This is a genomic window from Mycobacterium paraterrae (genome assembly GCF_022430545.2).
GTDB lineage: Bacteria > Actinomycetota > Actinomycetes > Mycobacteriales > Mycobacteriaceae > Mycobacterium > Mycobacterium paraterrae.
This window is the reverse complement of sequence record NZ_CP092488.2, coordinates 1,649,072-1,705,309: the sequence shown is the minus strand read 5'-3', so window position 1 is coordinate 1,705,309 and position 56,238 is coordinate 1,649,072. Positions and strand designations below refer to the sequence as shown.

Genomic DNA, 56,238 nt, shown 5'->3' with positions numbered 1-56,238 from the left:
GGTGTGCAGGTTCGCCGACTGCTCGAACCGGACAACCACGTCACCATATGTTTGCCACCCCTGTTCGCCGATGTATCTCGCCAAATGCTTAGCGAAAGCGTCCGACGTGAGGTCCGGGTCGGCGCTCACTTTCTGGTAGTCGTGCATACCGAGGGTAATGATGTATTCGTTCGGAGCCAAAAGGCGATTGCCAGCAACGGGACGGATTCCTTCGCCGGATTCCCGCCGCAGCATTGCCTCAATCTCTTGCGAGACGACGGAGCCGCCGAATACCCGGGCAACAGCATCGCCGACAGAGGCCTCGAGTTTGCGCTCGATGCGCTGGACCAACCCCCTCTGGCTGCTCATGTCCCTGTCCTCGTATGTGGAGCTCGCGCGGGCCGGTTTGCGGCGTGTCGCGCGACGCGTGTCGTCTTCAGCATGCTATCCGGCAAGCGCAGCGCGGCGGCACCTTCAGAACTCTGAGAATCACAATTGGGGCGGGTTCTACCAGCAGCATGTGGTTTGGAGGTGGCCCCCGCTTCAGTGATAGGCTCCCCCGGTTGTTTCAGGGCGAGTGGCGGAATGGCAGACGCGCTGGCTTCAGGTGCCAGTGTCCTTCGGGACGTGGGGGTTCAAGTCCCCCTTCGCCCACAATTGTGATGAGTCGAGTCATAGGTGACAGATGAGTCGCGTCATGGGTTACAGATTCCCCGACCTTTGGTCGGGGTTTTTGTTTTGGTTAGGCCAGTAATCGGTGTCGGTGTTGATGCCGTGCCTGCCAATCACTGTGACGTCGGTGGCGTTGGCCAGGATCGAGCTCGTACCCGTCAGTTGTCTCCTTCGGGATGGCGCACGGCGGGGGCGGTGCTGAAGATCGGCCAACAGATCTCTGTCGCGGTGAACGTTGTCGGAGCCGAGAGCGTGGCCCCGATGTAGTGCTCCCGAATCGGCCCCTGACCGCTGATGAGATGCTCGTTCGCGTACACGCCCAGAGCCGCGTAACTGCGGTCGATGCCCTCCTCGTGCCCGCCGCGGTGGGTGACGACCGCGAATTCGGCCTGAGGCAGGACCTCGGCGCGGACGCCCTCCGGCGGGTCCACGGAAGCCGGTGCACGGACGAATAATGTTGCCTTTCCGCGTGATTCGAGAAAAAGCTCGCGTTCATAAAGGCCACCCGGCACGAACGCCGACGGTGCGCCTCGGGTCGCGGCAAGCGCGTCGCGCAGTGTCCTCACCGTGGCCGAGAACCAGCTGTCGATCTCGGACACACCGACAGTTGCGCCGATGGACCACACGGCGAGCGCAGGTTCGCGGCGTAGCTCCACGTAGGCGGGAGTGTGCACGGGCGAAAGCAACTCGCGCAGCGCGCCGACGGTGTCACGGGTCTGCTGCAGCTGCACCTCCATCTGTTTGAGATGAGTCGTGATGATCTCGTTGCGTATCCCCGCGTCGTCTGCGCTCAGCAGCGCCTTGATGTCGGGAATGGACATGCCGAGGGAGCGGAACCGGCGGATGATGTGTGCATGATCGACCTGGCTGGTGTCGTAAAAGCGGTAGCCGGTGTGGGGGTCGATGTGGGCGGGTTCGAGAATGCCGATGTCGTGGTAGTGCCGTAGCGCCTTCCTGCTCAAGCTGGTCATCACGGCGAAGTCACCGATCGAGACCCGTGCGCCCATGGCGTCCTCCTTCACCTGCCGCCGCCCGCATTATCGGCTGCTGAGGCCATGGTGCAGCTTCCCCTATGGGCAAGGTCAACATCGCGGCCTCCGTGAGTGCCGCGGCCTCAGCTGGCGGGCTGCACGGCAAAAATTTCCTGCGCCACCTTGACTTTCCCCTTAGGGGAAGTTCCACGGTGGGGTCGTGACCACCACCGAATGGGATGCACTCCCCGACCCCCTAAAGACGTCCATGACCACTCTCGACCTGCACTTCCGCTTCACGCTCGCGTCGATCAGCCGGTTGGTGATCGAACCATGAGCAGAAGATGGTTCATCACCGGAGGCACGCCCGGCGGGTTCGGGGTGGCCTTCGCCGAAGCGGCGCTGGAGGCGGGGGATCGCGTGGTGCTTACGTCACGGCGTCCGCAGGAGCTGACGACCTGGGCCGTGCGTTACAGCGACCGCGTTCTTGTCGTGCCGCTGGAACTGACCGATGCGGCGCAGGTGCGGTGTGCGGTGCAAGCAGCCGAGGAGCACTTCGGCGGTATCGACGTCCTGGTCAACAATGCCGGCCGCGGTTGGTACGGATCCATCGAGGGGATGGACGAGTCCGCGTTGCGGGCGATGTTCGAGCTGAATTTCTTCGCGGTGCTATCCGTGACGCGCGCGGTTCTGCCTGGAATGCGCGCCCGGGGGAACGGGTGGATCGTCAACGTGTCCTCGGTTGCCGGGCTCGTGTCGGCAGTCGGATTCGGCTACTACAGCGCGACCAAGTTCGCCATCGAAGCCATGACCGATGCGCTGCGCGACGAGGTCGCCGCACAGGGCATCTCGGTGTTGGCGGTCGAACCGGGAGCGTTTCGGACGAATGCCTACGCCGGCTTCTCCAACGAGCCCGTCGCAGAGGCAATTCCGGAGTATCACGGCATGCTGGAGCAGGTGCGCACCGCCTTCGTTGAGATGGACGGTGTGCAACCCGGCGATCCGCGCCGCGGTGCCCGTGCGGTGATTGCGGCGATGGCCCAAGATCCACCGCCGCGCCGGCTGGTCCTGGGCAACAGCGGGTACGACGCCGTGATCGACAGTCTCGAGCAGATCCTGGCCGACATCCGGATGAACGAAAAGTTGTCGCGCAGCGCGGATTTCCCCACCTGACATGTTGACGCCGAGCCGACGGAGTTCGGTACCGATAAGCGAGCCACGGCACAAAAGGCGCGTGCTGCGTGTTGGCATGAAGCATGAAGGTTCGCTTCGGGATAAGCCTCGGTGTCAACGCACCCGTCGATCAGCTCGGCCCCATCGTCGACCACCTGGAATCCAGCGGGCTCGATTCACTCTGGTTCTCGGAGTTGGTCTACTCCCCCGCCGTCGACCCGACCGTCGGGATGGCCTATGCACTGTCGCGCACCGAGCGCCTGAAGGTCGGTACCTCGGTCGCCGTGCTGCCGGGCCGGCACCCGGTATTGGTCGCCAAGCAGCTGGCCTCGCTGGCCGCGCTGGCACCCAAGCGGGTCCTGCCGGTGTTCGGTCTGCAGTCGGCCATTCCGGCCGAACGCGAAGTGTTCACCATTCCCGGCGGTACGCGCGGGGCGGTGTTCGACGAGTCGCTGCGAGTTTTGCGTGCGGCGCTGGTCCAGGATTCGGCCAGCTTCGACGGACAATTCTTCTCGGTGACGGCGGCCGCAGTCGCGCCGCGGCCCGATCCCCCGCTGGACATCTGGCTGGGCGGCTCGGCACCCGCGGCGTTCCGGCGAATTGGAACGCTGGCCGACGGCTGGCTGGGCAGCTTCCTCACCCCGGACGAAGCGCGTGCGGGCCGCGAGGCGATCGAGCGTGCCGCCGCGGAGGCGGGCCGCCAGATCGAGCCCGACCACTACGGGATATCGCTGGCGGTCGCGGATGGCGAACTACCGCCGGAGTTGCTCGCCGCCGTGAGGCACCGCCGCCCCGACGTCGATCCCGCTGACTTGGTCGCCGCCAACTGGGAGGAGTTGCACCGCCAGCTCGACGGCTACGTCGACGCCGGACTCACGAAATTCGTTATTCGCCAGGCGAATACGGGTCCGGTCGATGCCTTCATCGACAGATTCGTCGACGAGCTGTCCGGCCGGCAGAACTGATCTATACCGTTTCGACCCAGCGCAGTATGTCGGGAGTCGGCTTGTCGGTGATTTCGGCGAACTCGGGATGCTTCTTGACGTAGTCGGCAACGGTCGGGCAGACGGGGACGATGCGTTTGCCGTCGGCGCGGGTCGCCTTGAGTGCCTCGCCGATCACGATGGTGGCAAGGCCGCGTCCGCCGTACTGCGGGTCGACTTCGGTGTGGTAGAAGACGCGCTGGCCGTTGCGGTCGGCGAAGGCGGTGAGCCCGACGGTCTGACCGTCGACGGCGACGGTGTATTTGCCGTCGGCCGGGGTGACGGTGGCTTCGGCACCGGTTTTATCGGTAGGCATGGCGCTTCACTTCCTTGGTGGTCTGATGACTTGCATGGCCAGCCGCATCACGGGGCCGGGGACGCGGTCCTTGGCGGACAGCGCTGCGTCGGCCACCCGGCCCCGCAGAGGTGTGCCGCGGCCGAACACCCGATTCAGTGGTCCACCGGATGGCTCGAGTTCGACGTGCAGCGGCGGCGCACCCTCCGAGGCGCCGAGTGCGGTGGAGATGACGATCCGCTGGATTTCGCTGGTGCCCTCGAAGATGGTGTACAGCTTGGCATCTCGATACCATTTTTCGACCGGGTGGTCGGTGATGTAACCCCAGCCGCCGAGCGTCTGGATGGCTCGCTCGGTTGCCCGGACCGCGACCTCGCTGGCGGCCATCTTCGACATCGAGCCCTCGCCGCGCTCGAACGCAATGCCCTGAGCTGCCATCCACGACGCCCGCCAGGTCAGCAGGCGTGCGGCGTCGATCTGGGTGGCGATCTCGGCGAGGGGGAACGCGATGCCCTGGTTGTCCATGATGGGACCGCCGAAGGCTTCGCGTTGGGTGGCGTAGGTGGTGGCGTATTCCAGTGCCGCCCGCGCGATTCCGATGGCTTGCGCGGCGACCATCGGCCGGGTCTGCTCGAAGGTCCCCAATGTCGCTGAGCCGGAGCGCTTTCCGCCGGCGACCACTTCGCGAGCCTTAGCGAGCTTGTGCTCGAGCTTCTCTTCGCCGCCGAGCAAGTTTGCTCCCGGGATACGCACGCTGTTGAATTTCAACTCGGCGGTGTGTGAGGCGCGGCAGCCCAGCTTGTCGAGCTTGCGCACCAGTTCGAGTCCCGGTGTGCCGCCCTGGACGATGAACAGGGCCTGACCGCGGTGGCCGAGCTCTTGGTCGACGACGGCGTTGACCACATGCACGTCAGCGATGCCGCCGTTGCCGATCCACATCTTGTGGCCGTCGAGTATCCAGTCGTCGCCGTCTCGCTTCGCTGTCGTGCGCAGATTGCGGACATCGCTGCCGCCCTCCGGTTCCGAAATCGCCAGCGCGGCGAGTTTGAGGTCACCAGGTGTGCCGAAACACTGCGGCGCCCACTCCAGCATCTGCTCGGGAGAGGCAGCCTGTCCAATGGCCGACAGCGCCAGGGCCGGCATGACGATGGCCAAGCCGATTCCCGCGCAACCCCAGAACAGCTCCTCCATGAACATCGGCAGCGACAACCCGCTCGGATCGCCGATCAGGTCGCGGTAAAACAGCGGACTGTAGAAGCCGGCTTGGGCGGCCTCTTCGAGCACCGGCCACGGAAACTCTTGCTTCTGGTCGTATTCCAGAGCGACGGGACGGATCACGTTCTCCGCGAATTCGTGAGCACGTCGCGCCAGGTCGTGCTGCGCGCCGGTAGGGGTCAAGTCGAAGGTCATGGAGAAGCCCTCCCAGTCGATTGACCCTCTATTACCCCGTGTCGACGGATTCAATCACGCTGTGTAAACAACTGTTCACGCGGCGGAACGAGGCCCGATGTCGCGGACGGGCAGGTGAAATACCGTCGCAGTGATCGGTGTTGCATCGTTCTCGCGGCGAGCCAGCAGGGCGGCGTTGTCGGGCAGTTGCCGCGAATTGATCTCACCGGCGGCGATCCTGCGCAGGATGGCGTGCGCCTCAGCCAGCTGTTCGCGTTTGCGGTATTGGCCGCCGGGCAGCTTCACGCCAGCCCAGACATTCCGTTTTGGGGAACGAGTTTCTCGGCGGCTTACGTCAGCGGTGTTGCCGCGCTGGTACGGGCCAAGTACCCGGCGCTGACAGCCCACCAGGTGGTCAACCGGATCCTGCAGACGTCGCACAATCCGCCGCGGGGTGTCGACAACCAGGTGGGTTACGGCGTGGTGGATCCGGTGGCCGCGTTGACTTTTGACGTCCCGCCCGGCGATCGGCTCGCGCCGGGCGCGCACAGCCGGCTGATCATCCCGGCCGCGCCGCCTCCCCCTCCGGACCACCGGGCCCGCAACGTCGCGTTGGGCTTCGCCGGAGTCGTCGTGGTGGCGATCGTCCTCGCGTCGCTGATTTCTCGGGCGCGGCGAGAGCGATGACCGCGACGACGAAGCTGTTCGTGATCGTCGGCGTCCTGCTGGCCGGTCTACTCGGTTGGATCGTCGGCGGATACCCCGGCGCCGCAGCGGGTTTGACGCTGGGCATCCTCGTCGGAGTCATCCCGTGGCGCCGTCATCAGCTGTGGTCCTGGCTGATCTTGCTACGCCAGCGTGGTCGCGCGATCACCCTGGACGAACCGATCACCGTCGCCAACGACCGTTCCGGCGGTGGGGTGCGCTACCAGGACGGCGTGGCGGTGGTCGCCGTTCAACTGCTGGGCAAAGCCCACGAGCCCACGCTTTTCACCGGATCGACCGCGACCTACACCGCGAACACGATCGACGTCGCCGAACTTCGTCCGCTGTTGCAGCAGAGCCTCGGGCTGGCGATCGACTCGCTCAGCGTGGTCAGCGTCGGCTCGCGGCGGCGAAGCACCGGCGATTACCCCCGCGTCTACGACACCTTGATCGGCACCCCACCGTATGCCGGACAGCGCGAGACATGGTTGATCGTCCGAATCAGCGCGCTGCCCAACGCCGAAGCGCTGCAATGGCGGACCTCGATCGGCACGGCAACACTCGCCGCGGCTCAGCGCATCGCGGCGGCGTTGCGGCAGCAGGGCCTTCGAGCCAAGGTCGCCACCGCCACCGACATCGTCGAGCTGGAGCGGCGACTGGGCAACTCCGCACTCAACGCGCACCACCAACGCTGGCGGACGACCCGCGGCGAGGGCGGCTGGCTGACCACTTATTGGTACCGGCCGCAGGACATCAACGCCGAGAACCTGGCCCACGCTTGGGCGCTCCGAGAAGACGGCATCATCCAGAACATCACCATTTTCGGTGACGGCAGCATGACCGCCACGGTGACCGTGCGCAGCGCCCAGCCGCCGACGGCCCCTCCCAGCGTCATGTTCCGGGTGTTGCCGGGGGAGCAAGCCCGCGCGATCGCCGCCAACCTCTGTGGTCCGCTGCCCCAATTGCGGGGCGTTCGCCGAGGCGTGCTGAACCGGCCTCTGGTCATTCCGATCGGGCCGTCGGGTGTGCTGCTGGGCAAGGTCGACGCCGGTAATCGGTTGATGCTTCCGCTCGACGACCCGGGCGAATTCAGTCGGGTGCACATCGCCGCGCAGGACGCGCTGGCCAAACGCATCGTGGTGCGATTGGCGGGCGCGGGCGAACGCATCACCGTGCACACTCGCGACCTGCAGCGGTGGGCGAGTGTGCGGATGCCCGAGATCGCCGTCGGAACCCAAGTCCGGCCGATAGCCGGCACGACGGTCAGCGTGGTCGACGGAACAGTGACCCCGGCGCCGAGGCCGAACACGCTGATCTCGATCGGAGAACCCGGCACGCCGTATCGAGGATCCGCCGACGTCGTCATCACCCAGATCGGCCCAGCCACTATCGACGTGACGGCTGCCGGGCATCTGCATACGGTTGAGGTCGAGCTGTTCCGGGCCGAGAATCGTTACATATCCTTGGAACCGACGAACATCGGAAGCTCTGAGCTCGAATCGGTGGATTAAAGGAGCGGCGCATGACTTCGAGCCGGCGACCCGACTGCGCGCCGCATAAGCGGCGCCTATGAGGAGGAGCGGCGCATGACTCCGCCGGCGACGATGCAGAGCGCAGCGATGAGGAGGAGCGGCGCATGACTTCAGCCGTTGACACGGCCGCCGCGCGTAAGCGGTTCGATCAGGCGATGGCGGTGTTCGAGACCGACCCGTCGACCGCGCTAGCGCGGTTCCGCGAGGCCACCGAGTTCGATCAGTCGATGGCCGATGCCTGGCTGGGCCGAATCGCCGCCGGCGACGAGGAACTGTCAACGCTGCAGCAGCTGTACGCGTACGGGGCGCGGCTGCACCGGGAGACCAACCGACTAGGAGTCCGCCTCTCAGCCGCGATCAAGGCCGGGCCGTTTCTGTCGATCTCGGTGACGGAGTCCTCCCATGCGGGCCTGGCTCTGGCCAGCGCGTTGGTCGACGACGGTCAATACGAAAAGGCCGAAGCGCTGCTGCAAGACCCCGCCGTGCTGGACACCTGGGAGAACCACCAGTGGCAGCAGTACGTCAAGGCCTACCTGATGTTCGCCACCCAGCGCTGGCCTGATGTGATTTCGGTGGCGGCGACGGTTCTGCCGCCGCAGGCGATCATCATGTCTGCGGTGACGGCGGCCACCAACGCGCTGGCCGCCCACGCGGCGGCGCACCTCGGTCAGGCGCGGGTCGCGCTGGATTGGGCCGACCGCGTTGACCTACGGGCCGGCGGCGTGGTCGAGGCGCGTCGCCACCAGCTCAACGACACCGCGGTCACGGCGATCGACCCGAATGAATTCCCTTTGATCGCCGCTGATCTCGCCTACGTGCGGGGGATGGCGCACCGACAGCTCGACGAGGAAGACAAGGCTCAGATCTGGCTGTCCAAAGCGACGATCAACGGCGCGTTGATCGAGGCGGCCAAGGACGCGCTGGCCGACCCGCAGCTGCAACTGGTGATCACCGACGAGGAGACGATCAACACCCGCAGCAACAAATGGGACGTCAGCACCGAACGCTCGGAGTCGGACCGTCGCAACGAGGAGAATGAGGAGCGCCGCGAGGAGCTGCTGAACGAGGGCCGCGCGCTGCTGAACAACCAGGTAGGCCTCAGCGAAGTCAAACGGGCGGTCGCCGAGCTGGAAGACCAGATCGAGGTTCGCGCGCTGCGGATGGCGGCCGGGTTGCCGGTCACGAATCAAACGAACCATATGTTGTTGGTCGGGCCGCCCGGTACCGGTAAGACGACGACGGCCGAGGCGTTGGGCAAGATCTACGCCGGGCTGGGCATCGTGCGTCACCCCGAGATCATCGAGGTCAAGCGGGCCGACTTCTGCGGCGAACACATTGGCGCCTCCGGCCCGAAAACCAATGAGCTGATTGCGCGTTCGCTGGGCCGCATCTTGTTCATGGACGAGTTCTATAGCCTGGTCGAGCGTCATCATGACGGCCGGCCGGACATGATCGGCATGGAAGCGGTCAACCAGCTGCTGGTCGCACTCGAGGTCCACCGCTTCGACTTCTGTTTCATCGGCGCGGGTTACGAGAAGGAAGTCGACGAATTCCTCACGGTGAACCCGGGTTTGGCTGGCCGGTTCAACCGCAAGCTACGGTTCGCCTCCTACGCCCCCGACGAGCTCGTCGAGATCGCGGTCCGCTACGGCCAACCGCGGGCCACGGTCATCGAGCCGGGCGCCCGCGAGGCGCTGAACATGGCCTGCAAGACGCTGCGGGCTTACCTGGCGCCGGACGGCACACACGGGATCGACGTCATGCAGAACGGCCGCTTCGCCCGTAACGTCGTCGAACGTGCTGAGCGCCTACGTGATTCGCGCGTGGCAGCCCAGCATCGTACCGATAGAGGCTCGGTAACCGTCGAGGACCTCGAGACGCTGCGCACTCAGGACATCGTCGCCGCGGTGACCGATGCCTGCGCGGAAAAGCACGTGCCGATTCAGCTTTGACCGTTGACCGCGTCGAAGCGGAAGACCGCGAGCCGTCCGGCTAAGGCCTCGAACTCGTCGGGAGTGCCGTCGACAACCATCCCCGAGCTCTTGGCGAAACTGACCCCGACCGGGACTTTGACCGGGAATGCGCGGAGCACTGGGCGGGCTTGCGCCGCAGTGAGTTCCACAATCCGGACGGTCCGCGACCGGCGTCCGCGGCTCAGCGTGCCGGTGCCCGCGGCCCGGGCGTTGGCCGCCCAGTCCGCGCCGGGGTAGCCGGCGACCACGTACAAGCCGCCGTCGAGCTGGAACGGGGTCATCGGTGTACTGCGCGGCTTCCCTGACTTGCGGCCCGGCACGGTCAACACCATCGCGGGCCCGGTCGGAATGCCCAGCTTCTGCACCGCCATCATCAGCTTGTTCATTGGCTTCAGGTATCGCGGGGGACGTGGATCGGACATGTGCTGCCTCCTAGCTGAATAACTGACGATGGTCGGAAACCCACTCGGCAAAGCTGGTCGCCGGGTGGCCGGTGATCTTCTCGACGTCGTGGGTAACCAGCGCCGGCTTATCGACGGTCTCGGCGAGCATCGCGATGTAGGCGTCGGCGAAATCGGCGCCCAAACCGATGTCGATGAACCGCTGACGCACGACCTCTGGCGGTGCTTCGACGTAACGCAACGGTCGACCGAGCGCGCCGGCGATGACGTCGACCATCTCGGCGTTAGTCAGTGCCTGCGGCCCCGTGAGCGGAATGCGTTGGCCGACAAGCTCATCGGTCAGTAGCGCGCGGGCGGCCACCGCGGCGATGTCGGCCTCGACGATCGGCGCGCTCGAAGCCGCGGCATACGGTCCACCCACCACGTCACCGGCCCGAATCTGCGCCGACCACATACCGACGAAGTTGGTCGCGAACACCGTCGGCCGCAGGCTGACCCACGCCAGGCCGGACTCGACGCACAGCTGCTCGACCTCCTTGTTGCGATCACCCCGCGCGCGCGAGGGCTGCCGCGCGACGTCGTCGTCGGCGTTGATCGCCGACAATGCGACCAGCTTGGTCACTCCGCTACGCCGGGCCGCGGCAACCACGTTGGCGAGATCATCGCCGAGGGCGCGCGAGTTGAGGAACACCGCCGATGCGCCGGGCAGCGCGTCGACCGCTGCGCTCACTGCCTCGACGCCTGCGGGGAACGCAGCGGTACCCGGTGTGCGTGTGATCGCGCGTACCCGCGCGCCCGCGGCGGCGAGCAGCGATACGAGCGGGCGTCCGACATTGCCGGTCGCCCCGGTCACAACAATCGTCATTACAGCCTCCTGGTCGGTGTGCTTTTCATCAAGGACGGGACCGGAGGTGGGAAAGTTACGGCGAAGCTGTGTAACTTTTCCTTCCACCAGATCGTCGTGAACACATGAGCGGCTCCACCGGAGACATCGCCGAGGCGTGGCGGCACCATCGCCCATACCTGGTCAACCTGGCCTACCAGATGCTCGGCGACATCGGTGATGCGGAAGATGTTGCGCAAGAGGCGTTTCTGCGGCTATCCCGAACCGACGTCAACACCATCGACGACGTGCGCGCCTGGCTGACCGTGGTCGCCGGCAGGCTGTGTCTGGACCAGGCCCGATCGGCCCGTGCGCGCTACGAGCGCCCGGGCGACATCGAGGCGGCGGCGGATGCGGTGAACCAGCCCGTCCGGCTCGACCCCGCCGACCGGGTCACCCTGGACGACGAGGTCCGTACGGCGCTGCTCGAGGTGCTGCGCCGCCTCAGTCCGGGGGAGCGGGTCTCGTTCGTTCTGCACGACGTTTTCGGGGTGCCCTTCGACGCGATCGCCGAGACCGTCGGACGCCCCGCCGGAACCTGCCGCCAACTGGCTCGGCGAGCACGCGCGAAATTCGCGCTGACACAACCGAAACCGGGTGAGGTAACGGCGGCCGAGCACCAGCTGGTCACCGAGAAGTTCATCACCGCGTGCGCGAACGGCGACCTGCAGGCACTGGTCGCGGTGCTGGACCCGACGGTGTGGGGCGTCGGCACCGTGCTGGCGGATCCCGCGCTGCCTCCGCAGATCAACCACGGGCCCCACGATGTCGCGGTCAACCTGCTGCGCTACCTGGGTCCTGGCGCGACGGTGGTGAGCGGCCCGGCCGGCCAGCCCGTGTTGCTGGCATTCGCCGAGCGGCGCCTGTTCGCGGTCGTCGTGCTGACGATCGGCGAGCACTTGGTGACGAAGATCGAAGCCACCGCGGACCCGTCGGCCAGGGTCTAGCGGGGTTCCCTTGGTCCGTCCGGTCGGTTCGCGAAGAACCCCGCGACCGTCGCGGCGATCTCCAAGAATTTGCGCCGCGTCTTGCGCGCGAGTTCGCTCTGCACGTCGATGACGCCGCCGGGACGCAGGTGCGGGTCGAAGGGCACCTCCACCACCTTCTGGCCGCGTTCGAGGAACTGGTTGGCCAGTGCTGACCGGTGGCGCTTGTCGGAGTGACCGTCGGAATCGTTGAGCACCACCACGGTGCGGCGGAGTAGCCCGGTGCGGCCGCGGGCTGCCAGCCACTCCATCGTCTGTGCGGCGGCCCCGGCGCCGTCGGCCCACGGCGACGAGACCACGATGAGCGCGTCGAGGTCGCTCAGGGCTTCCTGGGTGACCGGTGCGTCCATCGTCGAACCGCAGTCGATGATCGCGATGGTGAAGTGCCGATCCAGCCGGGAGGTGGCTTCGCGGTACAGCGCGGGATCAAGCACCCGCCGCGGCCCGGCGGTCGGTTCGCCGGCCAGCACGTACAGCCCCGCCGAGTTGCTGCCGACCCGCGTGCTGACGTCGGCGAACGACCGCAGATTCTTGTCCGAGGCGATCTCCCAGTACGACCCGTTGGTGCGCGGGTCGATCCGGCTGCCCAGTCGGCCGAACGCGGTATCGGCGTCGATCGCGACCACGCGGTCCTGGCGTCGCAGTTCGGCGAAGATCGAGCCGACACTGGCGGCGACGGTGGTCTTGCCGACCCCGCCTTTGCCCAGCACTCCGACCTTGTAGTTGCCCCGCAGGGTCGAGGCGATCGCGGCCTCGTAGGCGGCGTCCTGCCGCTCACCGGCCGACGGTCCGAGGTTGACTAGCCCGAAGGTGGCCTTGAATACGATCCGCTGCCAGCCGTACCTGGGACCCGGCCCGCGGGGTGCGCGCTCGGCTGCCGAGAAATCGAGGTTGTTCCACGACGGTGCCGGCGGCGGGGGAGCCGGCCGTGGCGGTGGTGCCTGGCGCGGGTCGCCGGCGGGCGGCCGCGGCGGCAGTTGCTGCGCAGGAAGGGGCGGTGGTTGCGCAGGCGGACGGTCAAGACCCGGCGGAGGCAGGGGGCGTTGACGATCCCTCAGGAAGTCGTCGGGCTCGGTCATGCGGTCACGCGACCCGGGAAGATGTCGATCAGCTGGCGCACATCCGGCTCGGCCAAGCTCATGGATGCATCGTAAAGCCGTCGGTGATGGGCCTGCCACGAGCGCCTGCCCAGCAGGTCACGGGCACGCCGACGGCGCAAAGCCGAAAAAGTTCGGGCAACTTTCCCGCGTGCAGGCGCAGGCCGGCGAATACGGGCGACGCGGTGCCGTGACGACATGAAACGCCAGGTGAGCGCCATCGCGGCGGGATGGGTCTCCGCGCGCAAGCTTCAGCGACCGATATCACAGCAAACGGCTGCGCGCGGACGTCGCAGCGTGGGACTGCGGACGAGCGTATAGACGAGGGTCGGGAGGCCGCGAAACGTATTGCGGCACAGCACCACTGGCCGCGCGGCCCTGTGGATGACGTCACACCGGCGCGCGACCGCCGACGGAAGGGCTAAGATGGTCCAAGTTGGCATGTCAGGCGGGTTTTGTCATATCGTTTTACGACTTGTCGAAAACCGGTAACCGGGCCACCGTTCAGCGCCGTACGGATACTCCCAACCGGGGTCGTCGTTATCCGACGAGCAGCACCTTGGCAAGACCGTAGGGGCCTAACCCTCAGCCTTTTAGGGCGCGGCATCCGACGGCAACGTTTCGTAATGCTGCGGCAGCAATTGGTGAAGGAGCAGGTGCGAATGGCGCCCAACCGCTCGGGCTCCCAGGGGCTCTACAACCCCGCATTCGAGCATGACGCGTGCGGGGTGGCCATGGTCGTGGACATGCACGGCCGGCGCAGCCGCGACATTGTCGACAAGGCGATCACCGCGCTGGTCAACCTCGAGCACCGCGGTGCCCAGGGAGCGGAGCCGAACAGCGGCGACGGTGCCGGAATTCTGATCCAGATCCCCGACGACTTCTTCCGTGAGGTTGTCGACTTCGAGCTGCCCGAAGCCGGCAGCTACGCCACCGGCATCGCGTTTCTGCCGCAGTCGGCGAAGGATGCCGCCGCCGCGGCCGCTTCGGTCGAGAAGATCGTCGAAGCCGAGGGCCTGCAGGTACTCGGCTGGCGCAACGTGCCCACCGACGAGTCTTCGCTGGGCGCGCTGGCCCGCGACGCCATGCCCACCTTCCGGCAGATCTTCATCGCCGGTGCCGACGGCATGCAGCTGGAGCGGCGCGCCTACGTCGTCCGCAAGCGTGCCGAGCACGAGCTGGGCACCAAGGGCCCCGGTCAGGACGGGCCGGGCCGTGAAACCGTGTACTTCCCAAGCCTTTCCGGTCAGACCTTTGTCTACAAGGGCATGCTGACCACGCCGCAGCTCAAGGCGTTCTACCTCGACCTGCAGGACCAGCGCCTGACCAGCGCGCTGGGCATCGTGCACTCGCGGTTCTCCACCAACACCTTCCCGTCGTGGCCGCTGGCCCACCCGTTCCGGCGGATCGCGCACAACGGCGAGATCAACACCGTCACCGGCAACGAGAACTGGATGCGGGCCCGCGAGGCGCTGATCGACACCGACGTGTTCGGTTCCCGCGACGACGTCGACAAGCTGTTCCCGATCTGTACCCCAGGCGCCTCGGACACCGCCCGCTTCGACGAGGCGCTCGAGCTGCTGCACCTGGGCGGGCGCAGCCTGCCGCACGCGGTGCTGATGATGATTCCCGAAGCGTGGGAGCGGCATCCGTCGATGGACCCGGCGCGACGGGCGTTCTACGCCTACCACGCCTCGCTGATGGAGCCGTGGGACGGACCGGCCTCGATGACCTTCACCGACGGCACCGTCGTCGGCGCGGTGCTGGACCGCAACGGTCTGCGCCCGTCACGGATCTGGGTGACCGACGACGGTCTGGTCGTGATGGCCTCCGAGGCCGGCGTGCTCGACATCGACCCGGCCAAGGTGGTGCGCCGGATGCGGCTGCAACCGGGCCGGATGTTCCTGGTGAACATGACCGAGGGCCGCATCGTCTCCGACGAGGAGATCAAGGCCGAGCTGGCCGCCGAACACCCGTACCAAGAATGGCTCGACAAGGGTTTGATTCCGCTGGCCGAGCTGCCGCAAGGCAACTACGAGCGGATGCTGGAGCACCGAATCGTGTTGCGCCAGTTGGTGTTCGGCTATACCTACGAGGAACTCAACATGCTGGTCGCGCCGATGGCGCGGACCGGCGCCGAGCCGATCGGCTCGATGGGGACCGACACCCCGGTCGCCGTGCTTTCGCAGCGCCCGCGGATGCTTTACGACTACTTCCAGCAGTTGTTCGCCCAGGTGACCAACCCGCCGCTGGACGCCATCCGCGAAGAGGTGGTGACCTCCATCGAGGGCACCGTCGGCCCCGAAGGCGACCTGCTCAACCCGACCCCCGACTCCTGCCGACAGATTCACCTGCCGCAGCCGATCCTGCGCAACCACGAGTTGGCCAAGCTGATCAACCTCGACCCCGAGGTGGAAGTCAACGGTCGTCGGCACGGGTTGCGCTCCAAGGTGATCCGCTGTCTGTACCCGGTCGCCGAGAATGGCGCCGGGCTCAAGGCGGCCCTGGACGATGTGCGGGCACAGACGTCGGCGGCGATCGCCGACGGTGCGCGGATCATCATTCTCTCCGACCGGGAGTCCGACGAGAAGCTGGCGCCCATCCCGTCGCTGCTGTCGGTGTCCGCGGTGCACCACCACTTGGTCCGCGAACGCAGCCGTACCAAGGTCGGGCTGGTCGTCGAAACCGGTGACGCCCGCGAGGTGCACCACATGGCCGCGCTGATCGGCTTCGGCGCCGCGGCGATCAACCCGTACATGGCCTTCGAGTCAATCGAGTTGATGCTCGATCGCGGCGATCTGGCCGGCCTCGACCGCGAGAAGGCGCTGAACAACTACATCAAGGCCGCCGGCAAGGGCGTGCTGAAGGTGATGTCCAAGATGGGCATTTCGACGCTGGCCTCCTACACGGGCGCGCAGCTGTTCCAGGCTGTCGGTGTCGACCAGGGCGTGCTCGGCGAATATTTCACCGGATTGTCTTGCCCGACCGGCGGAATCAATCTGTCCGACATCGCCGCCGACGTCGCGAGCCGGCATACCCTGGCCTTCCTGGACCGCCCGGACGAGCGCGCGCACCGCGAACTCGAGGTGGGCGGGGAATACCAGTGGCGCCGCGAGGGCGAGTACCACCTGTTCAATCCGGACACGGTGTTCAAGCTGCAGCACTCCACGCGCACCGGCCAGTACAAGATCTTCAAGGAATACAGCGAGCTGGTCGACAACCAGAGTGAGCGAATGGCGTCGCTGCGTGGCCTGTTGAAGTTCCGCGACGGAGTCCGCCCGCCGGTGCCGCTCGACGAGGTCGAGCCGGCCAGCGAGATCGTCAAACGCTTCTCGACCGGTGCGATGAGCTACGGCTCGATCTCCGCCGAGGCGCACGAGACGCTGGCGATCGCGATGAACCGGCTCGGTGGCCGCTCCAACTCCGGTGAAGGAGGCGAGAGCGTCACCCGCTTCGATCGGGAAGCCAACGGTGATTGGCGCCGCAGCGCGATCAAGCAGGTCGCGTCGGCCCGCTTCGGTGTCACCTCGCACTATCTGAGCAACTGCTCCGACATCCAGATCAAGATGGCGCAGGGCGCGAAACCCGGTGAGGGCGGCCAGCTTCCGGCCGGCAAGGTCTACCCATGGATCGCCGAGGTGCGGCACTCCACGCCGGGTGTGGGCCTGATCTCCCCGCCGCCGCACCACGACATCTATTCGATCGAGGACCTGGCGCAGCTGATCCACGATCTCAAGAACGCCAACCCGCAGGCGCGGATTCACGTGAAACTGGTGTCGGAGAACGGCGTCGGCACCGTCGCGGCGGGCGTGTCCAAGGCGCACGCCGACGTGGTGCTGATCTCCGGTCACGACGGTGGTACCGGCGCCACGCCGCTGACGTCGATGAAGCACGCCGGCGCGCCGTGGGAGCTCGGCCTGGCCGAGACCCAGCAGACGTTGCTACTCAACGGGTTACGCGACCGGATCGTGGTTCAGGTCGACGGCCAGCTCAAGACCGGTCGCGACGTGATGGTCGCCGCCCTGCTCGGAGCCGAGGAATTCGGCTTTGCCACCGCGCCGCTGGTGGTGTCGGGCTGCATCATGATGCGGGTCTGCCACCTGGACACCTGCCCCGTCGGTGTGGCCACCCAGAACCCCGTCCTACGTCAGCGGTTCGCCGGCAAGCCGGAATTCGTCGAGAACTTCTTCCTGTTCATCGCCGAAGAGGTACGCGAGTACCTGGCCCAGCTGGGTTTCCGTACCCTCAACGAGGCGGTCGGCCAGGTCGGCTCGCTGGACACCACGCTGGCCCGGGCGCACTGGAAGGCGCACAAGCTGGACCTCTCTCCGGTGCTGCACGAGCCCGAGTCGGCGTTCATGAACCAGGATCTGTACAACAGCTCCAAGCAGGACCACGGCCTGGACAAAGCGCTGGACCAGCAGCTGATCGTGATGAGTCGCGAGGCCTTGGACTCCCAGAAGCCGGTCAAGTTCTCCACCACGATCGCCAACGTCAACCGCACGGTGGGCACCATGCTCGGCCACGAGGTTACGAAAGCCTATGGCGGGCAAGGCCTGCCGGACGGCACCATCGACATCACCTTAGAAGGCTCGGCGGGCAACAGCTTCGGCGCTTTCCTCCCCAGCGGCATCACGCTTCGGGTGTACGGCGACGCCAACGACTACGTCGGCAAGGGCCTGTCGGGGGGACGCGTCGTGGTCCGGCCTCCGCAGAACGCACCCGCCGACTATGTCGCCGAAGACAACATCATCGGCGGCAACGTGATCCTCTTCGGCGCCACCAGCGGCCAGGCCTTCCTGCGCGGTGCGGTCGGCGAGCGTTTCGCGGTGCGCAACTCCGGCGCACACGCTGTGGTCGAAGGCGTCGGCGACCACGGTTGCGAGTACATGACCGGCGGCAAAGTGGCGATCCTGGGCAGCACCGGCCGTAACTTCGCGGCCGGCATGTCCGGCGGTATCGCCTACGTCTACGACCCAGAGGACGCGTTGCAAGCCAACCTCAACACCGAAATGGTCGAGCTCGAAGGGCTCGACTCCGACGACCTGGAGTGGTTGCACGGGATGCTGCAGGCGCATCTCGACGCGACCGATTCCGCAGTGGCCCAGCGCATCCTGGCCGACTGGGACGCTCAGCAGAAGTGCTTCGCCAAGGTGATGCCGCGCGACTACAAGCGGGTGCTCGAGGCGATCGCCGAAGCTGAGCGCACCGGCGCAGATCCCGACGAGGCGATCATGGCGGCCGCCAGTGCCTGATCCCAGGGGTTTCCTCAAGTACACCCACCGCGAGACGCCCAAGCGTCGCCCGGTGGACCTGCGCCTCCAAGACTGGAACGAGGTCTACGAAGACTTCCCGCACTCCAACCTGCAGATCCAGGCGAGCCGATGCATGGATTGCGGAATTCCCTTCTGCCACAACGGTTGCCCGCTGGGCAACCTGATTCCGGAGTGGAATGACCTGGTCCGCACCGACCGGTGGCGCGAGGCCATCGAGCGGCTGCATGCCACCAACAACTTTCCTGAGTTCACCGGTCGACTGTGTCCGGCGCCGTGTGAATCGTCCTGTGTGCTGGGCATCAACCAGGACGCCGTGACGATCAAGCAGATCGAAGTCGAGATCATCGACAACGCCTTCGACGAGGGCTGGGTGGTTCCATTGCCGCCCGACGAGCACACCGGCAAAAAGGTGGCCGTCGTGGGATCCGGGCCGGCCGGCCTGGCCGCCGCGCAGCAGCTGACCCGGGCCGGGCACTCGGTGACGGTGTTCGAGCGTGCCGACAAGATCGGGGGCCTGCTGCGATACGGCATCCCCGAGTTCAAGATGGAAAAACGGCACCTGGACCGTCGCCTCGACCAGATGCGCGCCGAAGGAACCGAATTCCGCTCCGGCGTCGACGTCGGCGTCGACATCACCCCCGATGAACTGAAGTCGGAGTTCGACGCGGTGGTGTTGGCCAACGGCGCGACCGCCTGGCGTGACCTGCCGATCCCCGGCCGCGAGCTGGACGGCATCCATCAGGCGATGGAGTACCTGCCGTGGGGAAACCGTTACGCCTCAGGCGAGTTGGCCGAGCCGCCGATCACCGCCCAAGGCAAGAAGGTCGTCATCATCGGTGGTGGCGACACCGGCGCCGACTGCCTGGGCACCGCCCACCGTCAGCACGCCGAGAGCATTCACCAGTTCGAGATCATGCCGCGGCCGCCGGAGACCCGCGCGCCGTCCACGCCGTGGCCGACCTACGCGATGATGTTCCGCGTCTCGTCGGCGCACGAAGAGGGCGGTGAGCGCGTGTTCTCGGTCAACACCGAGGAATTCGTCGGCAAAGACGGGCACGTCACCGCGCTGAAGGTGCACGAGGTCACGATGCAGGACGGCAAATTCGTCAAGACCGAGGGCACGGACTTCGAACTCGAAGCGGATCTGGTGTTGCTGGCCATGGGATTCGTTGGCCCGGAGCAAAAAGGTCTGCTGACCGACCTCGGCGTCGAGCTCACCGATCGCGGCAACGTCGCGCGGGGCAGCAACTTCGAGACGTCGGTGCCGGGCGTATTCGTTGCCGGCGACGCTGGTCGCGGCCAGTCGCTGATCGTCTGGGCTATCGCTGAGGGCCGGGCCGCCGCGGCGGCTGTCGATCGGTTCCTGATGGGCGAGACCGCGCTGCCGGCCCCGATTGTTCCCACTGCCGCGCCGCAACGTTAGTCACATTCGTCACAAGCGCAACATTTGATAAATCGCGCGGCGCGTCCTACACTGTTTGCCAGCTAATGGGTGTCTAATAGTTCGATATGGGCGCCGCGGGGTGTGGAGCCTGGTTGAGCTAATCGACCGCAGGAGTAAGCAGCGTGTACATGAACCCGATGACCCGCTCCCGGGTTAGCCGAATCGCCTGGTCATGGTTCCGCCACCCGGTAAAGAGCCGCGAATTTCCCGCCAAGCACGAGCGCTTGGTGACTGCCGACGAGTTGCTTCGCTTCGGCGTCTGACAGTTCGTCTACGGGTTCGGCGGTAACGGCGGGCGTTTGCTAACCGTCACCGAATCGTGACCTTTCGCTCGACCTCCCCTCAGGACGGGATGTAGACCGTCTGGTTGGAAAAGACGGCGTTCGGGTCGCCGATCCGGTTTGCGGCCGCCACCACGGCTATCCGGGTAGGGAGATCGCCGTCGCCGTACTCTTCCCGGCAAAGGGAAGCGAGGGTGTCGCCGGCGATATGGCGTCGGCGGTTCAATCCCGGCTGGGTGAGCACCTGACCCGGGGCCAAGGCGCTACCCGACGGCAGGTTGTTGGCGAGCGCGATGATCTCCGCGAGGTGGTCGTCGCCGTACCAGCGCGCCGCAAGACCTTCGAGGGTCTCGTCGGCCACGACGGTGTGGTGGCCGACATCGACGAGATCAGGAATGTGCAGCCACGCACCCTCGTGAATCTCGCGCTGGGCAACCCCATTGACGATCTCCCAGATCAACTCCACGTTGCTGTCTGTGGTGTTGTAGTAATGCTCCGTGAGCTCCTTGCGAGCCACGTTGGAATCGAGCGTGGCGAACCGGTGCCGAAAAGTCACGTAGGGGATCAGCAACTGTTGACCGAGCTGAATCACGTCGGGATCGGGGAGATGGTTCTGGGCCGCGATGACCGTGTAGAGATCACCATCTCCGTATTCGCGTTGAGCGATACCGAACAGGGTGTCGCCTTGTTGCACTGCATAGGTTTTCATGGCTGGGGTCCTGACTTCGCGAACGTATCTGGCACGCCCATCGTGTGCCCGCGATCGGGTCGGCACACGAGTAGTCCGCTACTCGAAATCAGGCTGGCGCGATTACGTCAGCAAGCCGGAGTCCCGAATCGCCTCGGCCAGCGGCTCCAGCACGTCCGGCGTATGTGGCGGCGGCAGGTAGACGATGCCCAGGTCCAGACCCTCGGCTGCCAGCGCCGCGGCGGTGTCGATGACCTGCGAGTGGTTCAGGTCGGGCTCAAGGCGCAGATGCGCTGACGTCATGATCTCCTTCGGGTCGCGTCCGATATCGGCGCAGTGCGACGCCAGCACCTCCCGCTTGTGCTTGAACACATCCGGCGGTCCGCCGACGAAGTTCCAGTGCTGGGCGTACTGAGCGGTGATCCGCAGGGTGCGCTTCTCGCCGCTGCCGCCGATGCAGATGGGTGGATGAGGGCGCTGCGGTCCCTTCGGCTCGTTGCGGGCGTCCTTGAGCTGGTAGAACTTTCCGTCGAAGCTGGTCGTCTCCTGGCTGAGCAGGCTGGTCAGCACCGCACACGCCTCCTCGAAGCGGTCGAAGCGCTCCTTGATGCTGCCCAGCTCGATGCCGTAGGCACCGGATTCTTCTTCGTTCCAGCCGGCACCGATGCCCAGCTCCAGCCGGCCGTTGGAGATGATGTCAAGTGCGGCAGCCATATTCGCCAGGACAGCGGGGTGTCGGTAGTGAATCCCGGTGACCAGGGTGCCCAGCCGCAGCCGGTTGGTCGCTTGCGCCAGCGCGGTGAGCGTCGTCCAGCCTTCCAGGCACGGCCCGGTACTGTCGCTGAAAATCGGGTAGAAGTGGTCAAACGTCCATCCGGATTCGTAGACGTCGATGTCGTCGGCGGCCTGCCAGACGGCCAGCATGTCTGCCCAGGTGGTGTCTTGAGGTGAGGTCTTGAACGCGAATCGCATTAATCCAACGGTAGTCCAGGCCGGCCAAGAGTGCCCGCGCCGATACGCCGACATCGCCGCGTTGCCCTTCGATTTCAGGATTACGCTGCTGGCGGCCGGGCTGATTTTTCTGCTGGCCTTGGTGCTCGGCGTCTGGAAGTACCGTCAGGTGATGGCGTCCGAGCAGCATCGCGCTCACCCCTATGTCGACATCGCCCACCGCGCCGCGCTGCTCTATTCGTTCGCGACCTTGCTGGTCGCCGTATTCGTCCAGCTCAGCGCATGGCCGGCGTGGGTCAATCTCACCGCGGCGATGATCCTGGTGTTCTTCTTCGTCGCCGCGATCCTGAGCTACATCGCCCATGGGTGGAAGCAGGACACCGACAATCAATTCGCCAATCCCGACCGGGCGCTGCGGGTGGGGATGGCGGCACTGGTCGCCGGCGAAGTCGGCGGCTTCAGTGTCCTGCTGGCCGGCTTCATCGCCGGTCAGTTCTAGCGGGCCTGAACGACCTCCGCATCGCCGCGCTCTGCATCGTCGTCGGCGGGCACACTGGTGACATGGACCCGGTAGCCGCTCTGCGTCAGATCGCCTACTACAAGGACCGCGCCCGCGAGGACTCGCGGCGGGTGATGGCCTACCGCAACGCCGCCGACATCGTCGAAAAGCTTGATGACGACGAGCGGGAGCGGCACGGTCAGGCCAACAGCTGGCAGACATTACCGGGGATTGGGCCGAAGACCGCCAAGGTGATCGCCCAAGCCTGGGCGGGCCGTGAGCCGGATGCCCTTGTCGAATTGCGTTCGAGCGCCGTGGATCTCGGCGGTGGAGAAATCCGCGCGGCCTTGCGGGGCGACCTGCACCTGCATTCGAACTGGTCGGACGGCTCGGCCAACATCGACGAAATGATGGCCGCCGCGCTGGCGCTGGGCCACGAATACTGCGCGTTGACCGACCACTCGCCGCGGCTGACCATCGCCAACGGGCTGTCCCCGGAGCGACTGCGCAAGCAACTGGACGTCATCGACGGGCTACGAGATCGATTCTCTCCCATGCGAATTCTTACTGGCATCGAAGTCGACATCCTCGATGATGGCAGCCTCGACCAGGAACCGGAGTTGTTGGAGCGACTCGACATCGTCGTGGCCAGCGTGCACTCCAAGCTGTCGATGGACGCCGAAGCGATGACCCGGCGGATGGTCCGCGCCGTCCGCAATCCGCACACCGACGTGCTCGGCCATTGCACGGGGCGACTGGTCTCGGGCAATCGCGGCATCCGCAAAGAATCGTCGTTCGACGCCGAGGCGGTGTTCACCGCCTGTCGTGACCACGGCACGGCCGTCGAAATCAATTCCCGGCCCGAGCGCCGTGACCCGCCCACCCGGTTGCTCAACCTGGCACTGGAGATCGGGTGCGATTTCAGCATCGACACCGATGCCCATGCGCCGGGACAGCTCGACTTCCTCGGCTACGGAGCCCAGCGTGCGCTGGATGCCGATGTGCCAGTGGACCGTATCGTCAACACCTGGCCGGTCGACAAGCTGCTGCAGTGGACGACGTCCTAAGTCGGAGCCGGCCGTGCTAAGCACAGTGTGTGCATGCCGAACCACCGCTGTTGCTCGCGCTGGACCTCACGGGAACCTTCGTATTCGGGCTCAACGGTGCGCTGACAGCGGTGCGGGCCGCCAGGCTGGATGTGGTCGGCGTCGTGTCGTTGGGGATGATCACCGCGTTGGGGGGCGGGGTTATTCGCTAAGGTTGAGCAATCAAACGGTTGCCACGGCGATAACGGGACGTGGTAGCCGACCTATCTGACGACGCCGAGGTCGACCTGTGCGGCGAGTTCGAAGGTTCGCGGGCTCGGTTGATTCTCCTGAGCGATGAGCTTGCCGAATTTGGCGACAAGGTCCGGTGGCAGTCGATCCTCGTCGTCGAGGATTTTGATGAGATCGAGGATATGCCCGTGTACCTCGTTGTCGTATTTCGTCCATTCGATCATGATCCGATAGACCTCGTGCGAGGCGAATAGGTTGGCGGCGTTGTTCACTCGCGGAACTTCGTCCCACGTCTTGAAATATGCATCCAGCTTTTGATGCAGTTGATCAGAGACCGATGGGTCGTCCTCATACACCTTCATGAGTCCCCATAGCAGCAGCGCTTGGTCGTGAAGTGTTTGTTGGGTGTCGAGAAAGTCAAGGTAGACGGTTTTTCTTTGCTCTCTGCTGAATTGGATGCGTGCCCGTTCCGTCTCGGCGGCCGCCTGGTTGGCTGAGGCCTTGTAGGAAAGCTGCGCCGCCCAGATTCCAACGGTCGCAGTGGCGGCGACCCCGACCGCTGCGATCGCGGAACTCACGACCGCCACCCAGAATTCGCTGGACCGCGGTTTCTTGGGTTCCGGCGGCCCGTCCGCTGGTTCACTGGCCTGCTCGGACGTCTCGGAAGGTTCAGGAGCAGGCGGCGGAGGCTTCGGATCGCCGGGAGCCTCCGGCGGCCCACCGTCTGCCTGCGGCGTCTCATCGCTCATAAGGCGAAAGCGTGGCATATGCGGGCACGTTCGGCAGTTATTCAGTCGGGCAGGTGCGGCATCTCCAGGCCGGCGTCACGACCTACCAGCACGCCGCGGGTCAGCGCCGCCTTGCCGTAACGGCGACGCACCTGGTCGACCGCGGCGTCGACGAGAGCGGGCTCGGCCCGCGTGCTGAACGGCAGGCTCAGTTGCTCGGCGCCGGCGCGGTCAATCTCGGAGATCGCAAACCCGACCAGCGTCAGCCCGCGTTCGGCGATCAGTGGCGCCGCGGCGGTCACCAGTTGCCGCGCCGCTTCGAGGAGGGCCTGCGTCGAGGAGGTGGCCCACGGCAGCGTGTGCGACCGGGTGGCTCGGCCAAAATCGTTGAACCGCAACCGCAAGGTGACTGTCCGGCCGGTCCGCCCGGCGGCGCGCATCCGGCTGGAGATCCGATCGATCAAACCGATCACCACCGCGTCGACCTCGGCCGGTGACATCGTGTTGCCGGCGCGGCCGAGTGCCCGCTGAGCACCGACAGAACGGCGGCGAACGCCGGTGGTCACCCGACGGCGGTCGATGTTGCGCGACAGCGCGTAGAGCTGGCGACCCATGGCCGAGCCGACCATCGACGCCAGCATCGACTCGCTGAGCTCGGCCACGTCGGCCACGGTCTCGACGCCATGCGACCGCAGCTTGTCGGCAGTCACCGCGCCAACGCCCCACAACCGGCGCACCGGCAGCGGATGCAGGAATGCGAGCTCGCGGCCAGGTGGAACCAGCAGCAGCCCGTCCGGTTTAGCTTCCTGGCTGGCGACCTTGGCGAGGAACTTGGTCCGCGCGATGCCCACGGTGATCGGCAGTCCGACCCGCTCCCGCACGTCGCTACGCAGCCGGGCGGCGATCTGTACCGGCGTACCAGAAACCCGCCGCAGTCCGCTGACGTCGATGAACGCCTCGTCCACCGATAAGGCCTCCACCAACGGGGAGGTGTCGCGGAATACCTCGAATACCGCGTCGCTGGCCTGGCTGTATGCCGACATCCGCGGCGGGACTACGACGGCGTGCGGGCACAATCGGCGGGCGTGGGCGCCGCCCATCGCGGTGCGCACGCCGTAGGCCTTGGCCTCGTAGCTGGCTGCCAGCACCACGCCGCCGCCGACGATCACGGGCCGGTCGCGCAACGAGGGGTCGTCGCGCTGTTCGACGGAGGCATAGAACGAGTCGAGGTCCGCGTGCAGGATCGCAGCCTCACCACCCGATGCTGACACGAACATATGTTCGCACGCCGGGCCGACGGAAGTCGTTTAGACCGGTTCGCCGTAGATGCTGGTCACCCAGATATGGGCGAGAGTGTCCACGACACGGTCATGATCTACCGCCGGGCGCTCGTCTGACAGCGCCGCCATCATCGCGCGCTCGTTCATCTGATTGAGCGAGGTAGCCAGGTCCGCTGCCGGGATGGTCTCCGGCGCGGCGCCGCGTGCCCGCTCGGCGACGATCAGAGCTGCGGTCTGATCGATCCACTTCTGCATGAAGCCCGACCAGACCGCACGAACCTCGGCGCTATGAGATACCGCCTCCGCACCCGCCCGGGCGACCGCGCGGTGTGAGTCGAAGGCCACGAAGAAGGCCTTGATACCCGCGCGCCACACTCGCCGCGGATCCGCGGGGAGGCGCTGCGCCGCGCCGTTGTACTCGGCGTCCGCGCGGGTGATCAGCGGCTCGAGCAGCGAGAGCAGCACGTCCTCTTTGGATTTGAAATAGAAGTAGAACGTCGGCCGGGATAAGCCCGCTCCCCTGGCCAGGTCGTCCACCGAAATATCGGCGAAGCTGCGCTCCTCCAGCAGGCGCTCCGCGGTGGCGAGAATCGCGAGCTCTCGGTCGTCGCCCGATGGGCGCGCCGAGCGTCGACCCCGGGAAGATCGGTTTGAGCTGACGGTCGCCACCCGCGCTACTTTACATGCTGTCGATACTTTCGACAGGGTGTTGACTCATTCGACATGGCGTTGATAGCGTGACGCCCATGACTGAACATCTCGACGTTGTGATCGTCGGCGCCGGCATCTCCGGCATCAGCGCGGCCTGGCATCTGCAGGACCGCTGCCCAACCAAGAGCTACGCCATCCTCGAGCGCCGCGACGACCTGGGCGGCACTTGGGACCTGTTCAAATACCCCGGGATTCGGTCCGACTCGGACATGTTCACGCTCGGCTTCCGGTTCAAGCCGTGGGAGTCCACGACCTCGATCGCCGACGGCGCGTCGATCAAGGCCTACATCAAGGAAGCCGCCACCGAGAACGGCATCGACAAGAACATTCGCTACCGCCACCGGGTGCTGGCCGCCGAGTGGTCCGACGCGCAGAACCAGTGGACCCTGACCGTCGACAACGACGGCCAGAAAGAAGAACTCACCTGTTCTTTCCTGTTCGCGTGCAGCGGTTACTACAACTACGACGAGGGCTACCTGCCGAAGTTCGAGGGCTACGACGACTTCGAGGGCACCATCATTCACCCGCAGCACTGGCCGGAGGACCTGGACTACGCGGGCAAGAAGATCGTCGTGATCGGCTCGGGCGCCACCTCGATCACGCTGATCCCGTCGCTGGTCAAGACGGGCGCCGGGCACGTGACGATGCTGCAGCGCTCGCCGAGCTACATCGGATCGCTGCCGTTGAACGACCCGTTCGCCGAGCAGGCCAAGAAGCTGCTGCCCAAACGATTGGCCAACGTCGCCACCCGGTGGAGGTGGATCGCGTTCAGCACCTTCCAATACCAGTTCTCTCGCAAGTTCCCCAAGCAGATGCGCAAGACGCTGCTGACCATGGCCAAGCGGCGGCTGCCGGAGGGCTACGACGTCGAAAAGCACTTCGGCCCGAGCTACAACCCGTGGGACCAGCGGCTGTGCCTGGCACCGAACGGGGACCTCTTCAAGACCATCCGCAAGGGCCAGGCCGACGTCGTCACCGACACCATCGACCGGTTCACCAAGACCGGGATCAAACTGGGTTCGGGCAAGGAGATCGACGCGGACATCATCATCACCGCAACCGGTTTGAACCTGCAGCTGTTCGGCGGCGCCGAGATCCGGCGCAACGGCGAGCAGGTTGAACTCAACCAGCTGATGGCCTACAAGGGCATGATGCTGACCGGCATGCCGAACATGGCGTTCACCATCGGCTACACCAATGCGTCCTGGACGCTGAAAGCCGACCTGGTGTCCGAGTTCGTCTGCCGCGTCCTCAATTACATGGACGAGAACGGCTACGAGACCGTGGTGCCGCAACACCCGGGCAACTCGGTCGACGAGCGTCCGCTGATGGACTTCACCCCCGGCTACGTGCTGCGGGCGTTGGACTACCTGCCTAAGGGCGGCTCGGTACCGCCGTGGTGTCTCAAGCAGAACTACTTCTTGGACCTGCAGCTGATCCGGCGCGGCAAGGTCGACGACGAAGCTCTGCAGTTCGCGAAGAAGCCTGCTGCACTGACCGTTTAGTTCGCCTCCGCCGCAGCGACGATGACGATCCCGTCATCGTCGCTGTAGGCGATGTCACCCGGAACGAAATCCACTCCACCGAGGCTGATCGTCACGTCGCGCTCACCGGCGCCGGTCTTGCCGCTTTTGCGGGGGTTGGTGCCCAGCGCCTTGATGCCGAGGTCGAGACCGCGCAGGGCCGCGGCGTCGCGCACCGCGCCGCTGACGATGAGCCCCGCCCAACCGTTGGAGCGGGCCAGCTCAGCGATCACGTCGCCCACCAGCGCCGTATGCAGCGAGCCGCCGCCGTCGATCACCAGCACCCCGCCGTCGCCGGCCTCCGAGAGCACCGACTTCAGCAGCGCGTTGTCCTGATGGCAACGGACCGTGCGGATGGGTCCGGCGAACTCAGCGCGCCCGCCGAACTGGCGAAACTGGACGTCGCAGCTTCGCACGTTAGGCCCGATGTCATCGACCAGGTCGGCCGTGGGACGGAAATTCACAGTCACCGATGGAATGCTAGTCATCCTCGCGACGCAGCTGGCGCACCAGCAGGATCGCCAAGACGCTGATCGCGATGGCGACCGCAAACGGTACGGGGGAGCGGCCCGCAGTCTCTGGTGCGCGGTGCGCCGGCAGCGGGTTGCTGGCCGCTTCGACTGTCGACTTTGCTTGTGCGGCAACATCTTTAGCGGCGGCAGCGAGTTGGCCGTTAGATTCCGGCGTGGGAGGCGCGATCTTCTTCGCGGTAGCTTTTTTGGCCGGCGCCTTCTTGGCCGGGGCCTTCTTTGCGGGCACCTTTTTGGCAGCGGCTTTCTTCGCCGCCTTCGCCGGTGCAGCCTTCTTCGCGACTTTCTTGGCGGGAGCCTTTTTGACCGGTTTACCCGTCGCGTCGGTGGGTGGTTCGGGTGTGTTCAAGGGTGGTTCCGGCGCGGGGTCGGGCGCGTCGTGCGGGCGATCCTGCGGGTCGGCCATCCGGGAAGCTCCTTTGCCATTCTCGTCGGTCTCGAATCCATCATGCCAGCGGCCTGGCGGCCGATGGACGGTGCTGGTCAAGGCTTATTTCGCAGCGCCCAGAGTGCACCACCGCCGACCAGGATCACCGCGCCGAGGACGAACGGCCAGATCGGGAGGTCGTCGGCTGAGTCGCGAGGGGCCTGCGCCGACGGTCCGGGAGTGCCGGTTCCTGGCACCGTCAACCGGAATGACCAGGATCCGGCGACGACGTGGCCGTCGGCTGAGGTCACCCGGTAGTTGACCGTGTAGTTGCCGACTGGGCCCAGCGGGCGCACGCCGACACTGACCGACGTCCCGTGCACCTGCGGATCGCCTGTCGTCCACAGGTTGCCGTCCGGCCCGACAACGGTCATTGCGGCGAAGGTCGTCTGCAGGTCCTCGTTGAAGGTCGCGCTGACCCGCACCGGCCCGGCGGCGACTGTTGCGTTGGCGGCCGGCTCGGCCGACACGCGAGCAGCGTGAGCGCTGGCCGGCCCGGCGGACAGCGTCGTCGTGAACACGGCCGCGGATAGGAGCAGCAACACTGCAACCAAGTGAGCCCGAAGGCTCACGGCCGCCGCACGACCAACGCGAGGCCGACGCCGAGCGCGCCGACGAGCAGGGCCGCACCGGCGAGGATCCGGCTGGTGGTGTCCACGACCTTTCGCGGCTGGGGTTCCGCCGGGTTGGCACTGGCAGTGGGCGCGGCCGAGGTGGTCGGGGCCGTCTGTTGAGCAGACTTCGATGCCGAGCCAGCGGACAGCGCCAGCGTCGGGGCGGGATGTTCCGGCTCAGCACCGCCCGGGGTGGCTGCCTGGTCCCACTTCACTTCGGTGTTGTCGGCGTAGGTCTGGGTCGCGGGGAAGCTGACCGAGTCGGCCTCGGGCAGCTTTGCGGTGATCCGGAAGACGTCGAACTGGTCGACCGGGATGCCAGCGTTTGGTGCGGCGGTCCACGTCACCGAGCGAACTTTGTCGCCGTCGCGGTCGATCTTGGCGTCCCATCCGGGCTTGGTCTCGGTCCGCACGGCGCTGACGTTTGACAGGTCAATGGTCACCGTCGTGGTCGGCGAACCCGTCGTGGACTCGTTGGGCACCTGGAAGCTAACCGTCGCGTAGCCACCTCGCGACGCGTCGTCGCTGCTGGCCTGGACATGGGCTGACGCCGCAGCGGCCGGGCCGAGGCAGAGCATCGCGGCCACGGACGTTCCGATCAGGCTGCGGCGAATGATCCTGCGAGAAGAAGGCATTGGGGTTGCGCTCCTGTCTTCAGAGGGTCCGGTTCTCAGGTCAATCCGAGGCGTGCCATCAGGTCGGCGTCGATCTCGTCGAGCTGGCGCGTGATCGCGGCGTGGGCGCCGCGGCGGCGGGCTGCCGGCATGTTTTCCGCGGCGGTGACGGCGGCCGCCAAGTCGGAGAGTCGTTCGGAGATCGCGGCCACGAACTGGCCGGTTTCAGGATCCTTGGGCTTGTTCTGCTGGATGGATCGCAGCGACTGCTCGGCGCCGGCGATGCGCGCCGAGAGCCGTCCACCGCTTCCAGAGAATCGGCCGATCTGGGCCAGCGGCACTCCGAGCTGGTCGGCGCGGCGCTGATCGATCAGCCCCCGCGCCGCGGTGGCGATGCGGTAGGCCACCGGCACCAGAACCGGGGCGAGCAGGCGTGACACCGTCAGCAACCGGCGGACGCGCGTCGGCGACAGCAGCGCTCCTTCGCGGACCGCCTTCAGATTGGCTTCGGCGACTTTAAGGGCGGTCTGGTCGCTCTCACGCTGGGACTTCAACCGCTCGCGTAGCGCCTTGGTTTCGGCTCGCTGCGCTGCTTTGAAGCGACGAACGTCGTTTTTTGCGGCCAGCTTGGCCTCGAGCTTGGCTTTGGCCTTGATAGCGCGGGCCTCGGCGCGGCGGGTTGCGCGGGTTTTTCGCTTGCCGAACAGCCCCATTCGCGCACTACCTCCCCGGAATCTCATCGGCTATCGCGGTGCCGGTGCGGCATCGATGGGCCAACCCTAACCGTGCCGGTTGGGCCGATCGCGGTCAGGCGTCCAGGTGCTCCTTGCGACGAAGCTCTTCGACATGGTGAACGACGTCTTCCCGTGACTCCGGTGACAGCTCGCTGGCACCCATGGCGATCCGACGGACACCCTCGTCTCGCATCACCAGCAACCACGACAGCTCCTTATCGAGCTTCTCGTAGTACTCGTCGTCGGTGAAATACGCGGGTTTGATTCGGAAGAAATTAGCCAGGGCCGCCATCGTGGTGGACGACGGGTTGGTGCGGTTGCCAGAACGTAGCTGCGAGAGGTACGGAGCCGACATCGTGACTCCCTCTGCTTTCAGCGCCGCGATCACTTCGGCCGAGGTATGCGGGCCCCGTCCCGGCGGGTAAACCGTGTCGAACAGCCGGTTCAGTCGGGCGGAAAACGTCGTGCTCATCGATAAGACCTCCACCAAGTTAGGTAGATCGTATAACTGCTCGAAAGTATTTGCTGATCATCGTAGCCAGGGTTAACGCCGCAACCAAGTACGAAACCTCGATTAAATTGACGGCGTTGGTAATTATGGTCGCGGCTAGCGCGCTTCTCAGCGCGTGAAGCCGTTGTCCAGCAGATACACATGAAGTTTTAAGGAAACTGTGTGAGCTTTCATCGTTTTGAGGACTATTGGATCGACGCTAGCCACGGGCGGACTTCATTGTGGCTACCGCCGCGAACCGTTCGGTCGCCTCGAACGACATTTGCTGCAGTAAGTGAATGAGCAGGCAGTGAACCCGCATTCACCAATCTCGGCCCGCTTGATGCTATGCGGATGTCGGACAAATAGTCCAGATATTTGGTAGAAAAGGTCGAGACGCCAGAAAACTCGTTCTTTTGCCTTTATTTCGGTTTCCGGATAGCGGAATGCCTATGCGGCTAGCAGCATCGCGAGGATTGCTGTGTCGGGGTGACTGATGGGATCGACACCCACCCGGCTGACCATCGAGGTGATGGTCCCGTCGGCTTCCGCTTCGACCCACGCCGCGCGGTGTTCGAGACCCAGATGTGGCAAACCCGGCAAAAGTACGCAACCCGATGCCGCGCCGTTGCACTCGGGAAGCGACGGCGTCGTCTCTGACGGCGGATGCAGCATCAGCAAGGCGGGCGGTTGGTGATCAGCGAAATAGCCAGGCTGGATCGCGGATTCGCCGACGACCGGACCTTCGGCGAGCACCAAACCGACCGTGCCCGGCATCGGCACCTCCGGCACTTCCTCACGGACGCCGAATACCGTTGTGGTGTCGAGTAATCCCGGCAACGAGGCGACCCGCACAGCGACCATTAACAGCTGCGCCCATTCCTTTGTCGAATCGGGCCAACGGCCCGAAATCACAAAGCCTTTCAGCGCACCCTGAGAATGGAAAGGGGCCACCTCGACGGCCCGGCCTGAACCACTGTCCATTTCGCCCTCCGCCACACTCGATTCGGGTATCCAGCGATACGCCGGTGGGTCGATCCGCCCAGCATGCGTCAGGGCGGCACCGCTCGCAAGCGGACACGAGCACCTAACGGCGACGAATACGGAGTGCAACATGCCCGAAACGGCATTCAGGGCGCCGCGCACGTAGCGCGGCGCCCTGAATGGGCTCAGATCAGTTGGCGATCAGGTGCTTGGCCTTCGAGGTTGCTTCCGCGTAACGCTTCTGCACCTCTTCCCAGTTCACGACGTTCCAGAACGCCTTGGTGTAGTCGGCCTTCACGTTCTTGTAGTCCAGGTAGAACGCGTGCTCCCACATGTCCAGCAGCAAGACGGGAACGACGCCCAGCGGGAAGTTGGTCTGGTGGTCGTACACCTGGAAGGTCAGCAGTTTGTCGCCGAGGCTGTCGTAGGCCAGCACCGCCCAGCCGGAGCCTTGAATGCCATTGGCCACCGCACTGAACTGCGCGCGGAATTTGTCGAAGGAGCCGAACGCGTCGTCGATCGCGGCCGCCAGATCACCGGTCGGCTTGTCACCACCGTTGGGGGACAGGATCTTCCACCACACGACGTGGTTGACGTGGCCGGCCAGATTGAAGGCGAGGTTCTTCTCGTTGAGCAGGATCGACGAGTGGTCGTCCTTGCTGCGCGCCTCTTCCAACTTGGCGATGGCGTCGTTGGCGCCCTTGACGTAGGTGGCGTGGTGCTTGTCGTGGTGAAGCTCGTTGATCGCACCCGAGATGTGGGGTTCCAGGGCTCCATAGTCCCAGTCCAAATCGGGCAAGGTGTAATCAGACACGAGGTTCCTTCCTGGTGATGATCGATTCCGATCTAACTCTGACGGGCCGCTCGCGGGCGGTTGGCGGCGGGTCGGCTTGTCGTAATCAACCCTGCTCTATCGCCGCGCACGCCGCAAGGACGGTTGCGTCGCGGGGATACCCGGAAGGGGCGGCTCAGAACCAGACGATGACGGCGAGGATCGCCAGTAACACCAGAGCAATCAGGCCGGCGCGCAAACCGGCAAGCAAGTAGGAGCGATTGCACGTCGCGGACGTCCGATACCAGTGCGACGACGAAGTCGCCGACTGCTGCCCAAATGGTTGCGTCGTCATCGGTTGGCTCCGGCCTGCTTGTCCAACTGCTCCCCCAGTGAGATGAGTCACAAGTTATCTCGGTGTTCGCGATCATAACCCCTCTTGTACCGCCTGAAAAATTGGGCCGAACACGACGCTCTGACCTGCGGTTTGTTACTGAAGGTGTTGTTTCTCTCGTGCCAAATAAGCGCGGTGCGGACGCCGTGTCCGGGCAGCGACACGCTGCCGCCGGTTGTGACATCCCCCATAGCGGGTGCGTCACGCAAGGCCGTGAGCTCGACTAAGAATTCGCTGAGCACCGTCTCGGCCTGTCGATCACGATCCGGTCACGACCCCAGGTTATCCACAGCGCAAGTCCCGGCGCAGCCGCGTAGTCCTGCCATGATGCGGAAACCGCTCGGCCGCCCGGTTGTGGATAAACCTGTGGAAACTGTGCATAGCCGGTTTTAGCTGGACGCAGGGCCTCGCAGGGGGCGCCTAGGCATGCCAAGATCTTCTGGGTGAGCTCAGAACCGTCGATCGCGCAAACCACCGTTGGTGAACTGCCCGCAGAGTTCGGCCCAAGCGCGGTGTTACTGGACGTACGCGAAGACGACGAGTGGAATCGCGGCCACGCCGCAGATGCGCAGCACATCCCGATGGGTCAGGTGCCGGCTCGCCTCGCGGAGATCGACCGATCGGCGACGCTCTACGTCATCTGCAAAGCAGGTGGCCGCTCCGCGAAAGTGGCCGAATTCCTCGCCCGCGACGGCTTCGAACCGATCAATGTCGACGGTGGAATGCTTGCCTGGGCCGCAGCAGGTCGCCCACTGGTCACCGACGACGGCAGCCCCGGAAGCGTCTGACCCGGCGTCGCGAACCGCGCGGTTAGGCTGGTCCGATGATTCGCGCCGGCGACGATACAGAGCGTTGCGATGAGGAGGAGCGGCGCCCATGATTCGCGCCGGCGACGATACAGAGCGTTGCGATGAGGAGGAGCGGCGCCCATGATTCGCGCCGGCGACGATACAGAGCGTTGCGATGAGGAGGAGCGGCGCCAATGATTCAAGTGTGCTCTCAGTGCGGCACACGCTGGAATGTGCGCGACAGGCAACGTTCTTGGTGCCCGCGCTGCAACGGAACCCTGCTGCCGCCCACCACCGCTCAGCCGTCCGCGCCTCCGAATCCCGCTGCGTGGAACGCCGGCCCGCACACCACGCCGCGGCTGCCGCCGGGCTACCGATGGATCGCAGTGCGCCCCGGCCCGCCGCCCCCGCCGCGTCGCCGTCGCCGTCCGCTCGGTCCGACTCCCCGCTACTACGGCATTCCGCGGTGGGGACTGCAGGACCGCGTCGAGCAGGACAGCGGACCCGGTCGGGCTCGGCGGGCGGCGCCGGCCCCCGAGCGAATCCGTACCGCGTTCTTCGTGGCCGCGGTCGCGTTGGGGACAGCCGCCCTGGTGCATCTGTTGCGTTACCTGCTGCTGGTCATCAACCGCAACACACTGCTGAACTGGTTGGTCGCCGACGCCGTGGCGCTGTTGAGCGTGCTCGCGAGCCTGGCCGCCGTCGCTGCGGTGATGACGGTCGCCTATCAACTGACGCGCTGGCTGATCGCCCGGCGCGCGGCGGCATTCGAGCACGCGGGTGTGCCGGAATCGCGTTCGGGGCGGGCTCTGTGGGCGGGGACGCTGCTGCCGCCCACGGTCGCGATCGTGCTGGCCATAACTTTTGCGGTGGTCGCTGCGACGACGGGCCATTCCGCCAGCTGGGCGTTGATGGCGGCGTGCGTGACCTTCTCCTGCCTACCGCTACTGGCATCGGTCTGGGCGCTGGTTTACGTCATCGAGCTGGCCAGGACCGAGGACCACTATGCCCAGTTCCGGTCGCTGATCTGGAGCTGGTGGCTGATGTGGCTGCTCAGCAGCGTCACCTCGGTGTTCGCGTCGATCACCAGCGGGGCCCAGGATGCCCAGGGCATCGCCAACAACACCGTCGCGATGATCGTTGCGTACGTGATCTCGCTGAGCGCGGTGCTGGTGACGTCGAGGCTGTTCGAAGTGTTCGAGCGCAAGCCGGTGGAGCGGCCGACGCATCGCTGGGTCGTGGTCGCAAACGACGACGCGGGCGCCGCCGCCGCAACGGAATCTGCTGCTGCGGTTGAGCTGCCGGGCGAAGAACCGGCAGCATAGGGATATGACGCATGCCGAGGACGTGGACTCTCGGCACCCCTTCGTCGTCGCGCATCGCGGTGCGTCAGGATCGCGGCCCGAACACACGCTGGCCGCCTACGATCTCGCGCTTCGGGAGGGCGCCGACGGCGTGGAATGTGACGTCCGGCTGACCCGCGACGGACACCTGGTCTGTGTGCACGACCGCAGGCTCGACCGCACCTCCAGCGGTGCCGGCCTGGTCAGCATGATGACGCTGGCGCAGCTGCGCGAGCTGGAATTCGGTGCGTGGCACGGGAGTTGGCAGGCCGACGGAACCCACGGCGACACCGGGCTGCTGACGTTGGACGCGCTGGTCTCGCTCGTGTTGGACTGGAAGCGGCCGGTGAAGATCTTCATCGAGACCAAACATCCCGTCCGCTACGGCGCGCTCGTCGAGAGCAAAGTGCTGGCGCTGCTGCACCGCTTCGGCATCGCCTCGCCAGCATCGGCCGACCGGTCGCGCGCGGTGGTGATGTCGTTCTCCTCCGCGGCGCTGTGGCGCGTCCGCCGATCGGCACCCTTGTTGCCGACGGTATTGCTCGGCCGCAGTCACCGGTATCTGGGCAGCAGCGCGCCCAGCACAATCGGGGCAACCGCGGTTGGCCCGTCGATCGGGACGCTGCGCGAGCACCCCTCACTCGTCGATCGGGCGGCGGCGAAGGGCCGGGCGCTGTACTGCTGGACGGTCGACGACTACGAGGACGTCAACTTCTGCCGCGACATCGGGGTGGCTTGGCTGGCGACCAACCACCCGGGCCGCGCGAAGGCCTGGCTCGAGGGTGGCTTGGCCGGCGCCGACCCGCACTAGCCGCGGCTCACGGTTGTCCGCTGCGCACGCTCGCGGGGACCGGCTGATCGGCGGCCAGCGCATCGAACAAGGCGGCGGCCTTCTCGCGGTCCCACACCACGACCGAGCCGGAATTGGTGCTGGTGAATTGCCCGATGGGCACCGTCAATTCGGTCGGCGAGCCCTGCAGTGCCCAGCCCAGCCGGGCCAGGTCCCAGACGTGATCGCCGCGGTCGACGGTCAGCGCGCCGAGGGCCGCGTGCGGTACGGCATACCACCGCCACGGATTGAGCCAGACCATCGGACTGGCCGCGCGGTGCAGCAGCGCCGACATGAACTGCCGTTGGTCGACCATCCGATCCAGGTCGGCCCGAGGGGTGGCCCGGCTGCGGACGTAACCAAGCGCTGCGGCACCGCGGAGCTGCTGGCATCCGGCGGGCAGGTTGATCCCCGCCAGGGGGTCGTCGATCGGCGCCTGCGGGCACACGGTGACTCCACCGAGGCCGTCGACGAGGCCGGCGAATCCGCCGAAGCCGATCTCGGCGTAGTGGTCGACCCGAAGACCGGTCGCTTGCTCGACGGTCTCGGCCAACAGCGGTGCACCGCCCATCGAGAACGCGGCGTTGATCTTGTCGCGCCCATAGCTGGGTATGGGCACGTAGGAGTCGCGGGGAATGGAAACCATCGTGGTTGACGCGCTCGACGTGATGCTGGGGACATGAACCAGCATGATCGTGTCGGTGCGCCCGTTGCCGGTATCGCCGCCGGTCGCCAGCGCCTGTTGTTGTTCGGGGGTCAACCCCTGACGGCTGTCCGAGCCGACGAGCAACCATGTGCTGCCCTGGCCGGCCGGCGGGCGGCCGGAGTAATCCGTCAGCGCCGACACGCGGTGCAACGACGTCTCCAGCCACAGCGAGGTGCCGAGAACCGCGGCACACGCCAGTAGCACGGCGATCACCACGCTCAGTGAAATGACCTGCAGCCACGCCTTTTTGCGACGTGTTGGGCGATGCGGCGACGGTGGGGCGAGCGGTTGCGCGCGTTGTCCGGGACCGCGACGAGTGGGCGACACCGGCCGCGGTGGCGCCGGGCCAGGCGGTGGTGGCCGTTTGCGCCGGCCCCGGTCGTCCATGCTCAGTGCAACCATCGCAGGTGACCGGCCAGCAGGGCGTAGCCGACGAAGGCCACGGTGTCGATCACTCCATGCGCGACCACCAAGGGCCACAGCCGGCTCGTGCGTTGCCAGGCGTAGCCGAAGACCACGCCCATCGCGATGTTTCCCAGCCCCGCGCCGAAGCCTTGATAGAGGTGATAGGCGCCGCGCAGCAGGCTCGACCACATCAGGGAACCCCACGATCCGACGCCCAACTGATTCAACCGGGTGAGCAGATAGCCGACGACGATCACTTCCTCGGCCCAACCGTCGGCAAAGGCGGTGAGCACCAGCATCGGGACGCGCCACCAGGTGTCGCCCAGGCCGGACGGGATCACGGAGGCATTGACGTGCAGCGCCCGTGCCGCGAGGTAGAGCCCTAGACCGGGCACGCCGATCAGCGCAGCCAGGCCGAGGCCGCCGAGCAGATCGGAGCGCCACCGGAACCGCGACAGCCCGACGCTTGCGGGCGATAACCCGGTGCGCCACAACAGGAACAGGCCGAGTGCGCCCCAAGCGACCAGCTGCACCACGACGGTCGCATTCAGGCCGAGATCGACCAGGTCGAAGTAGGACCGTTTGGGATTGAGCGGAATTCGCTGATTGCTCAGACCTCGCAACACCGAATCGGTGAGCTGCAGTGCCGCCTCGACGGCGCTCAGGCCGAAGGTCACCGCCAGGGTGATGACCAACTCGACGCGCAGCGGCCGGCGCTGGGCATCGCTGAGGGGCGCAACCACCCCGTCACGGTAACCGGCCGGGCTCGGTGCCCTAGCTCTGGCGCGCTCGCAGGCCGTTTACGAACGGACACCCCATCAGCACCCGGATGGCTTTACCCAGCCCGGCCACGTCGTCGACCGGTGTGGGGAATGGCAGTCGGATATCGCGGTCGCCGTCGGCGCTTTCCAGCCGCAGCCGCATGCCGTAACGGTCGATGCCGAGCGGGCGAATGTCGCCGCGTCGCAGCCGCGCCGGCAGTCGTGCGGCCAGCCGCGCAATCACGTCACGATGGGCGGTGTCCAGGTGGCGGATCCAGCAGGATTCGACGGCGCAGAACGGATCGGGTCGGGCGGCCAGCAGCGCCGCGGAATCGACGGCCTCGGCGCCGGTGGCGTCGGTGACCACGACCGACTCGATCTCCAACCGGGCCAGCAGGTACTGAGTGTCGCCCTCCGCGGGCGGGACGGAATCCGGCGTCCGCACCTGCAGCAGCGCCGGATGAGGGTGTTCGGCGGCGATCATGTCGAGCATCTCGCGCACGTCCGACGACGGCACCTGATGCAGCCGGCCTCGGATCCACACCAGCGAGCGGACCGGTTCACGCAGCGGCAACGGCGCATAGTCGGCGAGTTCCAGCACGGCTTGCACTCCGTCGGCGCGGCAATCCGCCGGTGCCCCGACCGCGAACGATCCATTGGCCAGCAGGTGATGCAGGGGAGTGGTGAGCGGCTCGGCGCCGTCGACTGCGAGCAGCGCCTCGCCCGCCCGGACGCAGGTGCTGCGGATCCGTTCGGCCGTCGTCGGCGCCGGGCAGTGAGCGAGTGTCATCATGATCCGTCCTTGTAAGTGAGGTAAGCCTTACTTAACTAAACAGGATCGGGCCGCGCAAGACCTACGACCCGATAGGGTTGTTGGTCGTGGCCAGCATCGCGTATCTCGGTCCAGCTGGGACCTTCACCGAAGCGGCGCTGTTGCAGATGACCGACGCGGGTTCGGTCCCCCCGTGTCCGGCCGACGCGTGGCAGTTGCTGCCGGTGGACAGCACGCTCGCCGCGCTCGACGCGGTGCGCGACGGCGCCGCGGTGTTCGCGTGCGTGCCGATCGAGAACTCGATCGACGGCTCGATCATGCCGACCCTGGACAGTTTGGCGATCGGCACTCCGCTGCAGATCTTCGCCGAGCTGACGCTCGACGTGGCGTTCAGCATCGCCGTCCAGCCCGGCCGGACGCCCGCCGACATCCGCACGTTAGCCGCGTTCCCGGTGGCCGCCGCCCAAGTGCGCCGCTGGCTGGCCGCGAACCTTCCTGCTGCGCAACTGCGTCCGGCCATCTCCAACGCCGACGCCGCACAGCAGGTCGCCGACGGTCTGGTCGACGCCGCGGTGAGCTCCCCGCTGGCCGTCGCACATCGCGGCCTGTCGACGATGGCCGACGGCGTGGTCGACGAGGCCAACGCGCGCACCCGCTTCGTGTTGGTCGGTCGGCCCGGACCCCCGCCGGCCCGAACCGGCGCCGACCGCACGTCGGTGGTGTTGCGGATCGCCAACGCCCCGAGCGCGCTGGTGTCGGCGCTCACCGAGTTCGGGATTCGGGGCATCGATTTGACGCGCATCGAATCTCGGCCCACCCGAACGGAATTGGGTACCTACGTGTTCTTTCTGGACTGCGTCGGCCATATCGACGACGACGCCGTCGCCGAGGCGCTCAAGGCGTTACACCAGCGGTGTGACGACGTGCGCTACCTGGGCTCGTGGCCGACCGGGGAGGTTGCCGGGGCACCGCCTCCGCAACTGGATGAAGCCGCGCGCTGGCTCAAGGCGCTGCGGGACGGGTCGGCGCGGTGAGCGGTCGGCTGGTGTTGTTGCGGCACGGCCAGTCCTTCGGCAACGTCGACAAGCGCCTGGACACCCGACCGCCGGGAGCCGAGCTGACGCCGTTGGGTCGTGAGCAGGCCCGCAGTTTCGCGAAGGCGCTGCCTTCGCCGCCGGCGCTGCTGCTGCACTCGGTGGCCACCCGGGCCGTCCAGACCGCCGAGGAGATCAGCGCTGTGGTCGGTGTGCCGGCGCGCGAGGTGACCGGGATCCACGAGGTTCAGGCGGGCGAGCTGGAAAACCGCAACGACGAGGCGTCGATTGACGAGTTCCATGCCGTGTACGAACGCTGGCTCAAAGGTGAGCACGACGTCTCGATGCCTGGCGGCGAAAGCGCGAACCAGGTGCTGGATCGCTATCTGCCGGTGGTGAACGAGCTGCGTACCCGCTACCTCGACGAGGCGAACTGGTCCGGAGACATCGTCGTCGTCAGCCACGGCGCGGCGATCCGGCTCACCGCGGCGTTACTGGGCGATGTGCCAGACACTTTCGCCATCGACCATCACCTGGCCAACGCCGAATACGTGGCGCTGGCACCCGATGCCGGCGAAGTCGATCGCTGGACCTGCGAGCAGTGGGGGCCGCACACTCCGCCGTTCGATCCGGAGCCCGACGCGGAGGACTCGATTACCGACCCGATGGGTTAGCCGGCGAGCACCTGCGGCGCGTTGACGTGCGCGCAGTCGCAGCCGACGGCGTCACAATCGACTACGAAGGTGTGCACCAATAGCTCTGGGCTGGTGCAGTTTTCGTCAGTGCATTCCGACCGGTGCAGCCAGTGGTGGATCAGCGTTCCGTGGCAGTGCTCCAGGCCTGCCCGGCAGTCGCGGCAGTTGTCATACATAGGCCGTTTGTAGCACCCACCGCCGACAGAGTCCGAGTGCCGCGCCCGTTCTGGTGTCCGCGAAACAGAAACTACGGCTGTGCGTGGGCACGAAGTGACGACCCTGGCTGCTGTTTCACGCTCACTGGGAGTGGATGCCCCGCTCCTCAACGGCCCGTGCCGGGCCGCATCGTCGCCGCGCTGGGAGTGGATTGCCCGGCTCCTCAACGGCCCGTGCCGGGCCGCATCGTCGCCGCGCTGGGAGTGGATTGCCCGGCTCCTCAACGGCCCGTGCCGGGCCGCATCGTCGCCGCGCTACGCCCAGCCGAGTTCGTGCAGCCGGTCGTCGTCGATACCGAAATGGTGGGCGATTTCGTGGATCACGGTGATCTTGACCTCCTCGAGAACCTGCTCGTCGTCGTCGCAGATCTCCAGCAGCGCGTCGCGGTAGATCGTGATGGTGTCCGGCAGCGAACCGCCGTAGTGCGAGTCCCGTTCGGTCAGCGCTACGCCTTCGTACAGCCCGAGCAATTCGTCGTCGTCGGGATGGCGGTCGGCCACCAGCACCACCACGTTGTTCATCACGGCCGCTAGTTTGCGGGGGATCAGGTCGAGCGCGTCGGACACCAGTTCATCGAATCGTCGCGGATCCATCCGAACGGCCACCGGGCTATTGCCCCGGTGGTGGCGGCGGAGGTTCGGGCGCGGGCGGAGGTGCCTGCGGGCCACCCGGCGGTGGAGCTTCCGGCCCGGGCGCGGCCGGCGGCGCCTCGGGAGCGGGCGCGGGTGCCGGTGAGGCGGGGGCGGGCGCCTGGCCCGGCAGGTGCTGATTGCCCTGCCGCTGGCTGCTCGATCCGCCGGACGCTCCGGACGACCCGTTGGTTCCCGACGCGCTGGAGCCGCCCCCGTTCGCGCCGGTCGACGCGGCTCCTCCGCCGGGTTCTGGACCGGTCGGGATGGGAGGCAGGTTGAGCCGCTCCTGCGGAATGTCGGGCGGCGGGATCGGGGGTTGTCCGTTGATCTTCAGCGCCCCCTTGGCGCTGTTCAGCAGCGTCGCCCAGCCGCCGTTGCCCAGCGTCGCGCCGATACTGCAGGCGACCTCGCGGCTGCCGGCCGACCAGCTGGGCAGCGACAGCGTGCTGTAGATCAACGTCAGCGTCGTGCTGCGCAGCTGCACCGGCGCGAGGTAGGCGTCGGTCTGCTTGGTGCAGGACTCCTTGATGAAGGCGTCCTGCTCCGGCTCCGGCGGCAATCCTTCGGGGAATCGGGCGAGCAGGTTGACCGTGCCGGTGACCTCCATGGCGTGCGGCGCGACGCAGTCGACCGGGATGTCGGTGGGCTGGTTGGTGGCAGGGTCGATACCCAGACAGGTTCCGTCCGGCCAGACCTTCGACTGGTCGATGTCGGCGACCTTGCCCTTGAAGGCGACCTGCTGGTTACCGGCGCCCGGCAGCTGCAGGCCGCACAGCATGCGCCGCTCGCCGAACTGCCGCCACGCCTTATCCCCCGACCACAGCATGCTGATGACGAACTTGCTGTTCGGGTCGAACTTCGTGCCCAGGTAGCGCCGGACCGACGACTCGCACTGCTCCTGGCTGATCTGCTCGATGCGGGTGGCCGTGGGTGGCGGTGCCGACGGACCGTATTCCGAACCGGGGAAGGTCCGCATGTCGATCGACTCGGAAACCTCGAAGCGGTGCTCGTCTTTGCAGTCGACCAGGCTGGCTGCCTCGGGCATCCGGTCCGGCCACATCAGGCAATTGCCGCTGGCCGCGCGGTTGAATGCGTCGTTGCCCTTGGCGCCGGTGGGCGGGACGGGATCGATGTAGCCGGCTAGCCTGCCGGGACCGCCGCCGATCGGCAGCGCGGTGACCAGTCCGGCGATCAGCAGGCCGCCGAGGGCGGTCAGCAGCAGTGCGCGCCTGGTCGCCGATGCCTGCAGCGTCCCGCCAAGTCTGTCGAACCATCCGGAACGACGTTTGGGGCCGTCAGCCCCGGGCGGCGCCGTAGCGTCGCCCCCGCGCTCGAATGGGTGCCACATCGCCTCCATTCTGACAGGCGAATGATGATCCGTGACTGCTGTTACAGAAGTGAAATGGTTGCCGCGCGTCGAGCCGGACCAAGTAGGGTTTCTGCCCGTGATCGACCTGAAGCTACTGCGGGAGAACCCCGAGACCGTACGTGAGTCTCAGCGTAAGCGGGGCGAGGACCCGGCCCTGGTCGACGCCCTGCTTGCCGCCGACACCGCCCGCCGCACCGCGATCTCGACCGCGGACACGCTGCGCGCCGAGCAGAAGGCGGCCAGCAAGAAAGTCGGCAAGGCGTCACCCGACGAACGGCCCGCCCTGCTGGACCTGGCCAAGGACCTCGCCGAGCAGGTGAAGGCGGCCGAGGCCGCGCAGGCCGAGAAGGAGGCGGCGTTCACCGCCGCGCACATGGCGATCTCCAATGTGATCATCGACGGCGTTCCAGCCGGCGGTGAAGACGATTTCGTCGAGCTCGAGCGCGTCGGCGAACCGCCGGCGATCGACAATCCCAAGGATCACCTCGAACTCGGCGAAGCACTGGGCCTGCTGGACATGGAGCGCGGCGCCAAGGTGTCAGGCTCGCGTTTCTACTTCCTCACCGGACAAGGCGCGCTGCTCCAGCTCGGCCTGCTGAACATGGCGATCCGGTTGGCCGCCGACAACGGATTCGTGCCGATCATCCCGCCGGTGCTGGTGCGCCCGGAGGTGATGTCGGGAACCGGGTTCCTCGGCGCGCACGCCGACGAGGTGTACCGCGTCGAGGCCGACGACCTCTACCTGGTCGGTACCTCGGAGGTGCCGTTGGCTGGCTACCACTCGAACGAGATCCTCGACCTGTCCGGCGGGCCGCAGCGCTACGCCGGCTGGTCGTCGTGTTTCCGAAGGGAAGCCGGCAGCTACGGCAAAGACACCCGGGGCATCATCCGGGTGCACCAGTTCGACAAGGTCGAGGCGTTCGTCTACTGCGACCCCGCCGACGCCGAGGCCGAACACCAGCGGCTACTGGGCTGGCAACGCGAAATGCTGGCCCGCATCGAGGTGCCCTATCGCGTCATCGATGTTGCCGCCGGCGATCTCGGCTCGTCGGCGGCACGCAAGTTCGACTGCGAGGCATGGGTGCCCACCCAGCAGGCCTACCGGGAGCTGACCTCGACGTCGAACTGCAGCACGTTCCAGGCTCGACGGCTGGCTACCCGGTTCCGCGACTCGACGGGCAAGCCGCAGATTGCGGCGACCCTCAACGGCACTTTGGCCACCACCCGCTGGCTGGTGGCGATCTTGGAAAACCACCAGCAGCCCGATGGCAGCGTGCGGATTCCCGCCGCGCTGGTGCCGTTCGTCGGTGCCGAGGTGTTGCGACCGACGCGGTGAGTCGCTTCTCGCCGAGAGCCCCTGTCACCGGCTCCGGATCATTCGCTGCTGCTCTATCATCTTCAGATCCGAAGTCCTCAAGCAGGCTGGGACGACGGCGTCGGAGAGTTGTGAGAGTGCGCGATGGGATGGATCAGTCAATGGTGGCGCCAGTCCGATCACTATGACGGGCTGAGCGCGCACCTGGCCGCCCGCGGGATGCAGGTGCTCACTCGTTTCACTGTCGCATTCATTGCCGGCGGACTGTCGCTTGTTGCGTTAGGAACAACCTTCACGCCTACGGGTCCAGCGACCCCCGTTCAAGCCGCGTGCGCCTTGGTGGCCTGCGTCGGCGCCGCCTGCGGGTCGGTGCTGTGGGCGATTCGCTGGCCGAGCCGCAACACCGCCATCCGGTTCGCGCTGCTGTCCAGCGCCTGCATCGCATTGATCGGCCTGGCGCAGAGCGACCCCGTGGTCGCACTGTTGACATCGACGGGATTTGCGACGTTGGCCACGTACACCGCGATCTTTCACCGGCCCTGGTTGATGGCATTCAATTTCGCAGTTGCCGGGGTGATCGGGGCGATCGAAAGCTTCCGTATCGGTTTGGTTCTGGGGATCGCGGCGGCGCTATGTGGTTACGGCCTATTACTGCTGCTCAACCTGGCGGTCCCATTCGGTGTCCAGGTCGTGGTGCACGTCCTCGGCGCAGACGCCGTCCACGCCGAGCGGGACCAGCTGACCGGGCTGTTCACCCGCCGGGCCTTTCACCGGCGAGCGAAGGCCTGCCTGGAGCGCGGCGCCCGGCATCAGGCCTATGTCGTGGTCAGTGTGATCGACCTAGACCGTTTCAAACAGCTCAACGACAGCTACGGACACAGCACCGGCGATGACGCGCTGGTGTCGGTCTCCCGGGCACTGCGCGAGACGACTGGCGACACCGCGGTGATCGGGCGTTCGGGCGGCGAGGAATTCGTCATCGCTGACATCTGGCACCCCGACGAGGTCGATCGCCGGGCCCGGCAATTGTGCGACAAGATCGCCGACTTGCCCTGCGGCGTCACCGCAAGCATCGGCACCGCCGGTATCCATCCCGCCTACCGCACCGGTAGCCGCAGCGACCTGCTCATCGAATTGATCGCCGCCGCCGACGCCGCGATGTACGCGGCCAAGCGGCGCGGCGGTAACCAGACCGGCCATCACGAATGGCCACTGCCGCCGCCCCTGGTCAACCTCGCCGAGGACGACACCGACTACCGCGACGGGATCAGCGCCTGACCCTGGACTGCTGCTTGGCGGTGTTGGCGCTCGATGGTCGCGAAGTAGAACGCGAATGCGAATGCGAAGCTGGTGAACAAGCTCGACACGAAATACAGCCATGGCCGCCGCAGCCCACGGCGGTAACCGTCGACGACCGTAAACAGCGGCAGCAGAACAACATTGGCGATCGTGTAGTCCTGGCTCGCCGAGCTCGCGGCCGGGTTGGTGAACATCAGCCGGATGTACTCGGCCCAACTCCCGTGCTGACCCCACAGCGGGTTGGTCGAGCCGTGTGAATACTCCTGCACGAAGCGGATATTGAAGTACCAGCCCAAGATGACCGACGCGACGCCGATCACGTAGTACAGCGCCTCCAACGGTGAGAACAGCCCACCCTCGCCGACGCGGGAGAAGACCTGACGGTTGGACGTGACGATCCAGGTGATGACCGCGATACCGAGGATCGCGTGAGTGAGAAGCGAGACCATGGCCGCAGTCTCGCCCCGCCGGCAAAGTTTTGTCAATATTGACATAACAGCTCGTGGGGTAAATTCCAATGATGATCCGTCCGGCGCAAACCGCGCGCAGCGAGCGCACCCGTGAGGCGCTGCGCCAGGCCGCGCTCGTGCGATTCTTGGCCCAAGGCGTCGAGGACACGTCGGCCGAGCAGATCGCCGCGGATGCGGGGGTCACGCTGCGCACGTTCTATCGCCATTTCTCGTCCAAGCACGATCTGCTGTTCGCCGATTACTCCGGGCTGAACTGGTTCCGTGCGGCGCTGAACGACCGGCCGGTGACCGAACCGATCGTCGACTCGGTGCAGGCGGCGATCTTCGCGTTCCCGTATGACGTTGACGCCGTTGCCAAAATCGCTGCACTGCGCGATCACGAGATCGACCCCGGCCGCATCGTGCGGCACATCCAGGACGTGCAAGCCGATTTCGCCGACGCCATTGCGACCCAGTTGCAGCGCCGCAGCGGCGCCACCGATCTCGCCGCCGACCAACGGGTGCGCTTCGCCGTGACGGCGCGCTGCATCGCCGCCGCGGTCTTCGGGGCGATGGAAGTCTGGATGCTCGGTGACGACCGGTCGCTAGGAGAGTTGGCTCGCGTCTGCCACCTCGCTCTCGAGACGCTCAGGACCGGAATCACCGAGGCGTGGCCGGATCAAGTTTTGTCATAATTGACAAAACCGCGCATTACTGCCAGCCTGCTCACTACAGCGGGAAGGTGTGAGCAGATGACCGACTACGACGCGATCGTGATTGGTGCCGGACACAACGGCCTGGCCGCGGCGGTGCTGTTGCAGAAGGCCGGCCTGCGGACGCTGTGCCTGGAATCGAAGCTCTACGCGGGCGGGATGGCGTCGACCGTGGAGTTGTTCGACGGCTATCACTTCGAGATCGCCGGCTCGGTGCAGTTTCCCACCGCGCCCGTGGTCCGCGAGCAACTCGGCCTGGACACCATTCCCACCATCGACCTGGACGTGATGTCGGTGGCACTGCGCGGGGTCGGGGATGACCCGATGATCCAGTACAGCGACCCGATCAAGCTGTTCACCCACCTCAACGAGGTGCACGGTGCCGAGGCGGTCAACGGCATGGCGGGACTGATGGCTTGGGCGATGGCGCCGACGCGGGCGCTCGGACGCTTCGACGCCGGCGCGCCGCCGAAAACCCTCGACGAGATGTATGCCTGCGCCACCAACGAATTCGAACGCTCCGCGATCGACGAGATGTTGTTCGGTTCGGTCACCGACGTGCTCGACCGGTACCTACCCGACCGCGAAAAGCACGGCGCGCTGCGTGGCTCGATGACCGTCCTCGCGGTCAACACCCTCTATCGCGGGCCGGAAACCCCGGGCAGCGCCGCCGCGCTGGCCTTCGGGCTCGGCGTCCCCGAGGGCGCCACCATGCAGATGAAGAAACTGCGCGGTGGAATCGGCGCGCTCACCTCACATCTGGTCGACATGCTGGAGCGCGAGGGCGGCGAGCTCCGGTTGCGCTCCAAGGTCACCGAGATCGTGGTAGACGATGGAAAGGTCGGCGGGGTGCGTACCGAGGCCGGCGAGACGGTCACGGCGCCGATCGTCATCTCGGCGCTGGCGCCCGACGTCACCGTCAACGAATTGGTCGACCCGGCGGCCTTGTCCGCCGATATCCGCGAGCGCTACACCCGAATCGATCACCGCGGCAGCTACATTCAGATGCACTTCGCCTTGGACGAAGCACCGGAATTCGTCGCTCCGTACGAAATGCTCAACGATCCGAGCATGCAGGCGTCGATCGGGATCTTCAGTACGCCCGAAGAAGTCCAGCGGCAGTGGGAGGACTGCCGGCGCGGCATTGTGCCCGCCGACCCGACGGTCGTCTTCCAGGTGCCCTCGCAGAACGATCCCGACCTCGCGCCGCCCGGCAAGCATGCCGCGTCGGCATTCGCGTTATGGTTCCCGATCGAAGGCGACGTGGATTACGGCGCGGCGAAGGTCGAGATGGGCCAACGGGTGATCGACAAGATCACCCGGTTGGCGCCCAACTTCGAACGCAGCATCAGCCGGCACACCACCTTCACGCCCAAGCACATGGGCGTGATGTTCGGCGCGCCGGGCGGGGACTACTGCCACGGGCTGTTCCACGCCAACCAGGTCGGCCCCAACCGGCCCGGGCCGAAAGGCTTTCTCGGCCAGCCGCTCCCGGTCGACGGCCTGTATCTGGCCAGCACCGGATGCCACGGCGGGCCCGGCATCACGTTCATCCCGGGGTACAACGCAGCCCAGCAGGCATTGGCCGACGCGGGACGCTGAGCTGCCCCGCCGACTGCGGGGGTTAGGCAGAGGAATAGGCACGTTTGCAGGCATATCCCACACACTCGGCGCTCGCGGAACGTCAGGCCCGCTCATCGAGCAGGCGGTCCAGCAGCGCGGTGAATTCGTCCGCGCGTGCCGGAGTGAACGCCGGACTGGGCCGGGTGCCGGGTACGTCGAGAGTGACCAGTGTCGAGCGAAACGGGCGGCTCATGTCCAGCGGCAGCCAGCGGCGCAGGTCAGAACTGCCCCAGATGCGGAACCGGTGCATCAGCCCCAGCGGTTCGGCCTTATAGCCGCGAACCTGCTGCAGCGTAACGATTTTCGAGGTTCCAGACGGAAAGTGGTAGCGCCGCAGCGTGATCGCCGCGCGGTCCAGTTGGACCAGGCCGTCGTCGTAGGTGTCGGCGTTCATTGGCGGGCGCTTCGAAGCTGATGACCGCGCGCGGTCAAGCAGCGGCCGTTCTCCAGATTCCACTGCCAGCCGTGCAGGTTGCAGGTCAGCGTGGTGCCCTCGACGATCCCGAACTTGGACAGGTCCGCCTTCAAGTGCGGGCAGCGTCGCTGAATCTCCCAGCCGTCCAGAGTGATCGACGCGGAGTCGTCGTGGGTCTCGGCGAACCAGCCGTCGGCATAGGCGATCCGTTCTTCGGTCAGACACTTGAAGAACGTGTACAGGTACTCGTTGTAGCCGCCGACCCGCCAAGCGCGGAACCGGGTGGACAGAAAAATCGTGTTGACCCAGTCCGGCTCGTCGTCGCGCAGCACCGTGCGCACCAACTCGGCCGGGATGGCGAACCCATAGCGAAACTTCTCGTCGGGAACTGGTTCGCGCACAGTCCGTTTCGGGAAGTCCAGCACGACCTTCTCGTGTGCGGCTTCGTTCCCGATCACCAGTTCGACGGGGTAGCCGATGCCGTCGCAGATCTCGTTGCCGGCCAGCATGATCGGTTCGAACTTCGCGCGCAGCGGCTCGAGCATCGAGTCACCGTCGGCGGGTGCCCAGCGGGCCTTCTCCGCCGCCAGCGCCGGCTCCATCCGAGCGGCATACTCGGCGATGTAGTCCGCCTTGCCGGTGGTGAAGATCGCCTCGACCTGCTCTACCGGTAGCGGATGGTCCAACGAGTTCAATTGCGCACCAGTGAAATCCGCGGTCGAGCCGGGAATCATCAGCAAGCCGTGGTCGTTGCCGTGTGCGCGCAGCTGGTCGAGAAAGACCATCTGGTCGGGGAAGATATTGGCCGGGTCGTCGTGGTCGTCGTTGAGGTGGCGCAGTTCGGGGTCCAGGAAGCACGGCGGGCCGGCCGACGGGATCACCCAGGTCGCACCGACTTGGGCGATGTACTGGCGGCTCCGGTCCATCTGCCGCTGCCGCTTTTGGATGCCGAACGACTCCTTGGCGCGCTGCGGCATGTCGTACACCATCGGGTACCAGATCGCCCCGGAGTACTGCAGCATGTGTGCGTCGATGTGACCGAACTCGGCGGCCACCGCGTCCAGGTCGACCGGCCGTGCGTCGTTCATGTTGAACGCCGTGGTGGTGCCATCGCTGACCACCAGCCCCGAGTCGCCGATCGGTCCGTCGGCTGGGGCACGCAGCGCGACGATCATGATGTCTAGTTCGCCCTTCGGGCCGCTGAGCCGGTGCTTCACCGAGTCGGCGGTCTCGAAGAATCGGTGGAACCCGAGTAGTTGCAGCGCGTTTTTCAGATCCGGCACCGGATAGTCCGGCAGCAAGACCACCGCGTCTTTGTTGACGCGCTCCGTCAGCAGCCTCGCGTCGAAATGGTCCTTGTGCAGGTGCGAGACGTAGAGGTAATCGCAGTCGCCGAGCTCATCCCAGTCCAGCCCGCTGTTGTCCGGGAACGGAAACCACGACGCGAAATACGCCGGGTTCACCCACGGGTCGCAGAGAATGCTCCCGGCTGACGTATCGATCCGAAAGCCGGCGTGGCCGATGCTTGTGACCTGCACTGACACCCTTTTGTTGCGGTCTGCTGACGCCCCGAGTTTAGCCGCCGGGCCGAGAAACGCCCGACCCGCTAGAGCGGCATCGGCGCGAACATTAGGCTGGTGCACCGTGGAACCGGTTTACGGGACAGTGATTGCCCTGGTGCGGCTGACCTGGCGGGTGCAAGGCCTGCGCTTCACGGTCGTCGGCGAGGAAAACATCCCCGACGGGGGAGCGGTCATCGCGATCAACCACACCAGCTATTTCGACTTCACCCTTGCCGGCCTGCCCGCCTTCAAGCAGCACCGCGAGCGCAAGGTGCGGTTCATGGCCAAGCAGGAAGTCTTCGACAACAAGCTCACCGGGCCGATCATGCGGGGCTGCCGGCACATTCCGGTGGATCGGTCCAGCGGCGCGGCGTCCTACGAAGCCGCGGTCGAGCGGCTCAAGGCCGGCGAGCTGGTCGGCGTGTACCCGGAAGCCACGATCAGTCGCAGCTTCGAAATCAAGGAATTCAAGTCCGGCGCCGCCCGGATGGCGATCGAGGCGGGTGTGCCGATCGTTCCGCACATCGTCTGGGGTGCTCAGCGGATCTGGACCAAAGACCACCCGAAGAAGTTGTTTCGCCCCAAGGTGCCGATCGTGATCGTGGTCGGCGAGGCGATTCAGCCGACCCTCCCGGCTCCCGAGTTGACCGCGTTGCTCCATTCCCGGATGCAGCATCTGCTCGAGCAGGCTCAGGACCTGTATCCGTCGCATCCAGCCGGCGAATGGTGGGTACCGCGTCGGCTGGGCGGCAGCGCCCCCACCCTGGCCGAAGCCGCTCAACTGGACGCCGAAGAGGCCAGCCAACGTGCGGCCGCCCGTGCCGCCCGCGAGGCGGGTCGCACCGAGTAGCGGCCGTGGAGCCGGTGTACCGCGCACTCAAGATCACGGCCAAGGCCCTGGTCGCGGCGACTGGCACAACGATCACCTTTCAAGACCTCGAGCACATCCCACGCAGCGGCGGTGCCGTCATCGCGATCAACCACACCAGCTATGTCGACTGGCTGCCCGCCGCCCTGGCGGCCAACGCCCGCGGCCGGCGTATCCGGTACATGATCAAGGCCGAGATGCAGCAGGTGAAGGTGGTCAATTTCCTGATCAACCACACCAAGACCATCCCGGTCGACCGCGGCTCCGGTTCCCACGCCTACGCCGAGGCGGTCCGCCTGCTGCGAGACGGTGAGGTGGTCGGCCTGATGCCGGAAGCGACGATCAGCCGCAGCTTCGAGCTCAAGGAATTCAAAACCGGCGCGGCGCGAATGGCGCTGGCCGCGCACGTGCCGACGGTGCCGCTGATCGTCTGGGGGGCGCAGCGGATCTGGACCAAGGGTTATCCGCGGGATCTCGGCCGGCGCAAGATCCCGGTGACCGTCGCCGCGGGTCCGCGGTTGCCGCCGACGGGTGACGTCGAACAATTGGACGCCGCGCTGCGTGAGGGAATGACCTCGCTGCTCCATCGCGTTCAAGAGCAATATCCGCACCCCGAAGGTGCTTTCTGGGTGCCGCGCAGGCTAGGCGGCGGCGCACCTACGGTAGCGGAGGCAAAAATTATTGAGGACACTGAGAAGGCCGAGCGCGCTCGCAAGCGCGCCGATCCCAGCGCCGGACCTGGGTAGCGGCACACACGAAGGAGCGACCGCCATGCCAGAACCGTTTTACCGGTTCGGAGAGTGGGTCGTTCCGCCTGTCGTGGCGATGAACGGCACCAAGTTCACGTTCCGCGGGCTGGAGAACATTCCGCAGCGCGGGGGAGCTCTGCTGGCGCAGAACCACACCAGCTATCTGGATTGGCTGCCACCGCTGTTCGCCGCCCGCGAGCGCGGCCGGCGGATGTATTTCATGATCAAAGCCGAGATGGCCGACGTGAAGGCGGTCAACTACGTCATCAAGCACGCCCGGCTGATTCCGGTGGACCGCCGCAACGGGCACGACGCGTTCGAACTCGCGGTGCAGCGACTGCGTGAGGGCGAGTTGATCGGGATGCATCCCGAGGCCACCATCAGCCGCAGCTACGAGTTGCGTGAGTTCAAAACAGGAGCGGCGCGGATGGCGCTGCAGGCCCAAGTTCCGATCGTCCCGCTGATCGTGTGGGGAGCTCACCGGATCTGGCCCAAGGACCACGAAAAGAAGTTGTTCCGCAACAAGATTCCGATCACCGTCGCCGCCGGACGCCCGCTGGCGCCACACGGCACGCCCGAGGAACTCAACATGAACCTGCGCCGGGCGATGAATGAGCTGCTGTACCAGGTGCAAGAGGAGTATCCGCACCCGCCGGGTGAATACTGGGTTCCGCGTCGGCTCGGCGGCAGCGCGCCGACCCGCGAGGATTCGCAGAAGATCCGATTGCACGAATTGCAGGAGCGGTTGGACAAATACGGCACCGATGGCGTGACTCGCCCAGGCCAGGATCAGAGCGGTATCCATTGACCCTGCCCGCGCTGATCGCCAGCGACGTCGACGGCACCCTGCTCAACGAAGACGAAAAAGTCACCCCTCGCACCCGCGATGCCGTGCAGGCGGCGGTGGAGGCCAACGCGGTTTTCGTGCTTGCCACCGGCCGTCCGCCGCGCTGGATCCCGCCGGTGGTCGACGGTCTGGGATTCGCGCCGATGGCGGTGTGCGCCAACGGCGCGGTGATCTACGACCCGGAGACCGACCGCGTGCTGTCGGCGCGAACGCTGTCCGTCGCCGCGCTGCGTGAACTGGCCGAGATCGCCACCCAAGTCATTCCCGGCGCGGGCCTGGCGGTCGAGCGGGTTGGCGAAAGCGCGCACGACAGCGCCACACCGCAATTCGTCAGTTCGCCGGGCTACGAGCATGCCTGGCTGAACCCCGACAACACCGAGGTCTCCATCGAAGACCTGCTCAGCGCGCCCGCGATCAAGCTGCTGGTCCGTAAGGCCGGCGCCCGCAGCGCGGACATGGCGGCGGCGTTGGCGGGGCACATCGGCGCCGAGGGCGATCTGACCTACTCGACCAACAATGGCCTGATCGAGATTGTGCCGCTCGGCGTCAGCAAGGCTTCCGGCATCGCGGAAATCGCTGCGCCGCTTGGCATTCCCGAGGCCGACTGGGTGACTTTCGGTGACATGCCCAACGACGTGCCGATGCTGTTGCGGGCCGGGCTCGGCGTGGCGATGGCCAACGCGCACCCCGACGCGCTGGCGGCGGCTGACGAGGTCACCACGTCCAACGCCGACGACGGGGTGGCGCGGGTGCTCGAACGCTGGTGGCTTTAGCCGTACGACGATGCGCGTCGCGAAGCGACGCGAGGAGGAGTGCGGCACATGGATGTAGCCGTACGACGATGCGCGTCGCGAAGCGACGCGAGGAGGAGTGCGGCACATGGCGGTAGGGGCTGGGCGCCGAGCGTGACGCCAGGGCACTTCTGACCAGTGGATTCGGGCCTCAGCGTTACGCTCGCGGACCCGTCGGCGGCAAAAATGTAGGGAAAACCCTTATTGATCCGTGGGCCCACGGCGCTCAGGCTGTTCTAAGCGTTTGCTTATGCGGCGCCTACCCGGCGTCGAATGTTCCGAGGAGCCCTATCGTGCCTATCCGTCTCTCACGTCAGCTCGTCGCCGCCGCGGGTTCCGCGGCCACCGCCGCCAGCTTGATTGGTTTTGCCGCGCTGTCCCAGACCCTTCCGCCGCAGACCCGTCCGGTCGCGCTGACCGCGGGAGATGCCGAGATTTTTGTGCCCGACACGTCGACCTTCGACCCATCGGTTGCGGAGGGGTTTCCACCCATCGAGCGTGTGCTGCAGGGCGGTGAAGTGTGGAATCCGACCAGCCAACCGGCGGATTCCTTCATCTTCCTCGAGGGTACGGATACGCAGACGACGATCGGGTCGTTCGTCAACGACGACTTCCTGGAGACGTCGGGGAGCGTGGAAGGCGTTCCGACGACACTGCCGGTGCCTGCTGCCGGCAGCGAGATCGATCTCGCGAATTTCGGCGGCGGCTTCGAAAACGAGTGGGCCAACCTCGTCTACGGCGACCTTCACACCACCACCGACACCATCATCACGCCGTTCGGCAACTACACCCTCCCACTCGGATCCACGGCGGCCCAGGCCGGAGCGGCGGTTCCCGCTGAGGTAGTTGGTTACTCCTTCACCGACTTCCTGAACTCCCTCCAAAACACGGTGAGCGCCGGCGAGGCCTACCTGACCGACGCCGGAACCGCGTTCAGCGAGGGGGCATACCTCACCGGGGTGTCCGACGCGCTGGCCGGCTTCGGCAATCTGACCGTCGGAGAGCAAGCCGACCTGTTGGTGAATGGCTATTCCTTCCTCGTCGACAGCGACGGGAACGCCGGCTTCGCTCTATCTGCCCTGAAGGCCCCGGCCGACCTTGCCGATGCCTTCGCTCAGGCCCAGCAGTTCGCATCGGACGCTCAGGGCTTGATCACTACCGCACTGTCCGATTTCACCGCGGGCGACGAGTACTTCGGTCTGGTCAACATCGCCAACGCCGGCATCGAATCGACCTACGCCAGCGACGAGATCATCCTCGGCCTGACCGAAACCTTGTTGCAAAGCACTGTGCCGTGAGGACGGCAGCAGGCCTCAGGCGGCCGGGGTGACGGGAGAGAACCGCTCCAGCTGAACCGGTGGCCCGCCGGGAGACGGCGGCGGGAGCTCCTCGACCACGCCGTCGATCACCCGGGTGACTCGTCCGGTGAGCCGGTCGAAGTTCAGCGTGCCGTGTTGGAAGTTCTGCTTGACCCATTGCGGCTCTTGGAATTCCGAGCTGGTCGGCAGGCCCAGCGCTCCGCGCTCGTAGCCCAGCGAAGCCCACGCGTCGTAGATGGCGCCGGTGACCACCTGCGGGCCGGTCTCGGGTGACCAGTACATCGCGCCCTTTTCGAACGTGGCGTAACGCGCGTCGCCGGCGCCGGTCGCTTCGGGCGAAGTGGGCGCGCCGAGAGCGCTGCTCGGGCCGCCGATCGTCTGCCAGCGGTCGTAGATCGCCCCGCCCTGTAACGACAGGGCCAGGTCTTCCGGTCGCGGCGGACCGCTGAAATGCGCTGCAGTGTCACGGATGTCGTCGAGCAACCCGTAGGCGATGTTGCCCGGGCAGTCGGTGGCGCCGACGTCGCGGTGGGCGAAGACGGTCGGCAGCGTCGCGACGGAATTCAGTGGGAAGTTTGTGTTCTCACCGCCGGCCGACGACAACGCGACCATTCCCTTGGGATCGATGTGGTCGACGCCGAGCCGCCAGCCGATCAGCCTGCCGATGGTGTGCAGCTGGATCGGGGTCGGTGCGATGTCGTCGAAGTTGCCGATCATCGTCACGCCCCAACTGTCGCTGTTGAAGCCGCCGGTGTGATCGCCCTGCACCGGCCCGAGCAATGCGCCGGCCCGTCCCTCGAAGACTTGCCCGTACTTGTCGACCAGCGCGTTGTAGGCAATGTCGCACCAGCCCAGGATCTGGGTGTGATACGCGTAGATCGACTGCACGATCGCCGCCGAATCCTGCGGCTGGTAGTCGTTGCTCTCCGCGGTGTGGTGGACGACCGCCGCGCGGATGGGCTGATCGAACGGGCGGTTGCCGCAGTGCACCGCCGGGCCGCCGCCCCACTGTGCCCGGGCGATGATGGCCGGCGCCTGGCCCGGGGCCACGATCGCGGTGGGTGGATTCCACTGCGTGTCGGCGGGTGCTTGCGGCGGAGAGATCAGGATCGCCGAGATGTTCTGCGCGAGTGGTTGTTCGGTGTTGGCCGGGATATACCCCAGCCCCGAGGGCGGTGTCTTCTTCGGTGCCGACGTCCGGGGAGCATCGGCCGGGCGGCTGACCGAGATCTGAACGGTGGTGGTTTTGCCGACGAAGACCGGATCAGTGCCGCGCGGTCCGTCGCCGCGCCCGGTGAGGGTTTCGGTGTCGTACCACTTACTCCACGAGCCGTCGGCCTGGCGCGCCCGGACTCGCGCGGTCGTTCCGGTCAGGTCGCCGCCGGTGAGGGCGACCATGGAAAACGGCGTGCGCTGGCTGATCTCACGGACCGTGACACCGCCGCCGAGCCCGACCAGCGGCTGCTGCGCGAGGTGGGTCTC

At 66.2% G+C, this 56,238-nt stretch carries 55 protein-coding genes, 1 tRNA gene and 3 pseudogenes (2 of these 59 only partly in view); 27 read left to right on the top strand and 32 right to left on the bottom strand.

Features of this window, described 5'->3' with window-relative positions:
• On the bottom strand, positions 1-348 hold the beginning of the coding sequence (locus tag MKK62_RS08155; RefSeq protein WP_240261555.1) for an FHA domain-containing protein. 1,143 nt of this gene lie to the left of the window's left edge; only the first 348 of its 1,491 coding nucleotides appear in the window; the start codon lies at positions 346-348; the stop codon falls past the left edge of the window.
• A gap of 202 nt (positions 349-550) precedes the next feature.
• Here MKK62_RS08155 and MKK62_RS08150 point away from each other — a divergent pair.
• Positions 551-633: transfer RNA gene (locus MKK62_RS08150), tRNA-Leu, on the top strand.
• Positions 634-809: 176 nt separating this feature from the next.
• Here the strand turns inward: MKK62_RS08150 and MKK62_RS08145 are convergent.
• Entirely contained in the window at positions 810-1,658 is an 849-nt protein-coding gene (locus MKK62_RS08145; RefSeq protein WP_240261556.1) for a MerR family transcriptional regulator, read from the bottom strand.
• A gap of 297 nt (positions 1,659-1,955) precedes the next feature.
• Here MKK62_RS08145 and MKK62_RS08140 point away from each other — a divergent pair, with 297 nt between their 5' ends.
• Positions 1,956-2,795, top strand: a complete 840-nt coding sequence (locus MKK62_RS08140) for an SDR family NAD(P)-dependent oxidoreductase (protein ID WP_240261557.1) — start codon at positions 1,956-1,958, stop codon at positions 2,793-2,795.
• 83 nt (positions 2,796-2,878) lie between these two features.
• Entirely contained in the window at positions 2,879-3,760 is an 882-nt protein-coding gene (locus MKK62_RS08135; protein WP_240261558.1) for a TIGR03854 family LLM class F420-dependent oxidoreductase, read from the top strand.
• Position 3,761: 1 nt separating this feature from the next.
• Here the strand turns inward: MKK62_RS08135 and MKK62_RS08130 are convergent, their stop codons facing one another.
• The 3 genes and pseudogenes from MKK62_RS08130 to MKK62_RS08120 form a co-directional block, all read right to left on the bottom strand.
• Entirely contained in the window at positions 3,762-4,094 is a 333-nt protein-coding gene (locus MKK62_RS08130; RefSeq protein WP_240261559.1) for a GNAT family N-acetyltransferase, read from the bottom strand.
• 6 nt (positions 4,095-4,100) lie between these two features.
• Complete coding sequence (locus MKK62_RS08125) at positions 4,101-5,483, bottom strand: acyl-CoA dehydrogenase family protein (RefSeq protein WP_240261560.1); 1,383 nt, start codon at positions 5,481-5,483, stop codon at positions 4,101-4,103.
• A 75-nt stretch (positions 5,484-5,558) separates the two neighbouring features.
• Positions 5,559-5,780 (bottom strand): annotated as a pseudogene (locus tag MKK62_RS08120) (transcriptional regulator); the annotation flags it as partial.
• Between MKK62_RS08120 and MKK62_RS08115 the strand changes: the two are divergent.
• The 3 genes and pseudogenes from MKK62_RS08115 to eccA all read left to right on the top strand — a co-directional run.
• Positions 5,778-6,149, top strand: a pseudogene (locus MKK62_RS08115) (S8 family serine peptidase); the annotation flags it as partial. The pseudogenes MKK62_RS08120 and MKK62_RS08115 sit on opposite strands and share 3 nt — an antisense overlap.
• Positions 6,146-7,678, top strand: a complete 1,533-nt coding sequence (gene eccE, locus MKK62_RS08110) for a type VII secretion protein EccE (protein WP_240261561.1) — start codon at positions 6,146-6,148, stop codon at positions 7,676-7,678. The pseudogene MKK62_RS08115 and the gene eccE, both read left to right, overlap by 4 nt.
• Before the next feature lie 125 nt (positions 7,679-7,803).
• Entirely contained in the window at positions 7,804-9,651 is a 1,848-nt protein-coding gene (gene eccA, locus MKK62_RS08105; RefSeq protein ID WP_286670893.1) for a type VII secretion AAA-ATPase EccA, read from the top strand.
• Here eccA and MKK62_RS08100 read toward each other — a convergent pair.
• The gene (locus MKK62_RS08100; protein ID WP_240261562.1) at positions 9,642-10,094 is read right to left on the bottom strand and encodes a nitroreductase family deazaflavin-dependent oxidoreductase; all 453 of its coding nucleotides are present in this window, start codon (positions 10,092-10,094) and stop codon (positions 9,642-9,644) included. The two genes, eccA and MKK62_RS08100, sit on opposite strands and share 10 nt — an antisense overlap.
• Before the next feature lie 10 nt (positions 10,095-10,104).
• The gene (locus tag MKK62_RS08095; protein WP_240261563.1) at positions 10,105-10,938 is read right to left on the bottom strand and encodes an NmrA family NAD(P)-binding protein; all 834 of its coding nucleotides are present in this window, start codon (positions 10,936-10,938) and stop codon (positions 10,105-10,107) included.
• A 104-nt stretch (positions 10,939-11,042) separates the two neighbouring features.
• Between MKK62_RS08095 and sigI the strand changes: the two genes are divergently transcribed.
• Entirely contained in the window at positions 11,043-11,903 is an 861-nt protein-coding gene (gene sigI, locus MKK62_RS08090) for an RNA polymerase sigma factor SigI (protein WP_240261564.1), read from the top strand.
• Here sigI and MKK62_RS08085 read toward each other — a convergent pair.
• Positions 11,900-13,021, bottom strand: a complete 1,122-nt coding sequence (locus MKK62_RS08085; protein ID WP_240261565.1) for a MinD/ParA family ATP-binding protein — start codon at positions 13,019-13,021, stop codon at positions 11,900-11,902. The two genes, sigI and MKK62_RS08085, sit on opposite strands and share 4 nt — an antisense overlap.
• A 680-nt stretch (positions 13,022-13,701) precedes the next feature.
• Here MKK62_RS08085 and gltB point away from each other — a divergent pair.
• Together gltB and MKK62_RS08075 are read left to right on the top strand one after the other, a co-directional pair.
• Entirely contained in the window at positions 13,702-18,294 is a 4,593-nt protein-coding gene (gene gltB / locus MKK62_RS08080) for a glutamate synthase large subunit (RefSeq protein WP_240264243.1), read from the top strand.
• The gene (locus MKK62_RS08075; protein WP_240261566.1) at positions 18,287-19,738 is read left to right on the top strand and encodes a glutamate synthase subunit beta; all 1,452 of its coding nucleotides are present in this window, start codon (positions 18,287-18,289) and stop codon (positions 19,736-19,738) included. The genes gltB and MKK62_RS08075 overlap by 8 nt, the downstream gene beginning before the upstream one ends.
• A 363-nt stretch (positions 19,739-20,101) precedes the next feature.
• Here the strand turns inward: MKK62_RS08075 and MKK62_RS08070 are convergent, their stop codons facing one another.
• Together MKK62_RS08070 and MKK62_RS08065 are read right to left on the bottom strand one after the other, a co-directional pair.
• The gene (locus MKK62_RS08070) at positions 20,102-20,749 is read right to left on the bottom strand and encodes a LysM peptidoglycan-binding domain-containing protein (protein ID WP_240261567.1); all 648 of its coding nucleotides are present in this window, start codon (positions 20,747-20,749) and stop codon (positions 20,102-20,104) included.
• 102 nt (positions 20,750-20,851) lie between these two features.
• Positions 20,852-21,700 carry an LLM class F420-dependent oxidoreductase gene (locus MKK62_RS08065; RefSeq protein WP_240261568.1) on the bottom strand — a complete coding sequence of 283 codons (849 nt, stop codon included), beginning with the start codon at positions 21,698-21,700 and terminating at the stop codon, positions 20,852-20,854.
• A 52-nt stretch (positions 21,701-21,752) separates the two neighbouring features.
• Here MKK62_RS08065 and MKK62_RS08060 point away from each other — a divergent pair, with 52 nt between their 5' ends.
• The 3 genes and pseudogenes from MKK62_RS08060 to MKK62_RS08050 all read left to right on the top strand — a co-directional run.
• On the top strand, positions 21,753-22,178 hold the full coding sequence (locus MKK62_RS08060; protein ID WP_240264244.1) for a hypothetical protein: 426 nt from the start codon (positions 21,753-21,755) through the stop codon (positions 22,176-22,178).
• Between the two features lie 62 nt (positions 22,179-22,240).
• Entirely contained in the window at positions 22,241-23,245 is a 1,005-nt protein-coding gene (locus MKK62_RS08055) for a PHP domain-containing protein (protein WP_240261569.1), read from the top strand.
• A gap of 29 nt (positions 23,246-23,274) precedes the next feature.
• Positions 23,275-23,433, top strand: a pseudogene (locus MKK62_RS08050) (TRIC cation channel family protein); the annotation flags it as partial.
• Between the two features lie 54 nt (positions 23,434-23,487).
• On the opposite strand, the gene MKK62_RS08045 reads toward MKK62_RS08050, so the two are convergent.
• Genes MKK62_RS08045 through MKK62_RS08035 form a run of 3 tightly spaced genes read right to left on the bottom strand, consistent with a single transcriptional unit; the run spans position 23,488 to position 26,132 of the window.
• The gene (locus MKK62_RS08045) at positions 23,488-24,204 is read right to left on the bottom strand and encodes a hypothetical protein (RefSeq protein ID WP_240261570.1); all 717 of its coding nucleotides are present in this window, start codon (positions 24,202-24,204) and stop codon (positions 23,488-23,490) included.
• A 41-nt stretch (positions 24,205-24,245) separates the two neighbouring features.
• Positions 24,246-25,460, bottom strand: a complete 1,215-nt coding sequence (gene dinB / locus MKK62_RS08040; protein WP_240261571.1) for a DNA polymerase IV — start codon at positions 25,458-25,460, stop codon at positions 24,246-24,248.
• Positions 25,461-25,490: 30 nt separating this feature from the next.
• A complete protein-coding gene (locus MKK62_RS08035) occupies positions 25,491-26,132 on the bottom strand; it encodes a TetR/AcrR family transcriptional regulator (RefSeq protein ID WP_240261572.1) in 642 nt (213 codons plus the stop codon).
• Positions 26,133-26,209: 77 nt separating this feature from the next.
• Between MKK62_RS08035 and MKK62_RS08030 the strand changes: the two genes are divergently transcribed.
• Positions 26,210-27,679 carry a flavin-containing monooxygenase gene (locus tag MKK62_RS08030; RefSeq protein ID WP_240261573.1) on the top strand — a complete coding sequence of 490 codons (1,470 nt, stop codon included), beginning with the start codon at positions 26,210-26,212 and terminating at the stop codon, positions 27,677-27,679.
• Here MKK62_RS08030 and rraA read toward each other — a convergent pair.
• From rraA to MKK62_RS07985, 9 genes are all read right to left on the bottom strand, one after another.
• Positions 27,676-28,167: a ribonuclease E activity regulator RraA gene (gene rraA, locus MKK62_RS08025; protein WP_240261574.1), complete on the bottom strand. Its 492-nt coding sequence runs from the start codon at positions 28,165-28,167 to the stop codon at positions 27,676-27,678. The two genes, MKK62_RS08030 and rraA, sit on opposite strands and share 4 nt — an antisense overlap.
• A 10-nt stretch (positions 28,168-28,177) precedes the next feature.
• Positions 28,178-28,633, bottom strand: a complete 456-nt coding sequence (locus MKK62_RS26430) for an Rv3852 family protein (protein WP_286670892.1) — start codon at positions 28,631-28,633, stop codon at positions 28,178-28,180.
• Positions 28,634-28,710: 77 nt separating this feature from the next.
• Positions 28,711-29,208 (bottom strand): copper resistance CopC family protein, encoded by a 498-nt coding sequence (locus MKK62_RS08015; protein ID WP_240264245.1) that lies wholly within the window; start codon positions 29,206-29,208, stop codon positions 28,711-28,713.
• A 14-nt stretch (positions 29,209-29,222) separates the two neighbouring features.
• Positions 29,223-29,903, bottom strand: a complete 681-nt coding sequence (locus MKK62_RS08010; RefSeq protein WP_240261575.1) for a YcnI family protein — start codon at positions 29,901-29,903, stop codon at positions 29,223-29,225.
• Between the two features lie 35 nt (positions 29,904-29,938).
• On the bottom strand, positions 29,939-30,595 hold the full coding sequence (locus MKK62_RS08005; protein ID WP_240261576.1) for a DUF6474 family protein: 657 nt from the start codon (positions 30,593-30,595) through the stop codon (positions 29,939-29,941).
• A gap of 94 nt (positions 30,596-30,689) precedes the next feature.
• A complete protein-coding gene (locus MKK62_RS08000) occupies positions 30,690-31,088 on the bottom strand; it encodes a transcriptional regulator (protein ID WP_240261577.1) in 399 nt (132 codons plus the stop codon).
• Between the two features lie 468 nt (positions 31,089-31,556).
• On the bottom strand, positions 31,557-32,090 hold the full coding sequence (locus MKK62_RS07995) for a peptidase (protein WP_240261578.1): 534 nt from the start codon (positions 32,088-32,090) through the stop codon (positions 31,557-31,559).
• A gap of 190 nt (positions 32,091-32,280) precedes the next feature.
• Positions 32,281-32,904, bottom strand: coding sequence for a superoxide dismutase (locus tag MKK62_RS07990; protein ID WP_240261579.1), 624 nt, complete (start codon positions 32,902-32,904; stop codon positions 32,281-32,283).
• 154 nt (positions 32,905-33,058) lie between these two features.
• Positions 33,059-33,217, bottom strand: coding sequence for a hypothetical protein (locus MKK62_RS07985; RefSeq protein WP_240261580.1), 159 nt, complete (start codon positions 33,215-33,217; stop codon positions 33,059-33,061).
• A 482-nt stretch (positions 33,218-33,699) separates the two neighbouring features.
• On the opposite strand from MKK62_RS07985, the gene MKK62_RS07980 reads away from it, so the two are divergent.
• From MKK62_RS07980 to MKK62_RS07970, 3 genes are all read left to right on the top strand, one after another.
• A complete protein-coding gene (locus MKK62_RS07980) occupies positions 33,700-34,044 on the top strand; it encodes a rhodanese-like domain-containing protein (RefSeq protein WP_434085039.1) in 345 nt (114 codons plus the stop codon).
• A gap of 233 nt (positions 34,045-34,277) precedes the next feature.
• Positions 34,278-35,369 (top strand): DUF4328 domain-containing protein, encoded by a 1,092-nt coding sequence (locus MKK62_RS07975; protein WP_434085038.1) that lies wholly within the window; start codon positions 34,278-34,280, stop codon positions 35,367-35,369.
• 4 nt (positions 35,370-35,373) lie between these two features.
• Positions 35,374-36,198 carry a glycerophosphodiester phosphodiesterase gene (locus tag MKK62_RS07970; RefSeq protein WP_240261582.1) on the top strand — a complete coding sequence of 275 codons (825 nt, stop codon included), beginning with the start codon at positions 35,374-35,376 and terminating at the stop codon, positions 36,196-36,198.
• A gap of 7 nt (positions 36,199-36,205) precedes the next feature.
• Here the strand turns inward: MKK62_RS07970 and MKK62_RS07965 are convergent, their stop codons facing one another.
• From MKK62_RS07965 to MKK62_RS07955, 3 genes are read right to left on the bottom strand one after another with little or no spacing between them, the layout of a single operon-like run.
• A complete protein-coding gene (locus MKK62_RS07965; RefSeq protein ID WP_240261583.1) occupies positions 36,206-37,309 on the bottom strand; it encodes an LCP family protein in 1,104 nt (367 codons plus the stop codon).
• A gap of 2 nt (positions 37,310-37,311) precedes the next feature.
• Positions 37,312-38,070 carry a CPBP family intramembrane glutamic endopeptidase gene (locus MKK62_RS07960; RefSeq protein WP_240261584.1) on the bottom strand — a complete coding sequence of 253 codons (759 nt, stop codon included), beginning with the start codon at positions 38,068-38,070 and terminating at the stop codon, positions 37,312-37,314.
• A gap of 31 nt (positions 38,071-38,101) precedes the next feature.
• On the bottom strand, positions 38,102-38,881 hold the full coding sequence (locus tag MKK62_RS07955; protein WP_434085037.1) for a DUF2470 domain-containing protein: 780 nt from the start codon (positions 38,879-38,881) through the stop codon (positions 38,102-38,104).
• Positions 38,882-38,967: 86 nt separating this feature from the next.
• On the opposite strand from MKK62_RS07955, the gene pheA reads away from it, so the two are divergent.
• Positions 38,968-39,894 carry a prephenate dehydratase gene (gene pheA / locus MKK62_RS07950; RefSeq protein WP_240261585.1) on the top strand — a complete coding sequence of 309 codons (927 nt, stop codon included), beginning with the start codon at positions 38,968-38,970 and terminating at the stop codon, positions 39,892-39,894.
• The gene (locus MKK62_RS07945; protein ID WP_240261586.1) at positions 39,891-40,568 is read left to right on the top strand and encodes a histidine phosphatase family protein; all 678 of its coding nucleotides are present in this window, start codon (positions 39,891-39,893) and stop codon (positions 40,566-40,568) included. The genes pheA and MKK62_RS07945 overlap by 4 nt, the downstream gene beginning before the upstream one ends.
• Here the strand turns inward: MKK62_RS07945 and MKK62_RS07940 are convergent.
• From MKK62_RS07940 to MKK62_RS07930, 3 genes are all read right to left on the bottom strand, one after another.
• Positions 40,565-40,765: a hypothetical protein gene (locus MKK62_RS07940; RefSeq protein WP_240261587.1), complete on the bottom strand. Its 201-nt coding sequence runs from the start codon at positions 40,763-40,765 to the stop codon at positions 40,565-40,567. The genes MKK62_RS07945 and MKK62_RS07940 overlap by 4 nt on opposite strands.
• Before the next feature lie 294 nt (positions 40,766-41,059).
• Complete coding sequence (locus tag MKK62_RS07935) at positions 41,060-41,410, bottom strand: metallopeptidase family protein (RefSeq protein ID WP_240261588.1); 351 nt, start codon at positions 41,408-41,410, stop codon at positions 41,060-41,062.
• 4 nt (positions 41,411-41,414) lie between these two features.
• Entirely contained in the window at positions 41,415-42,785 is a 1,371-nt protein-coding gene (locus MKK62_RS07930; RefSeq protein ID WP_240261589.1) for a septum formation family protein, read from the bottom strand.
• 97 nt (positions 42,786-42,882) lie between these two features.
• Between MKK62_RS07930 and serS the strand changes: the two genes are divergently transcribed.
• Entirely contained in the window at positions 42,883-44,142 is a 1,260-nt protein-coding gene (serS, locus tag MKK62_RS07925) for a serine--tRNA ligase (RefSeq protein ID WP_240261590.1), read from the top strand.
• A 123-nt stretch (positions 44,143-44,265) separates the two neighbouring features.
• Positions 44,266-45,399, top strand: coding sequence for a GGDEF domain-containing protein (locus MKK62_RS07920; protein WP_240261591.1), 1,134 nt, complete (start codon positions 44,266-44,268; stop codon positions 45,397-45,399).
• Here the strand turns inward: MKK62_RS07920 and MKK62_RS07915 are convergent.
• Positions 45,375-45,869: a DUF2834 domain-containing protein gene (locus MKK62_RS07915; protein ID WP_240261592.1), complete on the bottom strand. Its 495-nt coding sequence runs from the start codon at positions 45,867-45,869 to the stop codon at positions 45,375-45,377. The genes MKK62_RS07920 and MKK62_RS07915 overlap by 25 nt on opposite strands.
• A gap of 71 nt (positions 45,870-45,940) precedes the next feature.
• On the opposite strand from MKK62_RS07915, the gene MKK62_RS07910 reads away from it, so the two are divergent.
• A complete protein-coding gene (locus MKK62_RS07910; RefSeq protein WP_240261593.1) occupies positions 45,941-46,564 on the top strand; it encodes a TetR/AcrR family transcriptional regulator in 624 nt (207 codons plus the stop codon).
• Positions 46,565-46,621: 57 nt separating this feature from the next.
• Positions 46,622-48,184, top strand: coding sequence for a phytoene desaturase family protein (locus MKK62_RS07905; protein WP_240261594.1), 1,563 nt, complete (start codon positions 46,622-46,624; stop codon positions 48,182-48,184).
• A gap of 82 nt (positions 48,185-48,266) precedes the next feature.
• Here MKK62_RS07905 and MKK62_RS07900 read toward each other — a convergent pair whose 3' ends face one another.
• A complete protein-coding gene (locus MKK62_RS07900; RefSeq protein WP_240261595.1) occupies positions 48,267-48,599 on the bottom strand; it encodes a hypothetical protein in 333 nt (110 codons plus the stop codon).
• Complete coding sequence (locus MKK62_RS07895; RefSeq protein WP_240261596.1) at positions 48,596-50,158, bottom strand: MBL fold metallo-hydrolase; 1,563 nt, start codon at positions 50,156-50,158, stop codon at positions 48,596-48,598. Before MKK62_RS07895 ends, MKK62_RS07900 begins: the two co-directional genes overlap by 4 nt.
• A 106-nt stretch (positions 50,159-50,264) precedes the next feature.
• Between MKK62_RS07895 and MKK62_RS07890 the strand changes: the two genes are divergently transcribed.
• From MKK62_RS07890 to MKK62_RS07870, 5 genes are all read left to right on the top strand, one after another.
• A complete protein-coding gene (locus tag MKK62_RS07890) occupies positions 50,265-51,032 on the top strand; it encodes a lysophospholipid acyltransferase family protein (RefSeq protein ID WP_240261597.1) in 768 nt (255 codons plus the stop codon).
• A 5-nt stretch (positions 51,033-51,037) separates the two neighbouring features.
• Entirely contained in the window at positions 51,038-51,796 is a 759-nt protein-coding gene (locus MKK62_RS07885) for a lysophospholipid acyltransferase family protein (RefSeq protein ID WP_240261598.1), read from the top strand.
• A 25-nt stretch (positions 51,797-51,821) separates the two neighbouring features.
• The gene (locus MKK62_RS07880; protein ID WP_240261599.1) at positions 51,822-52,607 is read left to right on the top strand and encodes a lysophospholipid acyltransferase family protein; all 786 of its coding nucleotides are present in this window, start codon (positions 51,822-51,824) and stop codon (positions 52,605-52,607) included.
• Positions 52,604-53,419 carry an HAD family hydrolase gene (locus tag MKK62_RS07875; protein WP_240261600.1) on the top strand — a complete coding sequence of 272 codons (816 nt, stop codon included), beginning with the start codon at positions 52,604-52,606 and terminating at the stop codon, positions 53,417-53,419. The genes MKK62_RS07880 and MKK62_RS07875 overlap by 4 nt, the downstream gene beginning before the upstream one ends.
• A gap of 311 nt (positions 53,420-53,730) precedes the next feature.
• Positions 53,731-54,735 (top strand): hypothetical protein, encoded by a 1,005-nt coding sequence (locus MKK62_RS07870; RefSeq protein WP_240261601.1) that lies wholly within the window; start codon positions 53,731-53,733, stop codon positions 54,733-54,735.
• A 15-nt stretch (positions 54,736-54,750) separates the two neighbouring features.
• Here MKK62_RS07870 and MKK62_RS07865 read toward each other — a convergent pair whose 3' ends face one another.
• Positions 54,751-56,238, bottom strand: the 3' portion of a protein-coding gene (locus tag MKK62_RS07865; RefSeq protein ID WP_240261602.1) for an N-acetylmuramoyl-L-alanine amidase. It continues 120 nt past the right edge of the window; only the last 1,488 of its 1,608 coding nucleotides appear in the window; its start codon lies off the right edge, out of view — the gene reads right to left on this strand; its stop codon occupies positions 54,751-54,753.

Bases quoted from the DNA above. Each gene is read 5' to 3' on its own strand.
- MKK62_RS08130 (WP_240261559.1), bottom strand. From the start codon at position 4,094: ATGCCTACCGATAAAACCGGTGCCGAAGCCACCGTCACCCCGGCCGAC.
- MKK62_RS08070 (WP_240261567.1), bottom strand. From the start codon at position 20,749: ATGAAAACCTATGCAGTGCAACAAGGCGACACCCTGTTCGGTATCGCT.
- MKK62_RS08065 (WP_240261568.1), bottom strand. From the start codon at position 21,700: ATGCGATTCGCGTTCAAGACCTCACCTCAAGACACCACCTGGGCAGAC.
- MKK62_RS07915 (WP_240261592.1), bottom strand. From the start codon at position 45,869: ATGGTCTCGCTTCTCACTCACGCGATCCTCGGTATCGCGGTCATCACC.
- MKK62_RS07985 (WP_240261580.1), bottom strand. From the start codon at position 33,217: ATGACGACGCAACCATTTGGGCAGCAGTCGGCGACTTCGTCGTCGCAC.
- MKK62_RS08010 (WP_240261575.1), bottom strand. From the start codon at position 29,903: ATGCCTTCTTCTCGCAGGATCATTCGCCGCAGCCTGATCGGAACGTCC.
- MKK62_RS08100 (WP_240261562.1), bottom strand. From the start codon at position 10,094: ATGTCCGATCCACGTCCCCCGCGATACCTGAAGCCAATGAACAAGCTG.
- MKK62_RS08095 (WP_240261563.1), bottom strand. From the start codon at position 10,938: ATGACGATTGTTGTGACCGGGGCGACCGGCAATGTCGGACGCCCGCTC.
- MKK62_RS07910 (WP_240261593.1), top strand. From the start codon at position 45,941: ATGATCCGTCCGGCGCAAACCGCGCGCAGCGAGCGCACCCGTGAGGCG.
- MKK62_RS08000 (WP_240261577.1), bottom strand. From the start codon at position 31,088: ATGAGCACGACGTTTTCCGCCCGACTGAACCGGCTGTTCGACACGGTT.
- gltB (WP_240264243.1), top strand. From the start codon at position 13,702: ATGGCGCCCAACCGCTCGGGCTCCCAGGGGCTCTACAACCCCGCATTC.
- eccA (WP_286670893.1), top strand. From the start codon at position 7,804: ATGACTTCAGCCGTTGACACGGCCGCCGCGCGTAAGCGGTTCGATCAG.
- MKK62_RS08045 (WP_240261570.1), bottom strand. From the start codon at position 24,204: ATGAGCGATGAGACGCCGCAGGCAGACGGTGGGCCGCCGGAGGCTCCC.
- MKK62_RS08005 (WP_240261576.1), bottom strand. From the start codon at position 30,595: ATGGGGCTGTTCGGCAAGCGAAAAACCCGCGCAACCCGCCGCGCCGAG.
- MKK62_RS07900 (WP_240261595.1), bottom strand. From the start codon at position 48,599: ATGAACGCCGACACCTACGACGACGGCCTGGTCCAACTGGACCGCGCG.
- MKK62_RS07995 (WP_240261578.1), bottom strand. From the start codon at position 32,090: ATGGACAGTGGTTCAGGCCGGGCCGTCGAGGTGGCCCCTTTCCATTCT.
- MKK62_RS07930 (WP_240261589.1), bottom strand. From the start codon at position 42,785: ATGTGGCACCCATTCGAGCGCGGGGGCGACGCTACGGCGCCGCCCGGG.
- MKK62_RS07955 (WP_434085037.1), bottom strand. From the start codon at position 38,881: ATGATGACACTCGCTCACTGCCCGGCGCCGACGACGGCCGAACGGATC.
- MKK62_RS07940 (WP_240261587.1), bottom strand. From the start codon at position 40,765: ATGTATGACAACTGCCGCGACTGCCGGGCAGGCCTGGAGCACTGCCAC.
- MKK62_RS08055 (WP_240261569.1), top strand. From the start codon at position 22,241: ATGGACCCGGTAGCCGCTCTGCGTCAGATCGCCTACTACAAGGACCGC.
- MKK62_RS07920 (WP_240261591.1), top strand. From the start codon at position 44,266: ATGGGATGGATCAGTCAATGGTGGCGCCAGTCCGATCACTATGACGGG.
- MKK62_RS08145 (WP_240261556.1), bottom strand. From the start codon at position 1,658: ATGGGCGCACGGGTCTCGATCGGTGACTTCGCCGTGATGACCAGCTTG.
- MKK62_RS07905 (WP_240261594.1), top strand. From the start codon at position 46,622: ATGACCGACTACGACGCGATCGTGATTGGTGCCGGACACAACGGCCTG.
- dinB (WP_240261571.1), bottom strand. From the start codon at position 25,460: ATGTTCGTGTCAGCATCGGGTGGTGAGGCTGCGATCCTGCACGCGGAC.
- MKK62_RS26430 (WP_286670892.1), bottom strand. From the start codon at position 28,633: ATGGCCGACCCGCAGGATCGCCCGCACGACGCGCCCGACCCCGCGCCG.
- MKK62_RS08140 (WP_240261557.1), top strand. From the start codon at position 1,956: ATGAGCAGAAGATGGTTCATCACCGGAGGCACGCCCGGCGGGTTCGGG.
- MKK62_RS07880 (WP_240261599.1), top strand. From the start codon at position 51,822: ATGCCAGAACCGTTTTACCGGTTCGGAGAGTGGGTCGTTCCGCCTGTC.
- eccE (WP_240261561.1), top strand. From the start codon at position 6,146: ATGACCGCGACGACGAAGCTGTTCGTGATCGTCGGCGTCCTGCTGGCC.
- MKK62_RS08135 (WP_240261558.1), top strand. From the start codon at position 2,879: ATGAAGGTTCGCTTCGGGATAAGCCTCGGTGTCAACGCACCCGTCGAT.
- MKK62_RS07965 (WP_240261583.1), bottom strand. From the start codon at position 37,309: ATGGACGACCGGGGCCGGCGCAAACGGCCACCACCGCCTGGCCCGGCG.
- sigI (WP_240261564.1), top strand. From the start codon at position 11,043: ATGAGCGGCTCCACCGGAGACATCGCCGAGGCGTGGCGGCACCATCGC.
- MKK62_RS08085 (WP_240261565.1), bottom strand. From the start codon at position 13,021: ATGACCGAGCCCGACGACTTCCTGAGGGATCGTCAACGCCCCCTGCCT.
- MKK62_RS08125 (WP_240261560.1), bottom strand. From the start codon at position 5,483: ATGACCTTCGACTTGACCCCTACCGGCGCGCAGCACGACCTGGCGCGA.
- MKK62_RS07970 (WP_240261582.1), top strand. From the start codon at position 35,374: ATGACGCATGCCGAGGACGTGGACTCTCGGCACCCCTTCGTCGTCGCG.
- MKK62_RS08030 (WP_240261573.1), top strand. From the start codon at position 26,210: ATGACTGAACATCTCGACGTTGTGATCGTCGGCGCCGGCATCTCCGGC.